This window comes from Ferruginibacter paludis, from assembly GCF_030409685.1.
Lineage (GTDB): Bacteria > Bacteroidota > Bacteroidia > Chitinophagales > Chitinophagaceae > Ferruginibacter > Ferruginibacter paludis.
On the sequence record NZ_JAUFQJ010000005.1, the window covers coordinates 230,687 to 288,357 of the forward strand.

The 57,671-nt window shown below is 42.9% G+C and carries 44 protein-coding genes (2 of these 44 running past the window's edge); 16 read left to right on the top strand and 28 right to left on the bottom strand.

Annotation, left to right across the window (positions count from 1 at the left end; all coding sequences use genetic code 11):
- The 3 genes from QWZ08_RS10245 to QWZ08_RS10255 form a co-directional block, all read left to right on the top strand.
- Positions 1-398: the 3' portion of a response regulator gene (locus QWZ08_RS10245; RefSeq protein WP_290337311.1), read on the top strand. 31 nt of this gene lie to the left of the window's left edge; 398 of the gene's 429 nt are visible here — the last part of the coding sequence; the start codon falls outside the window, past its left edge; its stop codon occupies positions 396-398.
- A 323-nt stretch (positions 399-721) separates the two neighbouring features.
- Positions 722-1,204 (top strand): DUF4488 domain-containing protein, encoded by a 483-nt coding sequence (locus tag QWZ08_RS10250; protein WP_290337312.1) that lies wholly within the window; start codon positions 722-724, stop codon positions 1,202-1,204.
- A gap of 78 nt (positions 1,205-1,282) precedes the next feature.
- Positions 1,283-2,176 (top strand): PIG-L family deacetylase, encoded by an 894-nt coding sequence (locus tag QWZ08_RS10255; protein ID WP_290337313.1) that lies wholly within the window; start codon positions 1,283-1,285, stop codon positions 2,174-2,176.
- A gap of 70 nt (positions 2,177-2,246) precedes the next feature.
- Here the strand turns inward: QWZ08_RS10255 and QWZ08_RS10260 are convergent, their stop codons facing one another.
- The gene (locus QWZ08_RS10260; RefSeq protein ID WP_290337314.1) at positions 2,247-2,378 is read right to left on the bottom strand and encodes a hypothetical protein; all 132 of its coding nucleotides are present in this window, start codon (positions 2,376-2,378) and stop codon (positions 2,247-2,249) included.
- Positions 2,379-2,423: 45 nt separating this feature from the next.
- On the opposite strand from QWZ08_RS10260, the gene QWZ08_RS10265 reads away from it, so the two are divergent.
- Positions 2,424-2,927: an Hcp family type VI secretion system effector gene (locus QWZ08_RS10265; RefSeq protein WP_290337315.1), complete on the top strand. Its 504-nt coding sequence runs from the start codon at positions 2,424-2,426 to the stop codon at positions 2,925-2,927.
- Positions 2,928-3,350: 423 nt separating this feature from the next.
- Positions 3,351-4,670, top strand: a complete 1,320-nt coding sequence (locus QWZ08_RS10270; RefSeq protein ID WP_290337316.1) for an amino acid permease — start codon at positions 3,351-3,353, stop codon at positions 4,668-4,670.
- A 184-nt stretch (positions 4,671-4,854) separates the two neighbouring features.
- Here QWZ08_RS10270 and QWZ08_RS10275 read toward each other — a convergent pair whose 3' ends face one another.
- The 3 genes from QWZ08_RS10275 to QWZ08_RS10285 all read right to left on the bottom strand — a co-directional run bounded on the left by QWZ08_RS10275 (position 4,855) and on the right by QWZ08_RS10285 (position 8,934).
- On the bottom strand, positions 4,855-7,179 hold the full coding sequence (locus QWZ08_RS10275) for a glycoside hydrolase family 3 protein (RefSeq protein WP_290337317.1): 2,325 nt from the start codon (positions 7,177-7,179) through the stop codon (positions 4,855-4,857).
- 251 nt (positions 7,180-7,430) lie between these two features.
- Positions 7,431-8,174: a molybdopterin-dependent oxidoreductase gene (locus QWZ08_RS10280; RefSeq protein ID WP_290337318.1), complete on the bottom strand. Its 744-nt coding sequence runs from the start codon at positions 8,172-8,174 to the stop codon at positions 7,431-7,433.
- A gap of 1 nt (position 8,175) precedes the next feature.
- Entirely contained in the window at positions 8,176-8,934 is a 759-nt protein-coding gene (locus QWZ08_RS10285; protein ID WP_290337319.1) for a cytochrome b/b6 domain-containing protein, read from the bottom strand.
- A 238-nt stretch (positions 8,935-9,172) separates the two neighbouring features.
- On the opposite strand from QWZ08_RS10285, the gene QWZ08_RS10290 reads away from it, so the two are divergent.
- Together QWZ08_RS10290 and QWZ08_RS10295 are read left to right on the top strand one after the other, a co-directional pair.
- Complete coding sequence (locus QWZ08_RS10290) at positions 9,173-9,640, top strand: hypothetical protein (RefSeq protein ID WP_290337320.1); 468 nt, start codon at positions 9,173-9,175, stop codon at positions 9,638-9,640.
- A gap of 207 nt (positions 9,641-9,847) precedes the next feature.
- Positions 9,848-11,401, top strand: coding sequence for a M20/M25/M40 family metallo-hydrolase (locus QWZ08_RS10295; protein ID WP_290337321.1), 1,554 nt, complete (start codon positions 9,848-9,850; stop codon positions 11,399-11,401).
- A gap of 374 nt (positions 11,402-11,775) precedes the next feature.
- Here the strand turns inward: QWZ08_RS10295 and QWZ08_RS10300 are convergent, their stop codons facing one another.
- On the bottom strand, positions 11,776-11,988 hold the full coding sequence (locus QWZ08_RS10300) for a hypothetical protein (RefSeq protein WP_290337322.1): 213 nt from the start codon (positions 11,986-11,988) through the stop codon (positions 11,776-11,778).
- 18 nt (positions 11,989-12,006) lie between these two features.
- Here QWZ08_RS10300 and QWZ08_RS10305 point away from each other — a divergent pair, with 18 nt between their 5' ends.
- A complete protein-coding gene (locus QWZ08_RS10305; RefSeq protein WP_290337323.1) occupies positions 12,007-12,777 on the top strand; it encodes a hypothetical protein in 771 nt (256 codons plus the stop codon).
- Positions 12,778-12,852: 75 nt separating this feature from the next.
- Here the strand turns inward: QWZ08_RS10305 and QWZ08_RS10310 are convergent, their stop codons facing one another.
- The 4 genes from QWZ08_RS10310 to QWZ08_RS10325 all read right to left on the bottom strand — a co-directional run bounded on the left by QWZ08_RS10310 (position 12,853) and on the right by QWZ08_RS10325 (position 16,308).
- Positions 12,853-13,230 (bottom strand): hypothetical protein, encoded by a 378-nt coding sequence (locus tag QWZ08_RS10310; RefSeq protein WP_290337324.1) that lies wholly within the window; start codon positions 13,228-13,230, stop codon positions 12,853-12,855.
- A gap of 254 nt (positions 13,231-13,484) precedes the next feature.
- The gene (locus QWZ08_RS10315; protein WP_290337325.1) at positions 13,485-14,759 is read right to left on the bottom strand and encodes a MutS-related protein; all 1,275 of its coding nucleotides are present in this window, start codon (positions 14,757-14,759) and stop codon (positions 13,485-13,487) included.
- A 97-nt stretch (positions 14,760-14,856) separates the two neighbouring features.
- Complete coding sequence (locus QWZ08_RS10320) at positions 14,857-15,624, bottom strand: M90 family metallopeptidase (protein ID WP_290337326.1); 768 nt, start codon at positions 15,622-15,624, stop codon at positions 14,857-14,859.
- Between the two features lie 225 nt (positions 15,625-15,849).
- Entirely contained in the window at positions 15,850-16,308 is a 459-nt protein-coding gene (locus tag QWZ08_RS10325) for a GNAT family N-acetyltransferase (protein ID WP_290337327.1), read from the bottom strand.
- A 159-nt stretch (positions 16,309-16,467) separates the two neighbouring features.
- Between QWZ08_RS10325 and QWZ08_RS10330 the strand changes: the two genes are divergently transcribed.
- Complete coding sequence (locus tag QWZ08_RS10330; protein WP_290337328.1) at positions 16,468-16,815, top strand: DUF6799 domain-containing protein; 348 nt, start codon at positions 16,468-16,470, stop codon at positions 16,813-16,815.
- Between the two features lie 126 nt (positions 16,816-16,941).
- On the opposite strand, the gene QWZ08_RS10335 is transcribed toward QWZ08_RS10330, so the two are convergent.
- The 11 genes from QWZ08_RS10335 to QWZ08_RS10385 form a co-directional block, all read right to left on the bottom strand.
- A complete protein-coding gene (locus QWZ08_RS10335; RefSeq protein ID WP_290337329.1) occupies positions 16,942-17,340 on the bottom strand; it encodes a GlcG/HbpS family heme-binding protein in 399 nt (132 codons plus the stop codon).
- A gap of 151 nt (positions 17,341-17,491) precedes the next feature.
- A complete protein-coding gene (locus QWZ08_RS10340; protein ID WP_290337330.1) occupies positions 17,492-18,349 on the bottom strand; it encodes a helix-turn-helix domain-containing protein in 858 nt (285 codons plus the stop codon).
- Positions 18,350-18,419: 70 nt separating this feature from the next.
- The gene (locus QWZ08_RS10345; protein WP_290337331.1) at positions 18,420-19,760 is read right to left on the bottom strand and encodes a serine hydrolase domain-containing protein; all 1,341 of its coding nucleotides are present in this window, start codon (positions 19,758-19,760) and stop codon (positions 18,420-18,422) included.
- 84 nt (positions 19,761-19,844) lie between these two features.
- The gene (locus QWZ08_RS10350; RefSeq protein ID WP_290337332.1) at positions 19,845-20,360 is read right to left on the bottom strand and encodes a hypothetical protein; all 516 of its coding nucleotides are present in this window, start codon (positions 20,358-20,360) and stop codon (positions 19,845-19,847) included.
- A gap of 133 nt (positions 20,361-20,493) precedes the next feature.
- Positions 20,494-25,800 (bottom strand): CHAT domain-containing protein, encoded by a 5,307-nt coding sequence (locus QWZ08_RS10355; protein ID WP_290337333.1) that lies wholly within the window; start codon positions 25,798-25,800, stop codon positions 20,494-20,496.
- 63 nt (positions 25,801-25,863) lie between these two features.
- Positions 25,864-26,472 carry a M15 family metallopeptidase gene (locus tag QWZ08_RS10360; protein ID WP_290337334.1) on the bottom strand — a complete coding sequence of 203 codons (609 nt, stop codon included), beginning with the start codon at positions 26,470-26,472 and terminating at the stop codon, positions 25,864-25,866.
- Between the two features lie 69 nt (positions 26,473-26,541).
- Positions 26,542-27,456 (bottom strand): hypothetical protein, encoded by a 915-nt coding sequence (locus QWZ08_RS10365; protein ID WP_290337335.1) that lies wholly within the window; start codon positions 27,454-27,456, stop codon positions 26,542-26,544.
- 91 nt (positions 27,457-27,547) lie between these two features.
- On the bottom strand, positions 27,548-27,886 hold the full coding sequence (locus QWZ08_RS10370; protein WP_290337336.1) for a hypothetical protein: 339 nt from the start codon (positions 27,884-27,886) through the stop codon (positions 27,548-27,550).
- Positions 27,887-28,012: 126 nt separating this feature from the next.
- Complete coding sequence (locus QWZ08_RS10375) at positions 28,013-28,441, bottom strand: hypothetical protein (RefSeq protein WP_290337337.1); 429 nt, start codon at positions 28,439-28,441, stop codon at positions 28,013-28,015.
- A 135-nt stretch (positions 28,442-28,576) separates the two neighbouring features.
- On the bottom strand, positions 28,577-29,419 hold the full coding sequence (locus QWZ08_RS10380; protein ID WP_290337338.1) for a hypothetical protein: 843 nt from the start codon (positions 29,417-29,419) through the stop codon (positions 28,577-28,579).
- A 474-nt stretch (positions 29,420-29,893) separates the two neighbouring features.
- A complete protein-coding gene (locus QWZ08_RS10385; RefSeq protein WP_290337339.1) occupies positions 29,894-31,324 on the bottom strand; it encodes an arabinose isomerase in 1,431 nt (476 codons plus the stop codon).
- 747 nt (positions 31,325-32,071) lie between these two features.
- Between QWZ08_RS10385 and QWZ08_RS10390 the strand changes: the two genes are divergently transcribed.
- The gene (locus QWZ08_RS10390; protein ID WP_290337340.1) at positions 32,072-34,003 is read left to right on the top strand and encodes a tetratricopeptide repeat-containing sensor histidine kinase; all 1,932 of its coding nucleotides are present in this window, start codon (positions 32,072-32,074) and stop codon (positions 34,001-34,003) included.
- A gap of 66 nt (positions 34,004-34,069) precedes the next feature.
- On the opposite strand, the gene QWZ08_RS10395 is transcribed toward QWZ08_RS10390, so the two are convergent.
- Positions 34,070-35,050, bottom strand: coding sequence for a GlxA family transcriptional regulator (locus QWZ08_RS10395; RefSeq protein WP_290337341.1), 981 nt, complete (start codon positions 35,048-35,050; stop codon positions 34,070-34,072).
- 150 nt (positions 35,051-35,200) lie between these two features.
- Between QWZ08_RS10395 and QWZ08_RS10400 the strand changes: the two genes are divergently transcribed.
- From QWZ08_RS10400 to QWZ08_RS10410, 3 genes are all read left to right on the top strand, one after another.
- Positions 35,201-35,677, top strand: a complete 477-nt coding sequence (locus QWZ08_RS10400) for an SRPBCC family protein (RefSeq protein ID WP_290337342.1) — start codon at positions 35,201-35,203, stop codon at positions 35,675-35,677.
- 4 nt (positions 35,678-35,681) lie between these two features.
- Positions 35,682-36,146 carry an SRPBCC domain-containing protein gene (locus QWZ08_RS10405; RefSeq protein ID WP_290337343.1) on the top strand — a complete coding sequence of 155 codons (465 nt, stop codon included), beginning with the start codon at positions 35,682-35,684 and terminating at the stop codon, positions 36,144-36,146.
- Positions 36,147-36,563: 417 nt separating this feature from the next.
- On the top strand, positions 36,564-37,088 hold the full coding sequence (locus QWZ08_RS10410) for a DinB family protein (RefSeq protein WP_290337344.1): 525 nt from the start codon (positions 36,564-36,566) through the stop codon (positions 37,086-37,088).
- 193 nt (positions 37,089-37,281) lie between these two features.
- On the opposite strand, the gene QWZ08_RS10415 is transcribed toward QWZ08_RS10410, so the two are convergent.
- Positions 37,282-37,710 carry a response regulator gene (locus QWZ08_RS10415; protein ID WP_290337345.1) on the bottom strand — a complete coding sequence of 143 codons (429 nt, stop codon included), beginning with the start codon at positions 37,708-37,710 and terminating at the stop codon, positions 37,282-37,284.
- 78 nt (positions 37,711-37,788) lie between these two features.
- On the bottom strand, positions 37,789-43,278 hold the full coding sequence (locus QWZ08_RS10420; RefSeq protein ID WP_290337346.1) for a PAS domain S-box protein: 5,490 nt from the start codon (positions 43,276-43,278) through the stop codon (positions 37,789-37,791).
- A 520-nt stretch (positions 43,279-43,798) separates the two neighbouring features.
- On the opposite strand from QWZ08_RS10420, the gene QWZ08_RS10425 reads away from it, so the two are divergent.
- The 3 genes from QWZ08_RS10425 to QWZ08_RS10435 all read left to right on the top strand — a co-directional run bounded on the left by QWZ08_RS10425 (position 43,799) and on the right by QWZ08_RS10435 (position 46,232).
- Entirely contained in the window at positions 43,799-44,911 is a 1,113-nt protein-coding gene (locus QWZ08_RS10425) for an acyltransferase family protein (RefSeq protein ID WP_290337347.1), read from the top strand.
- A 169-nt stretch (positions 44,912-45,080) separates the two neighbouring features.
- The gene (locus QWZ08_RS10430) at positions 45,081-45,689 is read left to right on the top strand and encodes a zinc ribbon domain-containing protein (protein ID WP_290337348.1); all 609 of its coding nucleotides are present in this window, start codon (positions 45,081-45,083) and stop codon (positions 45,687-45,689) included.
- A gap of 81 nt (positions 45,690-45,770) precedes the next feature.
- Positions 45,771-46,232: an RDD family protein gene (locus QWZ08_RS10435; RefSeq protein WP_290337349.1), complete on the top strand. Its 462-nt coding sequence runs from the start codon at positions 45,771-45,773 to the stop codon at positions 46,230-46,232.
- 265 nt (positions 46,233-46,497) lie between these two features.
- Here QWZ08_RS10435 and QWZ08_RS10440 read toward each other — a convergent pair whose 3' ends face one another.
- The 5 genes from QWZ08_RS10440 to QWZ08_RS10460 form a co-directional block, all read right to left on the bottom strand.
- On the bottom strand, positions 46,498-47,892 hold the full coding sequence (locus QWZ08_RS10440) for an efflux transporter outer membrane subunit (protein ID WP_290337350.1): 1,395 nt from the start codon (positions 47,890-47,892) through the stop codon (positions 46,498-46,500).
- A gap of 27 nt (positions 47,893-47,919) precedes the next feature.
- The gene (locus QWZ08_RS10445) at positions 47,920-51,060 is read right to left on the bottom strand and encodes an efflux RND transporter permease subunit (protein WP_290337351.1); all 3,141 of its coding nucleotides are present in this window, start codon (positions 51,058-51,060) and stop codon (positions 47,920-47,922) included.
- A 17-nt stretch (positions 51,061-51,077) separates the two neighbouring features.
- Positions 51,078-52,244 carry an efflux RND transporter periplasmic adaptor subunit gene (locus QWZ08_RS10450; protein ID WP_290337352.1) on the bottom strand — a complete coding sequence of 389 codons (1,167 nt, stop codon included), beginning with the start codon at positions 52,242-52,244 and terminating at the stop codon, positions 51,078-51,080.
- A gap of 583 nt (positions 52,245-52,827) precedes the next feature.
- Positions 52,828-56,481, bottom strand: a complete 3,654-nt coding sequence (locus QWZ08_RS10455) for a family 78 glycoside hydrolase catalytic domain (RefSeq protein ID WP_290337353.1) — start codon at positions 56,479-56,481, stop codon at positions 52,828-52,830.
- A gap of 104 nt (positions 56,482-56,585) precedes the next feature.
- A protein-coding gene (locus QWZ08_RS10460; protein ID WP_290337354.1) for an alpha-L-rhamnosidase-related protein crosses the window boundary here: on the bottom strand, positions 56,586-57,671 show its 3' end. It continues 1,086 nt past the right edge of the window; 1,086 of the gene's 2,172 nt are visible here — the last part of the coding sequence; the start codon falls outside the window, past its right edge; its stop codon occupies positions 56,586-56,588.

Here is a 57,671-nt window from a genome sequence, read left to right on the forward strand (position 1 = left end):
ACAATGAAGGTGACATCCTGATTGCAACAGAAGCAATTGAACAGATGGGGCGGGTAAATAAAATCAGCATTACCAGGGACGGGGATGAAGCGATTAAATTTTTAGCAATCATATTGGATGCTGCAATTAAAAATTTACCAGATATTATATTACTGGATATTAACTTGCCAAAAAAGAACGGTTATGAAGTGTTGGAATTTATTAAAAGAAACGAGCACTTAAAACATATCCCGGTTATTGTGCTCAGTACCTCCTCTAATCCAAAGGATGTTCGCAGAGCCTATAACCAACATGCCAATTGTTTTATCACCAAGCCGGATGAGATAAGCGACTACTTTAAGATAATGCATGCCATTGAAAATTTTTGGCTTAGCATGGTTAAACTAACGGTAGGTTAACTGGCAGCGGTGTTTGCTGTGAGTTGGCTACCTGTGCACACCGTTACACTTCAAGTGTATAAAGCGATGCAAAAGTGTTTGTAATTTTTTTAGACCAGCTTTAAACGGCTGTTACTCTTTTTTAAAACCGATTGCATTATCCAAAATGGCCATCAGCGGTGTTTTAAGCCTGATAACACTTGCTTACCTCTAAAACCCTTGCTGATGCCTTTTGGTAGTGTATGACAATTTCCCTCTTTCTACCCCTCCTGATTTTACCGTCCGTCATATCTTGTTTTAGATAATGAACTCCGTATATTTAGCATTCAAAAAACAAACCTGTAATGATGACCCAATACACTAAGCTAATGTGCGGCCTTGTCAGCTGTGCAACACTGCTGCTAGCCTGCGAAACAAAAAAACAATCAGATGCCGTTCACCAAACCGCCCTGCCCATTATTGGTACCTGGCAACTGATCTCCGGCACCACAATTGAAAAAGGCGATACTACGGTTACCTGGTATACCAAAAATGTATCCTTCATTAAAATCATCAACGATACTCACTTTGCTTTTTTAAAACACGATCTTACCAAAGGCAAAGACTCAACGGCTTCTTTTGGTGCAGGAGGCGGCTACTATTCGCTTAAAGACAGCACTTATACCGAGCACCTGGAATATTGCAGCGACCGGGAGTGGGAAGGCAATGATTTCCCTTTTACCATTACCATACAAAATGACACCCTCGTTCAGCAAGGTGTTGAAAAGGTGGAAGGTGCCGGCATTAACCGCCTCAATATAGAGCGGTATGTAAGGTTAAAAAAGTAACCGCAGGTATGGTTCATCTTTAAGTCGTTAACCATCTTAGTTCAGTTTATACAAATTGTCAGCACCAACAACCTGCGTATGAAAAAATTAGCCACCACTATCTTTAGCCTGTTCTTTTTTTTCATCATCACAACCGCGCAAACAGGCCCGCGGGTGTTGGTTGTAAATGCACATCCGGATGATGAAACAAGTTTCCCTATCATACTTTACAAAATAACCCATGAGCTAAAAGGCACAGTGGACCTTGCTCTAATTACAGATGGACAGGGCGGTTTTAACGGATCAGAACTGGGTTCAGTATATTACAAACTCAACCTCACCGACTCCACAGTCGGCCGTGCCGAGCTTCCCCGCATCCGGAAAAAAGAGATGATGGAAGCAGGCGATATAATGGGCTTTCGCAACTATTATTTTTTCGATCAGCGGGATGATTATTATAATTTAAACCCCGTACCGTATGTTAGCGGGCAAAACTGGGATGTGCCTTTTATTGAAAAAAAGCTGGACCAGATTCTTGCCGCACAACCTTATGATTTTATAATTACCATGCTGCCATATGCAGGGCAACACGGTCATCATAAAACGGCCGCCATCATGGCATTAAGAGCATTAAAAAGATACAAGGGCAATCACAGGCCAGTGATACTTGCAGGCAGCACCTACCTGGATGAAAAGCCGGAAGATTTTACAATGCTGGAAGGTTTTCCGGAAACCATCATGAAGAAAAATGCGCCCTCATTTTACCTGGATGTAGCCACTCATTTCGGCAAGGGCAAACAGGTATCTTATAAAGTGATTGCCCAATGGGTAATTGCCGCCTACAAGTCGCAGGGCGATATGCAGGAAAATCCGCTGTACAAGGGCGATAAAGAAACCTTCCGGCTTTTTGATATCAATGATGATACTGCCATACCAAAAACGAAGCAGCTTTTTGACCAGTTAACAAAAAGCGGTTTCTCTTCAAATCAATAAAAATATTTGTCCAGGCGAAGAAGTCATGGGGAACATGCTTGCGATTTGTCCGCCGCGGCAGATCACCTGCTTATACATTTCTTCCTTGTTGTGCGCTCTTACATTGAAGGCTGCCCCTGATTTCAACGGCAAACAATAATTTTTTTAAAACAAAATAAAGCATCGCTTCCCGGTAAAAAATCACCGCACGGTTCGCTTGCATTCGCAATATTTTATAGTTAACTTAAGTGTCTAAAAACAAACGATCATGGCACTTAACGCATACTTAAAATTAACGGGTCAAAAGCAAGGTGAAATAAAAGGAAGTGTAACACAAAAAGGCCGGGAAGGAAAAATAATGGTAATTGCTGTAACGCACGAAGTATTTTCGCCCAGGGACCCGTCCAGCGGCTTACCTACGGGTAAAAGACAACACCGGCCCTTCATCATTACAAAAGAATTAGATAAAAGCACTCCACTGCTTTTTAATGCTTTGGTGAACAATGAAAACATCACCAGTTGGGAGCTGCAGTTTTTTACACCACATATACAGGCTGGAACCGGCGCTGCGGGCATGGAGGTAAACCACTATACAGTGCGCTTAACCAATGCCAACATCATGGATATAAAAAGTGTGATGCTCAACAATAAAAATTTCGAGCTGGCCAAATTTGCCGAATACGAAGAAGTGGCATTTACTTACCAAAAGATACAATGGACCTGGGTAAACGGTAATATTGTTGCCGAAGATTCCTGGACCGAAACTACTTAAATTGTTAGTGCCGACAGACAGTCCCAGATCCACCTGCATGTAATAACACAGCATGTACAAACCTAACTTGCAACTGTATATTTAAGAAAATCCTGTTAGTATCGTATGATGCAATACCCGGTAACAGGGTTATCCTGATTGCGTATATGCGTTTCCTGTAGTGCGCCCTGGTGGCAGTAAAAGACATGTGCTGGTTGCAAATATTGCCGCTAAATAAATCTTCCAATAATAAATTTCGAATATCAAATCTGGCAACCATATTTGTGCCGTATCCCCGATCATTTTACATACATAACGGTAATGCATATACGCTGTTTATTGGATCATTCACGAAAACCTGATCTTCGATTGACTAAGCGGTTGGCTATGTTGCGGGTAAACATAAAATTGTATCTTCCCTATATCTAATAAAAACGCCCGCCCATGCCGGATCAACTACCAAAGGAAAATAAATTAGGATTATGGACCAGCACTTCGCTGGTTGTTGGCAATATGATTGGTGCCGGTGTTTTTTTAATGCCTGCCACGCTTGCATCCTATGGCAGCATCAGTTTAGTTGGATGGGTGTTTGCAACTGCCGGCGCTTTTTTACTCGCAAAAGTGTTCAGTAATTTAAGTAAACTGATGCCACTGGCAGATGGCGGTCCCTATGCGTATTCCCGCGAAGGCCTGGGCGATTTTGCCGGCTTCCTGGTTGCATGGGGTTACTGGATTTCCATCTGGTGCACCAATGCTGCCATCGCAGTTTCACTGGTAAGTGCGCTAAGTACTTTTTTTCCAATGCTGGCTACCAATTCACTTGCAGCCATTGCAACAGGATTAGGTACTATCTGGTTGCTCACCTGGGTCAATTCATTGGGCATTGTCGCTTCCGGCGTGGTACAACTCGTTACAACCGTGCTTAAAATAATTCCCCTGTTGGCAGTGGCCATTGGTGGTTTATTTTTTTTAAAGATCAGCTATTTTTTGCCTTTCAATACCAGCGGCACTTCCTCAATAGCAGCCATTACCGCTACTACAGCTTTTACGTTCTTTGCCTTCACAGGTCTTGAATGCGCTACCATTCCCTCGGGCAGTGTAGACAATCCTGAAAAAACAATTTCCCGTGCCACCATGCTGGGAACCGGTCTGGCGGCCATTATCTATATACTGAGCACAGTGAGTGTAATGGGTATGATTCCTGCCGATAAACTATCGCATTCCTTAACGCCGTTTGCAGATACTGCCGTTTTATTATGGGGCAGCAGCGCCCGCTATTGGGTCAGCGGCGGCGTGGCCATCGCTGCATTCGGTGCACTGAATGGGTGGATTTTGATACAGGGCCAAACGCCCTATGCCATTTCAAAAGACAAATTATTCCCGGCCATTTTTGGTAAGGTGAATAAAAAAGGTGTACCCATAGCCGGCATTGTAATCGGCAGCATACTCGTAAGTATATTGATGATTATGAATTACACCAAAGGACTGGCAGAACAATTTAAGTTCCTGCTCCTGCTTACAACCATCACCGTGCTGATATCCTATCTTTTTTCAACCGTAGCTTATGTGCTGATTAAATTACAAAGGAAATTAACTGCGGCGTCCGGCCATTGGCCCGCCGCCATCCTGCTCGCCTCATTGGCCTTTTTATTTTCATTGTGGGCCATAGGCGGCTCCGGCCAGGAACCTGTGTACTGGGGATTTATATTGCTGTTGGCAGGATTACCATTTTATGCAATGATACTTTGGAAGAAAAGAATGTAGTTATAAGTTATGGGTTGTAAGATATAAGTTGAAAGCTTGCGCCGTGTTTGCTCTATACAGCAAGCTTTTACTTTTGAATTTTTACTTCATTTTTTCTTTCAATTACATGCAAGCAGTTGCGCAAACCCCACCGATGCCCAGCTTTTTTTATTTTTGAATTTTTACTTTTGAATTTTAACTTCCGCTACTTCTTCGTATACTTCAGCGTCCTCGCATCTTTTATTACACCGTTAAAATTCATTCCAAACCCAAAATCATACACATGGCCGGCGGCATCTTTGTAGCATTGCATATCCAGCGGAACATCTTCTTTTTGCTTTTCTACCGTTTGCATATTGGCGGGCATTTGCATGGGCAATAATCCAGCTGGCACTGCTTTGCCGGTTAATATGTCCAATATCGCCTGGTCCTGCACACCAAAGTTGATTAAGATAGCGCTGGCATTTTTCTCGAACTCAGCAAACACCATCGGGTTGCTTACGTTTACGGAAACAATCACCGGCTTGCCTTTCATCTTTACGTAGGTGTCATTCACCATGGCCAGATCGGTGAAGTTGATGGCTTTAATATTTTTGTCTTTGTAACTGCGGTTGGTAAAGTTTTCAAACTGGTCACCACCTGCGAGGCTGACTGCCCTTGCATCAGTAGCCTTGTATTCACCATACTGCAAACTAATGGGCAGGTAACCATTTCCACCAGCTTTCACATCTTCGCTGTTATAACCATTACCACTGTTGGGGCTGGCAATAAACACCAAAGCATAATCCGCTTCTTCGGGGTTATCGATGGTATTGAAATACTTCTTTACAATGTTCATATTAACCGGATAGTCGAGCTTTTCCGGCGTTTCCATTCCCAAAAAATTTCGTCCGGCAGGCGTGAATTTTTTCGGCACATACACTGTTTTCTGTTTTTGTAATGGCAATACCTTGTTGCTGTTTTTCAGCAGCACCATCGACTTTAGCTGGGCATTATACCCTGCTTTCATAAAGGCGGCATTACCTACTGTATTTTTAGAAGCCTCCACATCCAGGTAAGGATTTTCAAATAAGCCGGTGTGAAAAATATTGGTTAGCAGGCGCACGGCAGATGCTTCAAAACGGGCACGCATAAATGCTTCGCCATGTTCTTTTACACCCATGTTGTATGCATCAATTACCGGTACTGCATCATTGTTGCCGCCGAACTGGTCTACACCCGCCATCAGAATTTTATAATGTCTTTGCGCAACAGATAATTTTTCTGTACCCCATGATTTACCGGTGATAAAAAGATCTACCGCCGCTTCATCACCTGTTACCAGCCAGTCAGTACAAACAACGCCATCATAATGGTATTTTTTACGCAGCAGATCGGTGATGATGTATGAATTGTAGTTGTTGGCAACATTATCGTGGTTCTTACTATCCTGGTTAACCGATATCGTGTAATAGGGCATTACAGCAGAAGCCTTCGCTGTTTTACCATTCAGCTTAAAAGCTCCTTCAGTAAACGGCGTAAAATGCTGGCTGAAATTATTGCCGGGATAAACCGCATATTTTCCGAAGCCATAGTGTGCATCTCTTCCCCCCTCGCCGCTGCCGCCGCCCGGCCAGTGTTTCACCATGGCGTTTACACTGTTGTATCCCCAGCCGCTATTGATTTCTTTATCTCCAAACGAAGTTTGAAATCCATCGATATAAGCACGGGCCATATCAGCTGCCAGTTTCGGATGTTCGCCAAACGTGCCGCTGAACCTGTTCCAGCGGGGCTCCGTTGCCATATCTACTTGCGGAGATAAAGCCGTCGCAATACCCATGGCCCTGTATTCCAGTGCTGCAATGTGTCCAAAATTTTTCACCACAGCAGGATCGAAAGTAGCAGCTAATCCGAGTGAACCGGGCCACATGGAAATAGCACCGCCGGCACCTGCGTTGAATTCTGCATTGGCAACCGTTCCATGCCTTGGGTCGGAACTGTTGTTGGCAGGAATACCCAGGCCAATGCCCTCCGTCAAGGCCTGTACGTTGTTGTTCCATTGCACAGCCACTTCCGGACTTTGTACCGATGTTACGAGCACATGCCGTACATTGTCTTTGGTTAAAAAATCTTTTTGCTGATCGGTTAAATCACTCGCAGCAGCGCCGCTTTCAGGAAACGGTTTACCGTTATAGGTGCCCGCAAAAACACCTTTCGCAGGGCTTGGAATTGGCTGGTGTCTGCTGTACAGCATCAGGCCTGCAATTTGTTCAATGGTCATCTGAGCTGCCAGGTCCTTGGCACGAAAAGCTACCGGCAAACGCCAGTCTTCGTATAGATCCAGCTTGCCGTTTTTATTGAGATCCTTAAACGCCAGGCCATTCACCGTAATTAATTTTACTCCTGAGGTAGTGGAATAACCCAGCGTTTGTCCTTTAGGGTTAGTAACGGTACTGATGGTACCATTTATTTTTTCGCTCCATTGCTGGGCTTGCAGGCGGGATGTTTGCAGCAAACAAATTGCGGCAAAGCAGATCGTTGATTTTTTCATGGCTATTGCGGGTGTTGGTAATGTTGTGCAATTATTAAAAAACGCTGTTAAATTACTACAATTTTCTACACCTTACTATTAAATGGTTGCGTGAGCATATACAAAATTCTTTTTGTTGACTGAGCTTGTTACCACCTCAGGATCACGCCTAATGGACGTTTAAGGATGCATTATAAATGAAGTTGGCTTTGCACGCAGGATTCACATCAGGCTAGTCGAAGACAAGTGTAAATAAAACAATGGATCAGTTTTCATATCCCCGTATACCAGGCCCATCCACTATCCCCCATATCCACAAATTCATCTGACACGACAATGCGTTGCAGGTACTTCACGCTCTTGTACCCAATCTGCCTTTCTACCCGAAGGCGAAGCGGCGCACCATGTGGCAGAGGCAAGCTGCTGCCATTCATCGCATAGGCTAAGATTGTTTGAGGATGCAATGCGTCCAGCATATCGATGCTCTCCATGTAGCCATCGTACGCATAAAAATTGACAAAGCGTGCGGTAGACAAAATACCGGCATGATGGAGTAACAGGGTTAGTGGCGCACCGGTCCATTCACCAATGGCAGACCAGCCTTCTTCACAATTGTGCCGCGTAATTTGCGTACGGGCAGGAAATTGTTGCAGATCAGCAAGCGAATACAATCCGGGCTTCGCAACCTTGCCTTCAACCGAAAGCCGCCAATCGGTGAATGTACTTGTATTCAACCGGCTGTATGCTTCACTGAACGTGGGCGTTGATTTATCTGCCGGATTGGTAGTTCCTGTCGCAGGGAACGAGGACAGTTCGTGATGGCCATATTCTTTGGCAAGTGATTGTCCCGGCAATAAGGAGCGTTGCGCAATATAAGTGAGCGCATCGCCCATGCGCAGCAGGTTACCATAAGTGGGCGGCAACTTTTTTGTACAGCCGGGCAGCAACAAACCGCCGAGCGAACCTAGCCCGGTGATAATGGCAGTACGCCTCGTAAGTAAGTGTTTTCTTTTCATGTTATTTTCCAAATGTCATGGCACTTATTTGTTGTTTAAATCCCGACCGGATGATCATCACCACATGTACCACTAAAAAAAGGATGAGTGACACCGATGCAAAGAAGTGAATGGTTCTGGCCGACTGACCACCGCCAAACATTGTTAAAAGGAACGGGTAAGATGCCGTGATAGCGGGCGACATGGCCAGGCCTGTCAGCACCATCAGCGGCAGCAAAATAAATATCACGGCCAGGTAAGTACATTTCTGCAACAGGCCATATTGTGGCCCCTTGCCTGCTGCAGGAATTTGCATGCGCACATGACTGACCATGTCACGCCAAAACTCCAGCCGTGTAAACTCGCCGGGTGCCGGTAAAAGAGCGCTTTTAAAATGACGGGTAAAAAATCCCGCAAGTAAATAGACCAGGCCAGTTACAATAAGGAACCAGGCCGACAAAAAATGAAGACTTCTCCCCCAGCCATTCTGATTAAAAATATCATACGTACGACTTGCACTTACCGGTGAACCTGCAACGTTGTAAAATGCTGTGCTCTTCTCCCAGCCTCCATGCTGATAATTTCTGCTGATGGGCAGCTCGAACAAGGCCGGTGTCAGATCGTTTCCCACTTCGCCCCAGTACAACCTTGGATGACTCATAAGAATTACATAACCCGTAAAAGCCAGCACCATAAAACTCAGCGTGATGATCCAGTGCGTACTTTTTACCCAGCGCCTGTGGCGCTTGACGGGTGGCAGTGAAGATTGGGAAGCGTGCATTACGTATGGATGAATGTTGAGTTTAATGACTTACTAAATATACATTTTTTTTGGAAATGTGTTTTCGCTCTATTGAGGCCAATTGCAAAGCATCATAATTAGCTATAGAGAATTACTACATTACCAGGTCAACCAAAAACAATTTTTACAGTATTCCTATTGATCTTTTCTCGCTGCTTTGATTATCCCTCAATCAAATTTTCCCTATCTTCAACTACCAATAGTAATTGTCCAGGTCATGCATGAAAACGAACAAAACCAATTAGACTCCTTTGTTGAAGAAATTGAGCTTATAAAAAGCACCCGCATCCTTCCCTGGTGGATCAGGGCTTTCAGCTGGCTGTTTTTATTAACCGGCGGCTCCGCAGTCATATTACTCGTTCTTAGCTTTTTTGGAGTGGAAATGACGCTCTCTTTATATGGCATGGTTGCCAATGGACCATTGTCACTCACCGGCCTTTTAATAAGCGTGTTATTCATATTAAAAGGCATCGTTGCATTCGGACTTATAACCAAAAAAGAGTGGGCTGATTTGCTTGCCATTGTTGATGCCGTGACAGGTATTTTAATCTGCATATATGTAATGATTGTACCATTGATTTTCTCAGGACGTGCAAGTTCCGGGCTTCGGCTGGAACTTGTTTTGCTGGTGCCTTACCTGCTTTATTTTGTAAGACAAAGAAAAAAATCGATCGATAAAATTTGACCACAATTATTGCTCTGCTATATTCCTGGCCAGTTGCTGTCGCGGCGGCGCTCTACTTATGCACACAATCCATTTTATCTGGGACTTCAGATTTCAATAATTAATTTCTGTTTTACAAAATAAAACCGCTTTGTAAATAAACCCCGAAGCCTTAACTTGAGGGTAGATTACCTCCCGCTCCACAGCTCATACAACAAACATTTATACATGAAAAAATGGATCGCATTTGCAGCAATGCTGTATACTGTTAACATTGCCATCGCACAGGAAATAGTGGATACAGCGATGATGCAAAAAATAAAAGCTGAAGAAAAAAACAACTCGCAGATTGTGATGATTGCCCACAACCTTACAGATGTAATTGGTCCTCGCTTAACCAATTCACCGGGCTACAACCGGGCGCTGGACTGGGTAACAGCCACCTGCAAAAAATGGGGACTGCAAAATGCCGGCCGCGAAGCCTGGGGCGAATTTGGAAAAGGCTGGAGCAATGAACAGGCAACCCTTGCCATGAAAGTGCCTTATTATGAAAATATCATCGCCTACCCTGTTCCCTGGTGTAAAAGCACCGGCAAGCCAATCAAAAGCGAATTGATCATGCTGGATGAATTGGATTCAGCCTCGATTGATAAAGCAGGCGCTTCTTTAAAAGGAAAAATCGTGATGATAAAACCAAGCACCAATAATATCCCCGATGCCTTCAAGCCGTATGCAACAAGGTATGCAGATACAGCGCTGAATAACCTGCCCGACGATTACATGATCACCCGGCAGCAATTGGAACAATATCTGCCCATGATTAAAAAAGATTATTACACCACCTTATACCTGGCAAAAAAAGGAGTTGCAGGTCTGGTACTCAGCAGCCGCGGAAACCGGGACGGAACTGTATTTGTGGATGGTGGTGCCGGCTATGCCAAAGGTTTCGAAGCTGCTTTACCTACCATGAAAATCAGCAGGGAAGATTATTTAAAAATGATGCGTTTATTGCAGGATCATAAAAAGGTAGAAGTAGAGATGAATGTACAGAATACTTTTTATGATAAGGACCTTACAGGTTACAATGTAGTGGCGGAAATCCCCGGTACTGATCCAACATTAAAAAGCGAAGTGGTCATGCTAGGCGGCCACCTGGATAGCTGGGCGGGCGGTACCGGTGCAACTGATAATGGCGCCGGTTGTATTGTAATGCTTGAAGCCATCCGCATTTTAAAAACATTAGGCATACAGCCCCGCCGCACTATCCGCATCGTTTTGTGGGGCGGCGAAGAACAGGGCTTGTTTGGGTCTTTCGGTTATGTAAAAAAACACTTCGGCGATCCGGCTACCATGCAGTTAAAACCAGAGCAGCAAAAAATCTCCGCCTACTTTAACTTAGACAATGGCTCCGGAAAAATCCGCGGTATTTATTTGCAAAACAATGAAGCCGTGAGGGAAATTTTCAAGGCCTGGCTGGCGCCTTTTGCAGAGATGGGTGCAACCGGTATCACGGCAAGTAATACCGGCAGCACTGATCATATTTCATTGGATGCGGTTGGCATACCGGCCTTTCAGTTTATACAGGATCCGCTGGAATACGAAACCCGTACGCACCACAGCAATATGGATACATACGATCACCTGAGCATTGAAGATCTTCAGCAAGCCGCAGCAGTTGTGGCTGCCTTTGTGTATAACACGGCCATGCGCAACGAAAAATTACCGCGTAAACCTTTGCCTAAAGCAGAAAAATTTGTTTTTGATTTTGATTTTCCTATCTAGCAGTTAAACAACAATGCCGAATAAAAATGATTTTTGGGCCAGGCCTTGGTACTGCTATTTGGCTTCAGTGGCGTCGCACTCTTTTACTCTATCACTTTACTGAACTTTTATCTAAGCGTAGATGCGAAGAAAATTTGTATTGCGGTAGAAGCGACTTCATTCAAATACAATTTTAAACTTTAAATGCATCGGTTTAAAATGTAAACGCTTTAAGACAATGCACTCAATGCAGACACATCCATTAAAATAAGCAATATGAAAAAGTTACTCCTACCCCTTTTGTTGCTTTTATTTGTATTGCCGCAAAACTATTTGCCCAGGATAAAGAAGACAAGCTGGATTTACCCGGCGATAACCTTAATTTATTTGCGGTATTAAAACTGTTCCAGGAGTCGGAAACGCTGGAAGGTTTTGAAAGAAAACTCAATGAAGAAAATAGCGAAATCAATAACCTTGATCTGAATGGCGATAACAAAACCGATTACATAAAAGTAATTGATAACACCGATGGCGATGTACATACCATCGTGCTGCAGGTAGATGTAAGCGCCACTGAAAAATAGGATGTAGCCGTATTTACAGTACAAAAAGATCCGGATGGAAAAGTGCAGGTACAATTGATAGGCAATGAAGAACTGTATGGTAAAGATTATATTATCGAGCCCAATGCAGACGATAATATTGCGGCAACAGAAACGCCTAATCCCGGTTATACAGGCAACACTGTTGTAGTTGACGAGCAACCAATCCCCGTACAAAAAACTACGACTGTTGTTATCGCCAGCTGGCCAATGGTACGCTATATTTATTTGCCGACGTACACCATCTGGCGCTCACCCTGGTATTGGAATTATTACCCATCTTACTGGCATCCATGGCGCCTATTATTCTGGCATGCCTACTGGGGCTATCACAGTAACTGGAATAACTGGTACTTTGGTTATTACCGCCGCTGGCCAGTGTGCCGCTATAAGCGCTGGAATGATTTTTATTTCAACCAGCGCAGGGTACATTCAGTAGTAGTATTTAATAACAGGCAAAACGGCGTTTACCGAAACACCTACGCCAAGCCAGAAACAAGGCAACAGGGGGTTGCATTATTTAACAAACGAAACCCCGGAGGCAACCGGCTGCCCACTCAGCCGGTTGATAAACCAAGACCCATCACAAGACCAGTTAACCCAACAAGGCCATCGATAGAACGTCCGGTTACAAAACCGGTACAACCTGGCACAAGACCTGTTACGAGACCTGTAACCAGACCGGTTACAAGACCAGTAACCAAGCCAACAAGGCCAGCCATACAACCAGCGCAACCAAGGCCAGCGCCACGGCCAGCCACGAACAAAAACAAAAGGAATGGAGAACGTCACTAAGCTTAACGGATGGTTAAAATAAAAAAAGCAAACCCTGGTGTGGTTTGCTTTTTTTTATTTACCGGCTGAGAAAACTCAGTACTTGTAGTAGTTTCGCTTCAGATCGTTTATTTCATTGTCCCGTTCTGCCTTCAGCTCATGTACCTTCGCCTTTCTTTCTTTTCTGGGCAGACTTTTATCATGCTTTACCGACCAGATTTTATCTGCATAATCGTTTTTTATGTCTTCTATCTGCATCGTCATTTTTGAAGGCCTGCTATAAGCATAATTAGGCGGATATAAACCATAAGGATAAAAACCACCGAGGCCAAGCCCATAATAGGGGTAGAAGCCTCCTGAAACAATCACCCGGGTGCGGGGCGGATAATAATGACCGCCACCGCGAATGTGCTGTGCAGAAACGGAACCCACCAGCAGTAACGAAACCACCATCACAATTAATGACTTTTTCATAAATACTCCTTTTTTTATTTACCATTATAGACGCAAAAAGGGGCTAAAAGTTGCAATCAAAAACAGCAAATAACTTTTCAATAACAAAGGGAATTTTAAATGCATCGACGTAAGAAGTGGCGGGCAAATTTTTTAAAAAAGCTTTAACAAAACAGGCAAGAAAATTCGCTGCTGAGGCGGGTATTATTAGGGTGAATACTGCCTCTTTCAATCAGCAAATGCTGCCAGCTAAAATAAATTTTTCTGTCAATTATTTACCTGGCAAGCAACCTGTTTAAACCTTCTTTTTCAAACAGGATACGCCCTAATTTTAAGTCGCTCCAACCTTCTTTTAATTTGTAGGTAAATGCGGGAATATTGTCGGCCAGGTTACATTCTATGTAACAGGTATTTATTTTGTTGGTTTTTATTTCTTCCATGTCTTTCAACTGGTGAAGATGGGTGGAAATAAAAAATAACGAATTGGGGAAATGCGTCAGGCCTTTAATGGTGGCTGTGCTTATTTCCAGCGCATCTTCAATATTGGTGCCCCTGAACAACTCATCAAAAACAGCAAAACATTTTGAGTCATTCTTCGCCTCCAAAAGCACATTTTTAAGTGTAATAATTTCTGACATAAAATGACTGTAACCACTTACAATGCTGTCGGTAAGATTGATGGCTACAGAAATGGTGCTGAAAAACGGCATCGCAGCTTTTGCAGCAGGTACCGCAAGGCCGGCATGAGCAAGGTAAACGCATATGCTTACCGCTTTTAACAGGGTAGATTTACCAGACATATTCGGGCCAGTTAACAATATCACATTGTGCCGGGCTGTAATATCGTTTTTCACCGGCTTTTTCAATACAGGATGATAAAATTCTGCAAGTGAAAATTGGGCATCGTCAAAAACAGGAAACACAAAACCGTGCGTGGTAATACCGGTGCTTACAGACAGGTAGGCTTCAAATAAAAACCATCTTTTCCAAAAAGCGGCAGCCTCCCCATTGCCAATTTTTTGGGTGATGATGAGCATTAGCTCCACCATATGTTTGGTGCCGAATTTATTTTTATTGAAGGCGGTTTCGTAGCGTTCCAAATCAAATGACGCAAAGAACTTCTTCAACTCTTCCAGTTCAGCTGCATAGGTCGCCGGAAAAACGCCTGTATCAATCTTTGATAAATAATCTGTATTGATGGCATAAAAAAGGCGGACAAGCAAAATCAGTTTGCCTCGTTTTTTCTCCCGTTCTTTATCAGAAAACATAAACTTTAACCGCATGTTGCGGGTGGATACGGAGCCAACAAAAATCGTCTCCAGGAATTCGTATATCTCTGCCAGGTTAAACCGGTAATAAGAATAATCACTCAGTATTTCGCGGTTGGCGATAAAGCCTTTCAATAATTCCTGCCGCCTGAAGATGGCTTCTTTTGAGCCCAGCGTTTTGGTAAGTATATCCTTTACCTCAGCGCCGGAATAACTATTGTAGGTAAAATCAAACAACGGTCTTATATCCTCTTCAATATGTAAATCCTGTGTGTTGATCATTTAATGATAACTTGGTTAAGGCAATCTTTGCTATGCCAATAAATAACAATGTAGGTAAAAATCATTAAAGCCTTTATACGCCCACATTATTAACTCATTAATTAGTCACTCTGAATATTTTTTCCATCAGCAGAAATAACGCCGGGTGCTTTTCGGCAAAAAGATCCGGCCGTTCAAAAAAATATTCGGCAGCTACTGCAAAAAATTCGGATTCATTCGTAATGCCATAAGGGTTGATATCTGAATCATTTGCTTTGATGCGGCTGATTTCGGCATGCATCAGTTGCAGCCAGGGCAGTACGTATTTTTTGTCCAGCAGCGAAGCGGGTATGCCATCAATATCGCCGTCCGTTTTATCAATCAGGTGCACAAATTCATGAATGGCCGTATTCTCTTTACCTGATGCGTTGCTGAATGCCTGGCGCAGTTGCTGTTGGGACAATATCATTACATGATTCATTGCTCCGTTGCCTACCATGCCAAGGATGTTTCGTCCGCCCCCAGCCTGCTTGTATTCATCATCAAACGAATCCGGGTACAGCAGTACCTCATGCAGGTTAAAATATTCCCAGTTGGCAAAATTAAAAACGGGGATGATGGCGCTGGCTGAAATATAGATCCGGTCAATATCTTCCACTGTAGCATTGACACCGGTAATTTTAACCTGCGCCAAAAACTGTAACATCCTTTGCTGAAATTGCTGTTGCTGCGGCGGTGAAAGCTGATTATAAAATGGAACCTGGTCTGTAAGCACCTGCTTGAAACCTGCAGGCGCTGCGACAGGAACGATGGCCTTCTTTTTTAGTAATTTAAATGCGGTAAATAAAATGATTGCGCCAAAAATAACAAGACTAACAGTTTGCATTGTGGGGTAAAATTAGTCATCTTTTTTTGCACTCAGGGATTAAGTGATCGCCGATTTTATTCTCTTAACAAAAATGAATGAAGGTGTTGCTGAATAATTTTAATCATACAATTGTTTTTTGGATAGCGGCTTTGAAGCGGCATCATCCCCTGCAGAAAAAAGGATGGATGATTTTATAATCCGGCATTTTGGTATCTTAATCTACAAGCCAGTGTGAAGATCATACTATAATATTTTCTCCATCATTACATCGGCTGTAACATAATGTGAACCGGTGACGGGTATATGCCGGAAGCCATACTTTTCATACAAACTTACTGCAGTATTTAACTGGCTGTTGGAAAGTAAAAATATGCGTTTTGCTTTTTTATTGACTGCTTCGTCCAGGCATTTTTCCAGCAACATTTTGCTGATGCCATTACCCTGGAAGGCAGGTGCAACAGCCATTTTTGCCAATTCATACTCGTCCTGTCCCTCGGGAATCAAGGCACAGGACCCCACAATTTCGCCACCCGCTTTTGCCAGGAAAATGCATCCGCCGGTTGCCAAAATTTCTTTTTCAGGATCATTCAGCACCTTCAGATCGGCCTCCTCCGTCAGCGAATATTTATCCAGCCATTCCAGGTTGAGTTTTTTAAAATCAGCGGCAAATTGTTGTTCATATTGAATAATTGCTATTTCCATGTCGCTTGCGGTTTTTGAGCAAACATAGCAATTAAAAGTCCGCTAACCTCCCCACGCCTTAAAGCCAGCACAAATTTTTTGGGAGCGAATCACAGGACTCAAACTTGGCAAACTTTTGGATATAAAATGATCATAAATAACCTCAAAAAAAATATAACAATGAAAAAGTTAACGATGCTACTTTTTGCAGCCATAGCCTGTACCAGTATTGCCACAGCCCAGGACACCACAAAAGCAAAAGATAAAATGCACCACATGGGCAGCATGAAGTCAATGAAAGATTGTGTAATGATGAAAGATGGCAAAATGATGGTGATGAAAGGCGGGCAAACTATGGCAATGGATCAGGAGATGACGATGACCAATGGTACTGTTGTAGGTAAAGACGGAATTGTTAAAATGAAAGATGGAACAAGCAAACAGCTAAAAGACGGGGATTGTGTTTACATGGATGGCAAAGTAAAAACCGGTATGAAGAAAGATCCAATGACCAAAAAACCCATGTAACGAAATCATTTTTATCGATTCTGAAAACTTTGACTGTTAATCAGCGTCTGGTATTATATTCTCTCTAAAATAAAACCAAGGGCTGCCTTTGACGGGCAGCCCATTATAATTGACCACCGCTTGTAATCAAATTGCTGTTGCGCCTGCTGTAGCTACCACGTGATCATTTTCTACAGAGCTGCCACTTACGCCGATAGCGCCAATAATTTCTCCCGAAACATTGATCACCGGAACACCTCCCGGAAAGGTAATCAGGCCACCATTAGAATGTTCAATATTATACAAAGAGCCACCAGGTTGAGACAAGCTTCCAATAATACCCGAGTTCATATCAAAGAAGCGGGCCGTTTTTGCTTTTTTCAGCGAAATGTCGGCAGAACCTAACCAGGCACCGTCCATCCTCGCAAATGCCAGTATATTGGCTCCGGCATCCACCACGCTGATATTCATCTTAGCTCCCAGTTCAGTAGCTTTTGTCTTTGCAGCGGCAATCATTTTCTCTGCCTGTTCTAACGTAATATTCATCAATTATTTTTTTTGAGTTTATTTTTAAACACAGCAAATATAGAATAAGCAGACAGCGACCGGTTACTTATAAAGCTCAAAAACTTATGAAAAAAGTTCAATTATAAACCCGTAGCAGACGGATCGGGCATGGCCAATAGCGCGGAAAAGATTATGTTGAAGGTACTTCCCTTGGACTAATGCCAAACTCGTTTTTAAAGGCGGTGCTAAAGTTGGAAAGGTTTTTATATCCAAATTCCCGGAAGATTTCTGAAGGTTTTTGCTTATTGTCCTGCAACAATTCAAGCGCTTTTTGAAGCCGTTTTTTCTGTAACCATTTACCGGGATTTTCATTGTACTCCTTTGTAAAAGCCCTTTTGAATGTGGAAAGACTCATGTTGCACAAGAAAGCGATTTTCCCGATTTTCAATGCCGTGACCACATTATTTTCCACTGTCTTTTTAAGCAGCGACTGCTGATCTGATTTGGCTAATGCATTCAGGTACCGGATGAACGGTTGCCCATATTTGCATACCAGGTAAAGCATAATCTCTTCAAACTTTACTGCCAGCAAATGCTGACCGGTAGTGGATATCAGCTGGGTAACAGCGGCCAGTGAGCTGATAAAACGGTTGATGTATTCATCGTTGGCAATCACAAAAAAAGGTGCATCTTTTTTATCGGAGCCGTTGGAGCCTGCGAAACTGAATTTGTGTTTAGTAAGAAAATCGTCCAGTATTTTTTGAGAGAAGAAAAACAGCTTGCAATAATACACCTGCTCCTGGTTCAGCAATTCTGTAAACAGGCAGTTGCCATGTTTTATCAGGATGGATTGCTTTTCATTAACAGCCACAGACACGTTTGCAAAATGAATGTGCTTTTGCCCCGTCTGTAAAAAACTGAACATATTAACGCTCAGGTTCGCCTTGTTTTTTACCACATCTTCTGTCATCCTGTAATCATGCACCAATAAGTCAGGCAACAATTTTTTTTTCGCGATAAAAATTTCAGGAATATTCTGGACAGGCATTTCAGTTGAATTAAATATTATTTCAGCAATCAGATTTGCAAAGAAAGCGCCTTTAATTTAATCAACCGGTTTATTTAATTTTTTTACAGGGAATGGTTGCGCCACCCTGGTGAAGGCTAAAGCCGTCTACTTCTTTTTTATCATTTCTTGTAAAATTAATTTGAATGGCAGGCTCGTTTAAAAAGAACGAATCTTCCTTTTCAGCATACATCACGCTGGATGGCTGGCCTGTAGGTGATGCCACCAGTTCTCCGTCTTTCAAAGTCATTACTACATGTAGTTCCGGTTTTATTTCATACTCACCTTCATACTGTTTCAGTGTGGCTTCCCGCAATTGTACATGCGGCTTTTCTTTTGGCAAAACATACTCTTTATTGTACAGTATGGCGAACAGGCTTTTTGTAATATCATTCAACGTGCCATCCGATGCATTGCTCAGCAATACAATACAAATATCATCCGCCGGCACACGGGATATATTGGTAACAAAGCCATGAATACCGCCACCATGCCCAACCCTTCTTTTTCCTTCAGTACTGTCAATAAACCAGCCATAGCCATAATGTTCCTTTAATGGCGTAAAGGCTTTTTCCTGCTGTTGTTTCGTAAGGATGCTATAATTTTCCAACGCCTTGTGCCACAGGTAAAGGTCGCCGGTGGTCGAGTAAATTGCCCCGGCAGAAAAAGCAACGGTTGAATCAACAATAGACGCTGGGGCACTTTCTCTTGCCGTCAACTTGAAGTAGCCCGTGGTTTTATCATTGCTTTTTAAATGCGTAAAATCAAATCCGCTGTGCGTCATTTTTAAAGGTGTAAAAATATATTTCCGCACTACTGCTTCGTAAGGTTGTTTGGTGACGGCTTCAATTATATAGCCCAGCAACGCATAACCACTGTTGGAATAACTCCAGCTGGAACCCGGTGAAAAATCCAGCGGCTTATCTTTAAACATCGCTATTATCTTTTCGCGGTTAGTAGCCTTTGTAATTTCATTGGCCATAAACTTTTCATCATTTGTATAATTGTAAATGCCGGAGGTATGTGTCAGCAACTGTTCAATTGTAATACTGTCGCCCTTGGGATAGTCTGGAAAATATTTATTCAGATGATCGGTTACACTCAGCTTTTTTTCTGCCTGCAATTTTAAAATTACTGCTGCTGTAAATTGTTTGGTAACAGAACCTAGCTGGAAAATACTCTGCTCAGTATTTAATATTTTATCTGAAACATTGCGATAGCCGTATCCTTTATTTAACAACACTGTACCATTTTCGGCCACCAACACAGCACCATTAAACTGGTATAACCTGGCGTAAGCACTTACCAACGAATCCGCCTTTGTAGCGGCATCCTGGGCATGACTGTAGTAGTGTACAAATAATATAATGGAGAAAATGAAGCGTGTTTTCATGTGCAATAAATTAGGTTGTTGAAAAATCCCGGAGATGAATATAGATATAAATGTAAGTTGAAATGATTGGTGGGAATAAATCCTTCAGATAAAAAGCAAATTTATTTTTCTATTAAATAGCAGTTGCAATATAACCACCAGCAAATACACTACTGCAATAACTACCAGCACCCATTTTATTGCAGAACAAAAAGCAGTTGCAAAAGCAACCGCATCAGAACCATTGCCGGACAATGTAATGAGCATGCCGGCATTTTCCATTATATCTAAAATGCCCGCCCACAAGGTTCCCCGGGCAATACTCATCCCAACTTTACTATTTGTAATGCGGGCTGCTTTTTCGCTGGTAAAATATAAAAAGAGTGCATAGCAAAAGATAAAAATAAAGTCAAAATACGTATTGATTTTAGCGACCTCAATATTAGCACTTCCCCAATCTTTTAAAATATCATCTGCTTTTTCACTGTTGTAAGCAAGTTCAAGGTATACGATATTTTTATACTTCGCAGTTGTCTTTAGCGGAGCACTGGTTTTGCCCATCACCACAAACATGATGATGGTGCCAATAAAAAGTAACGGGATGCGCCAGCTGGTATTCATATTGTAAAATACAAATAAAATTATAACCGCATAATCATATCTAAAAATTCAAGAAGAGTAATCATAAAAAAGGCCGGATGATCATAAATCTTATCCGGCCTCGCCAACAAAATATCCTTTCAATTTTAAAGCATTATTTTTTCACTACCTCCTTCGCAAGTCTTTCCTTCATGCCATCAATTTTTTCTTTGTAAAACAGCACCGCCTTGTCTGTTGAAAGCGACAGCATATCTGAGACAATTTCAAAATTTTCCAGTTCAGCTTTCTTCTTTCCCAAAGAACCCGCACTACGCCAGATGCGGCGAAAGCGATCTTCCACGCTGTCCCATTTTCCCTCATTTTGCGCCTCCGTTTTATCTAAAAATAAGTGGGATAAATCATAAGTAGCTTCGTCAATAATATCCCAGTAATCCATATTGCGGTAAGGCAGTTGCAGCGCTTTTTTCCTGTTGGCAATGGCTTTTAGCACTTGTGCTTTCGTCATATCGCCATACTTCATTTGTTTAGCCACGGTATTTTCTATCATGTATAAAGCACTCGCAAAAATCAGCATGTGGTTAAACGCATACGACGCATTTTTATTAATAGCAACGGCCTGCGAATAGTATTCTATAGCATCTTTGTAGGCCTGTAATTTTGCAGCAGGGTCTTTTGTAATCAGCCCCTTTCTTTTACTGGCACTCGCCTGCAAAACCTTTCTCTCTGCCGTGGCATTTATTTTCAGCAATTCATCCAGTTCACCGATTATGTTATTCAGCTTCGTGATTAGCTCTGCCGGCTTTGCACCTGCTTTAAAATCCTCCACATATTTTTTGCAACGGGCGTTACAGTACTTTTCAAGCGATGACACAGAGAAAGTAGCATCTTCCTGGTTTTTAAGGGCTTCAAATTTTTCAATCGCCAGTTTATATTCCGCCAGTTCAAAGTAAATGGCAGCCTCCGTTTCAGTAATTTCTGAACTCTGAATTTCAGCTTTGTCTTTTGCAGTTGAAATCAATGCAAGCCGGTCGATTGTATCTTTCCAGCTGGTGCTCTTAATATCAAGGCTGTTGCGAAGGTTATGCAAATCAATTTCTACTTCCCGGGCAATTAAATAATCGCGTTTGTTCTCTTTTTTTCCGTCTGTGCGGTTCACCAGCCGGTAAAAAGGATCCCCATAGCATTGGTAAGCTCCCCAGGTATTGTTATCCTGGTGATATTTTTCATAAATAGCGGAACGTGCATCCCTGACCGCGTCGCCAAAACTATAGCCGCCAAACATACGTGCATAAAATATTTGTGCAAAATCCATCGCTGCATCGTCATTTACTGCCCAGCCTGCTGCCACCACTGCTTTTACGCCAATGCGAATCAACTCTGTACCAACATTAGCGGCAAGCTTATACCGTTGCTCAAAAAACTTTTCATCTACCCCACTCGTTTTACCCAAATGACAGCAGTTAACAAAAACCAGCTCGGGTATGGTACTCATTTGCTCAATATCAAAGGTTGTTAAAAACTCCCCGTTACCAATTACCATTCCTGATTGCCTTGGTGATGCCGGATTGAAAGCGCCATGCCCGGCAAGGTGGATGATTTTATAATCATCACAAAAAAAGCTGGTTATAATTTCTGCCGCGCTGGTGTTGATGAGCGACGTTTTTATATAGCCGTTGTTTGAAAGCACCGTCTCTACAGCTTTAGCTTCTTTCACAGCACCGGGCAACTGGTTAACAAAACCGTTCAATAAAGGATCGCCAATAATCAGCGCTTTTTCGCCCGCTACCCTTTTAATGCTAACGCGGTAGTCAGCCGTTGCCAGTTGCCGTATCATACCAGCATCCACGCACAAGGGCTTTGCGTTTGCCGTGCTATACTGCAGCAGTTCCCATGGATAAGCCGCCGTGTCGGTATCCAGTATCCAGCTGATATTGCCTTTCTTCTTCAACCGCTCTTTAAATTCGTTCGGTATCATCAGCTCAAAGATTGTTTTGGCAGCACAGGCATTCCAGTTGTTTTGTGTGGATACCTGATCAATGAATAAATCAATCAGCGGCGTACTGCTGAACAGTTCCCTTTCTTCTTCCCTTGCATCACCCGTACTGGCACTGAACAGTAAACTTTGCACATCGTTGGTACCTTCTTTTACTTTTTTGAGCCTTACCGTAATGCGGTTCCACCATTCATCTGATGGATCAGTAATCAACCGGGTTTGAGAACCAAACAACGTCTTTATTTTTTTGCTGCCTATGCGTACATTGAAGGCCTTATTATCCTTGCTTTCCAGCTTGCTGATGGCATACATACAACTCAGTGCCCTGTCTTCAAACAATTCTATAAACTCAATGCGCTGGATGGTTTTGACTGTATTTTTAAATACCGCTGTTACTTTACTGTTGGCAATATTTACTCCTTCGATAACTGCCTTAATGGAACTATCTATGGACAGGCCGCCATACCCGCTACCAATAATTAATGCAGAAATACCTATTTCCTGGTTAGTTGCCGCATCACCATTGTTAATATGCAGCAGGTATTTAGCTACCCCCTGCTCAACTGTTTTTGTAAGCAGGTAGGCTGTTAAACTCCCCGGATCGCCGAGGCCGACAATAATGGCACCGGCAAAATCATATGCCCCGCCATTGCTTAATACCAGCGAATTCGTACCAATTTCACCGGGATATAAACCGAGTTTATGGCGTGCCGAAAGCATCCAGTTTAAATTGCAATCGATGGATTTTTCTGCATACAAAATGCCATCGTTGTTAAAGTGTCCGGCAAGTACAGGGAATGATGCATACGCCAGGTCGCCGTTGCTGACAGAAACCGCAATGGGCACCTGGCTGGCAATAGGTTCATTGTCTTCACTGTTTCCAAACACAGCCGCTTCCAGCCCGCGCTCTGACACATCAAAGTTGTACACTTCCGGCATACGAAATACCTTTGCATCACCTCTAACGGCTGGCCTTGCCGTGCTCAACAAAGTAGTAGCCCCCGTTTCCAGTATTTCTTCAATACCATCAAAAATGGTGGGTTCATTGGCCAGCGCTCCGTGACTGGCATTAACATAATACACCGCTTTTTTATCTATCAGTTGTTGTGGTATTCCGCTTTCCCATGTTACACTCTGGTCTCCTTCGCCTGTTACCAAAAACACCAGCTCAGTGCGGGGCGGTATCACATCGTTGTAATACCCGCATGGAGTGGCCTTATCTTTACCGGCAATATAAACCAGGTTGCTGTAATCAATGCTATCCCTTTTGGCGATGATATTATCGCGGTAGTTTTTAAATGTGTCCAGGTAAGATTTTCCGGGCAGCGGCCATGCACCATCTCCCAATGCATTCCGCATACTTTCCCAGGTAGCAGGGTCTGCAAAGTCATTGTCTTTATCTGTTGAAAGTGGCAGCAGGCTTAGTATACCCGGGAAAGCGCAGAACATTTCGAGCAATTCTTTTTTGGTGTGAACCCGGTCTAAAAAGTTGAGTGAATTGATGATGGAATCCATGCCAAACAGTACGGTTAATATTCTGTGAGAGCCACCCAGTGGCGACCCCAGGAACAAAATTTTAAAGCCTTTGGAAGCATTGAGCTGCTTCCAGGTATCATCGTGGTTGATGATAAAATCCCTTATCAGCAAACCGCCCATGGAGTGGCCGATCATTTTGATAGGCTGATTGAATTTAAGCAATCCTGTGATCGTATCATTCAGGTCTTTGGCACAATCATTCAATTGCCGTCGCCAGTCGAACGGATAGACTACTACATCATACTTATACGATAGACGATCGGCCAGTCTTTTGTAAGATGTTTTGATCAGCGAAGTAGCAGTAATTGTTTTATCATCTACCTGTAACATATCCGTAAGGCCACCGAATACCGACTTGATATACGCAAGCCATATTTTATCCCCATTGCGGGAAAGGTTAGAGCCCATGATACCCGGCAACAAAATAACAATGGGCTTTTTGCCGGAAGGCACATTGGCGTAAGGCATTAGCTCTCCATGTTCAAATCCTCTAACCTCACCACGGTCACTTGCAGGTATTTCGTGCTGTGGCACGGCGTTGTAGCCGGGTATGGGTTGTCCATCTGCAGTTTTTAACGCCAGAAAAAGCGCCTCCCTTGTTTTATTGTTTAAAAAATATTTGATGTGATCTACATCTCCACCCTGGTCAAAAAAGTACTGGATATTGCCTGTTCTGTTGGCACCGAGGTACATCGAATCGGTGTTCACCACCAGGTCGTTTCTTTGCCAGTAAAATAATTTTCCTAAAATTACGAGCAGTCCTTTAAAGCTGATACTGGTAGTCCCATTGCCGGAAATAACCGCCAGCGAACTGCCGTCAATGGCCATGTCATCAGACCGGTCATTGAGTATCTTAATAAAAGGAGAATCGGGACTTTGCGCCTCAATGCCGGGCAATACACTTACATCATCTTTGGTCCGTATCACTTCTGCAATCAGCTCCTTTAAAATATCCGCAAAAGGATTTGCCGCTCCGCCAAATAAATTGAAAAGCACATTTAAAATATGCTCCAGTTTTTTAGATGCCAGTTTAGTACCCGCTGCAGGGCAACCTACCCTAATGAACTTCTTCACCTTCAGGTTGCGGTTTAAAAAACTGGTGTTCAATTGTTTGATGGTTTCTATGTCATTGTCGCGGCCTTTTTCTTTTTTAAGCAGATCAATATTGACGGAAGAAAAGCCTTCTTTTTTACTGCAGTAACGGCATAGAATGTCACCCACAATTCCACCGCGGGAATGGCTGATGATGTGCAGATCTTCCGTATCCGGCAATTGCTTTATTAAATCAAGTACATTTTGCAGGGGGCTTTTTGTAAGCGTACGGTGTTGAAAAGCCAGCACATTATCTCCGTAAGTACTGAAAATAAAATTCCATACATCGGCTTTGGCCAGCTCGCTGAAAGCGCCTGTGGTGCTGCTGTTGGTGCCATGAATAAAAAGCAGGACCGGTTTGTTGGGAACAATTTTTGCAAAGGGAGACAAGTTAAAACCGGCATCTACCTTATACAATCCTTCCGCGCCACCGAGGTGTTTATCTTCCAGTTTGGATGCGATGTTTGCTACGCCGTCATCGATTTTATTTTTTACAAAAACATTTAAAATCTTTAACGCGATGTCCCCAAATATACCGCGGTCACTTTCAGCAGTTTTGATGGTGGCGGGTATTACAAATGCATCCCCAACAGACCTGGAAGGGTCTTCTGCTTCCGGGAACAATTCATGCAATGTGGCGCCATCGCACAGCCATGTAGTCTCATCCTCAAAAATAAATTCAAGCAGTTTATCATTATCATTCAGGTCAATGGTATGGGTCTCTGCAAGGTCCCTGTTGCTGCCGCTGATTTTATAAGATGCAAGTGGTGTAAGGTTAGCCGGCGCTTCAGGAACGGCCGCCTGCTTTTCGCCTTGAATGGCCAAATTTTTTATTTTCATCTGAGGAGTTTTTTATTGTATTGATTGTTGTTACCAGGGAAGCGTAAAAAGGAAACGGGAGTGTTACACATATGCTGTCCCATTCTCAAAGAGGTTCCTTATATCCGCCACACTATCAGAAACAGACTTCAGCTGGTAATGCGGAAAGTCTTTAAAACTAATCCAGTTGCCGCCCCATTCCAACTGGGGCAATTGCGGCAGAACCATTGCCGGTATTACTTTGTATTTACTGTCAGTACCAACATAATTACCGTTTTCAAATACTCCGATATCCCAGGCTAAACCAAAATTATGATTACTTTGTCCGCCTTTGGCATTGGTTACTTTTGGTAATTTGTTCCCGTTTCGTCCCTGTTTATACAATGCATCCTGCTCGGCATAGGTACGAGTGCCAGAAAGTATGCGAATGTCTTTCCCTGCAGCGGTGAGAATTGCCAGGAACTTTCTGGCTGCAATCTGTGCATCCGGTATCAGGGTAACAATGTTGCTCTCACTCTTGGCATCCACTGTGCCAAAATCAGCTTTAATCGACTGACTTTTTGCAACAAAAGCCGCATCTGCTGCATCTGTTTTTGGTCCCCATTGTCCATCCAGTTTGCCATCGTAAAAACCATTGGCTTTTAAAAAGCGCTGGTAAAAAAGTACGTCTTGTTTTAATAATTGGTAGCTCATATTCCCGAGTTTTTAAACTTAAAAGAAACTGTATCTCTTTAATAATTAAACTAAAATTTTTGCCGGTAATCAGGGTGCCTGATCTTTTGCTTCTTTTATTTTGTTTCTCACCAGCAGGCCTGCAAAAAATGTAATAATGGCGGTAATGATGGCCCAGTTGGATTTAATGAAATTCCATACAGTTGATGCCACGTATGCCGCCGTTACTTTTACAGTAAATTCTTTTGACAACACAGCATTTTCTTCAGCCGGTATCTCTTTTCCGTTCACAACTGTGACCTGCGACACTTTTAAGATAAGGTAGCGGGTACCGGGTTTCAGCGGGGTGACTGTCCAAAACCATTCTGCATATTTCTTACCGGGTATCGTGTGAATGATGTCTTTCGCTACAATAATAAAATCCGAATCTTTACCGGCCTCCAGTGTCACCTTCATCTTTTCGCTGATATCTATTTTTTCTGATCCGGAATTTTTCCCCGTAGTATCTATTCCTGCTTTTGCCACCATTTCATTCGCGATGGTGGCGATCCTTACTTTTACAGATGATTCAATAAATGTGCGCATCTTTTCCGGCAATTCCCAAACTACCACACCTTCATTGTTAAGTTTGCTGATGTCAATAACCGGAACATTATTTTTTACACTATCCCTATTTTTTGTAGCCGTATCGGTACCGGGAACGTTCTTAATTACAGCTGTATCAATTCTATGAATAACGACATCGTGTCGGGTAACAGGATTTGTCTTTATCTCATCCATATTGTGCTGCTTCGTTTGTGCATTGTCCGGCGGAGGTGGTGGTGCTGGCTTTTTAACATCGTTTATTTTCGCTGTATCATTTGCCTGACCGCCTGTAACAGCCGGAGCCGCTGAATCTGTTTGCACTTTGTCTGCTGGTTCATAAGAAGCATTATTGCAACCGGCTGCAATAGCCATCATTAATGCAATCAAAATAAGGCAGTAAACCGTTGGTATTTTTTTCATCTCATATTGCAGTTGGGCCAATTAATAATTGTCCATAGGCGCCCGGAAGCTCACTGGCCACAGGCTTCATGCGGCAAAAAATATCTTATTCCTATACTTTTACCAACTTAAAAACCGTATCCACAATCATGTTCAACACACTGTTCCTGAACTGATCAATCCTTATCAAAGCAAGTCCTGCATTTTCCAGTGCCGCCATTTTGAAAGAATCTTTTTCACTGTTTACCAGCCATTCAAAATCTTTTGTTGTAAGGTCACCGCTGATGAGGAGTTTGGTCCAGCGTTCCAGATCATCTTTCATCTCGGCCAGTAAATTCTGACCATCTGTTTTTGCATCATTCAAATAGGTTGACACGGTACTTTTAGCCAGTGACACAACGCCTGTTTTCAGTTGTTTAAAAATGTCTGCGAAATCAACTTGACTTGCCATAAGAAATAATTTATTGATGAATGTTTTTTGGTTACCACGTATTGCTGTGAGTTTCGTATCGGGTGAGTGATGAGTTGTCAGCAGTGAGTGCACTAACGAATCGTTATTCACCATTCACCACACCGCTCACGATTTTATCTTCTTACTTTCCAGCTGTGCAATACGGTCAAAATTTTCCTGTACTTTTTTCTTTGCTTCTGCGATAAATACAGGTTTTAACTTTCCTTCTGATTTCCACCGGGCTATAAAGCCACCATACAAATGGCCATCGGGGTCCATGATCAGCTTCCACATTTCTTCAGTTATTCTATTTTTCGGGCGGTTTTTATCATACAGGTAAGCCTGCTGAATTCTGTTGGAGATAACATCCACTTCCTGTTTGTGAATGGCATAATCTTCTGTTGCCTTGTCCATCATCGAAAGCGCATCCGATTCAACAGCCGTCATTTGTGAGTAGGCTACCTGGTCGAAGTGAGCGATGGAGCTGCAACTGCTGATGGTAACTGCTGAAAAAAAAGTCAGCAAAAAAATACCGCTAAAAATGATTCTTTTCATATTGTGTTGGTTTAAAATGCTTTTTTTTTAAGTACTGCCTTGCGGCACCAGGATGTATAAAATTGGTTGACGGATATTAGTATTGTATTGGCCCGTGTTTGTAATGTTTGAGATGGAGCGGAAAATAGTATTCAATCAAACGCATTGTTTGGCCTTATTGCTCCACTCCAGTTGTACGTTGTATCCGGCTACGCTTTTAAATTTCCAGGCGCAGATGTCCCCTATTTCTCCATGTGCATTGTCATACCAGCCGGTTGGTGGAACGGGGTCTGTGATGGCTTCACACAATTCATGCGAACTGGTGCCGGTGATGGCGTCCAATACATTCATTCCGCCCAGGCATCCGGAGCAGGAAGGAAATGGCATCACCGCGTAATATTTTTTGCCGCTGATAGCATCGTGGTAGCCGCAAAAAGAAGTGCAGGAACTGCTGCCGCCCATGGTAACTTTTACACCTTTATCCATGTAAATAAAATAGAGCGTATTGGCATCCCACGGGGGAACTGTACCGGCGGTAATCCAGCCTGACAAAGTGGTACGGATCAATGAATCATTGATCTGCATTTTAGGCGCTGCTTTGGTAATTACTTTGGACCCGGATAAACTACCATGACCAATGGCGGCGCCAGGGACACTGTACTCGGCCAACTGGTCTATTAAGGAGCTGGTAAGTATGGCGGTAAAAAACTGATTGATGTTATTTCTAAGAGTAATAAATGCCGCGGTGGAAGCCCAGTTTTTCCCCCAGAAAATGGTATATACTTTGGTGTTTTTAATCAGCGGACCGCGGTTGTAAACCAGTTTTGGTGTGGCCGTTGGTGGCGCCATGGTTAACAATTCACTGTCTTCTTTTTTAGCACTGAGGTCTTCCAGTTTAATACCCATTTTTGGGTTGAACAAGGGAACTACCCTGATGGATTCTGCAGATGCTTTTACTTTAGGTGCTGCTTTAGGAGCTGCTTTTTTTTGTGTTGCCATAACATATTTTTTACCGCCTACTCTGTCATCCCGTTTTCGGCTTACCGGGTTATCGCCAGTTTAGATAATAAATAATAAAAGTTGCGGTGGGTTCAGTGGGGGCTTTTGGAAGGAATTGGGGGTATTAAACTGGAAAAACACGATCACCAAAACCGTGTTTTATAAAGTCACCGGAAAAAATTACCGCCGGACGTCAAGCGATATATCTATCCCGAAACAATTAAGTTCAAGTATGAATTGTGGTGTAGAGTAAACAGCAGCGTTGGTAATTAACAGGTTTGGAGGTCAGGGGTTAAATATAGAAACTAATTTTTGGAAAAGCAAGTGCCTTACCATTTTATTCCATTGATTGTCTGCAAAGTATGTACTCTGTTAATTGTATGGTACGCAAGCCAAATAATAGCGCTTGCTTGCTAAATTGAAAGATTTCAAACTCTTTATAATGGCATCATTATACAGCGATGAATGGTATTCTCAGCAAACCTGCACGACATCCAACTCCAGCAAAGCCCCCAACTTTTTAATCTTCGCTGCAATATGTCCAAGCCCGATAGCGCAGTGATGCGCTGGGCCATGACTGTTCCAGTCGTTTACAAAACAGCGGGCGCCGGTGGAAAACTTATACCGGCTGTTGGTATTGCCAATCTCTAAAATGGCACCTGGTACAGAAGCGCCTTCAGCCACCAGCAATAGCAATCCTCCACCCCTTTTTTCAACTACGGATAATAAAGTAACCGGCCCGTTTTTAACAGACATTTCAACCGATACCCCGCTGCCTACTTTACCATGAAATACCTTCAGCGGCCGCACTTTTGTTTTGCCTTCCGCAATCGCAATATGGCCCGGACCATCATGCCCCATCAGCACCACATCATCGGTAAAATCTATCGCATAATATTCGGTGAACGAACCGCCTGCTCCAAAGCTATCCATGATCTTCATGGCCTGGGCATTTTTAATTTCATATTCTCCCGCCACCGGGATACCCCTTGCAGTTAATAAGGAATTACCTAAAATAATAGAGCTGATCGCTTCTTCATTTTCGGGATTGCCGGTGCCCCGGTAATAATAAGCCATCGAACCCAGCTGGTGCTGCTCCACCAACTTGTCAAGCGCCACCGAAGTAATGGCCGCTTTCTCCAGGTCAGCCGCAGCACAATCTGGTTGCACATCAAAGCTGTCATTAAACACAGCCAGACGTTCCTGTATTTCTGATGCCGTCACTTGCTTTCGCAGGGTCGCCAGTTGCTCTACTTCAAGTAATTCTATATGACCGCCAAAGCTGGCGTATTGTTGTGTAAGGTCGGTATAGATATCCAGCATGCCACTGTAATAATGACCCATACAACCCATTCTGTTAAAGCGCATGATATTGGCCACCCTTGCTGCTGCAACCCATTCACTCACCTCTTTCCAGCAATACGGATCGTTGTGCAGCATACCGGTAACCTGGTGAAACGATATGCCGACGCGGTTAAACACATTGGCAATCTCCGGCACAGGGCAGGCAGAACAAAAAGCCAGCCACTCCCCCGTCATCTTTGTACGGTCGCTGCTGGCATTAAAACTGGTATAATCAATTGCCGCTTCGGGGGCCAGGTTTAAAATAATTACCGGCACTTTTGCATGCTGCACCACCGGCAACACCATCGACGACAATGCATAGGTAGATACATACAAAAAGATAATGTCCACATCCTGCCGGCGGAAAGTTTTGCCCGCCTCAAAAGCCTTGTCAATGGTATCTACCAACCCGGTATTCACCACACCGGGATGCAGGTCCGCAATCTTTTGATGCACCTCCCCAAGATAGCCTTCCAGCCTTTCTTTTAAACCATCAAACTGCGCCCAGTAAGCCTCCAGGCCTATGGCAAATAAACCAATTTTTAAAGAAGATGTTTGCATGTAATCTGTTGTATAGATATTTTGGGTTACCTTTTTTATATGGCAATTTAACTAAAACCGGGCGATACATTTGATAGCTATTTTGAGACTTGACCAGCATCGTCAACTTCGGTTTAAAAAATTAAACATTGGTCTGGGCTATGAAACGGTGTGGGGCATCCTTGCATCGTCCTCTTTTACTTTTACAGCTTTTGGCAACGCTAATGCTAAATGAGCAGTCTGCACCAGTGCCAGGTAACCATAAATAATTTTCTTAAGATTCCTTAATTAACACCAGCTTCGTCCGCCGGGCGTAATTATTGAAATAACCTCGCTTTTTACAAGGGGTTTTCGTGTTCCATACAAACATAATGTTGGTAGAAATGAAACGATCGCGGCGGCGTGCCGCAGGTACGTCAAATACAGCCTGACAAAATCCACAAAACGGTGCACTGAAACCTGGGCTATTACTATTGCTATCCACCGGCTGCTCCCTTGCGGCAGCGCTGCCCGCGTAACAAAATAACTTCCTATGATGAAACATTCTATTGGCAAAAATTATAACTGTTGTGTATAAAGCTTTGGGACCACATAACATGCGCCGCTCCGGTAAAAGTCCCACACGGGTTCGCCGTACAAGGGTGTGACACAACAATGATCACCAGGGTTACTTGCGCCCGTTACAAAATAAAACCCCCTAACCGGTTGGACCTTTCCATAAAATCAAATCAGGAAATAATTTTAAGAAATATATTTTATCTTTAAATTATGAATCCAATTACCAAATTTATTATCCTATCACTAACTCTGTGTTTCCAGCAATCTGTAGGTTACTCCCAACAAGACAGCACAACAATTTGGGCAAACGAATTAATGAACAGCAAGTCGCAGGAAGAAGGACTTGCAGTTGATTTGCGCATTAAAAACCACCTGCAACAAAACAGCGACAAGGAATTAATTTTCAACACCACTTATTTTTTACAAGAGGCGGCAAAAGCAGCAGCGGCAAAATATATTTTTTACGACCTGTTTTATATTTTTCAAAATGAATCGCAAAAAAGAAAATTAGATAAGGAGTTTAACCTGGCTGTTTTAAAAATGGAAGAAAATCCCACTTTCGCCAGCCATGATGTAAAATACCAGCTGTATTATTTTTATTCGCAGTTTTATTATCACTTAAAAGAATATTACTACGCCACCAAATATATCAACCTGTTTTTAGCAGGTGGCAAAAACGCTTTTCCGGAAAATATACAAAGTAACATCGACCTCAACTCCTTAACTACGCTGGCATTAATCAACAGGAATAAAAACAATACAGCTGTTTCTATTGAACAGTTTAAAGAAATACTGGAGCTCAGCAAGGCAAAGAAAAATTCTGCATGGGAAGGCATTACTTCAGGAAACCTGGCTTATACCCTAACACTGGCCAACCGTCTTTCAGAAGCGATTCCATATTATAAAAGGGATGAACAACTCAGCCTGCAAAACAATGAACCGGGCAGTGCCCTGAATACCAGGATCTCGCTCAGTGAATTATACCTGAAACTGAATAAGCTCGATAGTGCTTTTAAATATAGTGAAAGTGCCAACCAACTTTTAGCCAGCATTATTGCTTCAGGTAAACGTGATAATAATTTTTACCTGGATGAGCAACAACAGATATTTTCATTCTTTGGCAATTACTATAACCAGACCGGCGATTTTAAAAAATCCAGCAACTATTTTACCAGGGCTTTCCTGTTAAGGGATTCCATTCAGCAGGAACAAAAAACCAATCATTTACAACAAATTGTTCAGAATATAGAGGTTGATAAAAACATCAACGCAATCAACGAACTGCACAACGAGATCAAAGACAAAAAGCAATACCTGAACTTTATTATTACTGTTGCGGTTGCTGTTACCAGCATTTTATTATTACTGGCTTATTTCCTCGTAAGGCTGTTATCAAAGAATAAAACATTAAAGGAGCAAAACGAAATCATCAACCAGCAAAGGGCAGCACTGGAAAAAATCAACAGCGATAATTATAAACTCTTTTCCATTATCAGTCATGATGTAAGAGGACCTGCCGCTACCCTGCATAAGCTGCTGCAATTAATGGCCAGCAAAAAAGTGAGCACGGATGACTTTGAAAGACTCTTGCCCAGTGTGCTGACAAACAGTACCAATCTAAATGCAACGATCGGGAGTTTACTAACCTGGTCAACATCGCAGTTAAATGGCATGCAAACAAAACCTGAAACAGTAGAAATAAAATCTTTTATCGACAGTATAATTTTACTGTTCCAGGAACAGGCCAAGACTAAATCGATTACGATTGAAAATAATTGCTATCCTCAATCTATATTCATCGACAAAAATCAATTTGAAATTATTGTGCGCAATACAATCAGCAATGCCCTTAAATTTTCACACCCGGGTGCTGTAATCAGTTTTAATTTAAAAGATAGCGGAAACAATATAACGTTAACCTTGTCGGATACCGGCGTTGGTATGACGGCAACACAAATTGATAATATCATTCATCAACAAGACTTAAAAACTACCACCGGTACAACGGGAGAAAAAGGCGTGGGTTTAGGTTTAAAACTGGTAAATGAATTTATGGAAAAAAACGCCGGAACTTTTAAAATTGAAAGTACAGTTGGTGTTGGCACCACCCTTATTTTTACCATACCAAAGGCCGGTGAATAAGATAGAATTGTTATTTCACCACCCTTTGTCATATGCTCTAATTACCTTACCGGCTGCACAGTACAATTATACCGACGCTTCTTTATTATACCTGCTTCTGTATTCCGCCGGCGACATCCCCGTAATTTTTCTGAACACTTCCCGGAATGCCTTTACATCTGAATAACCTACATCATACATCACCTCATTGATTGTTTTCCGGCTGTTTTCAAATGCCTTTTTAGCGGATTCGATTTTTACCCGTTGCGAATATTCAACCGGTGTATTGCCTGTAGCTTTTACAAATCTTCTGTCGAAGTTGCGCCTGCCTACAGCAAACCTGGCTGACAAATGTTCAACGGATATTCTTTCATGCAGGTTGGTTTCCATGTATTCCTGCGCCTTATTTACTACTTCATCCCCATGTAACTTTTGCCCGATAAAAATGGTGAAAGCCGACTGGCTTTTTCTATCCATGTCTACCTGAAAAACCTTGGAACAAAAGATGGCCGTTGGCCGGTCGTAATATTTTTCTACCAGGTAAATTAACAGGTTTAAAAAAGAATAAGCACCTCCATTTGTATAGATGCCATTTTCATCTGTGATCAGTTTATCTGCCTGCAGTTGCACATTGGGAAACATCCTGCTGAAATTTTCCGCAGCTGCCCAATGGGTAGAACAACGCTTTCCATCCAGTAAACCTGTGGAAGCCAGCATAAATGCACCGGTACAAATCGTTGCTATTTCCGCACCTTCTTTATATTGTTTCGCAATCCAGTCAATCAGAGTTTTGTTTCCTTTTACTGCTTTTTCGTAGTTGTGGTTCAATGAGGGAATAATGATGAGATTGGTTTTTGTGATGGCAGCAATATTTGTGTGCGGCTTCACGCTAAACAAACCTTCATAAAATTCCACCTCATCCGAGATGCCTGCCAGTTGGATAGAAAATACCGCCTTGTGCCCGGCCTTTGTGCGGTACTCATTTGCTCTTGTAAATATCTTGTATGTTCCTACTATGCTGCTTAAATTATTCTCACCTTCAGGTACAATAATGGTCAGATGTTTCATTGTGTTGCTTTTGACAAAGCTACTATTTTGCTATGTCCAAATCAACCCACTACAAAGTCCATTTTACACCGCTTAAAAGTAATATTGAGACAATACTTTTGCAGTACCGCATTTGTAAAATTTAAACACGCACACTTAAAAAGTAATGCTATGGCAAACCATGATTACACAACCAATTTTTTGGTTAATCAAACGCCGGGTGAAGTATTCAATGCCATCAACAATGTCCGCGGATGGTGGTCGGAAGACTTTACGGGTAATTCAACAGAACAGGAGGATGAGTTTGAAGTTCGTTTCGGAGATGTACATTACTCCAGGCAAAAATTAGTTGAAGTGGTGCCTGGTAAAAAAATTGTCTGGCTGGTTACTGATAGTCACCTGAGTTTTCTTACCAACACGAGTGAATGGACCGGTACAACCATTGTATTTGAAATTACTGCACGGGATGGCCAAACACAATTACAGTTTACTCACCTGGGACTGGTGCCGCAAATTCAATGCTTCCGCGACTGCTCAAACGGATGGAATCAATACCTGCACCAAAGCCTGTTGCCTTTTATAACCACCTGCAAAGGAAATCCCAATGTGCTTAATAAAGAAATTAAAGCAAAATCAATTCAAAAATAACAGCATGAACGATCAACATTTTGCCACTTCTTTTTTGGTTGACCAATCGCCAAAAGAAGTGTTTGACGCCATCAACAATGTAAGGGGCTGGTGGTCGGAAGAAATAGAAGGCGGCACCAGCGAACTGAATGATGTGTTCGACTACCAGTACAAAGACGTGCACATTTGCAAAATGAAACTGTTAGAAGTTGCTCCTGGCAAGAAAGTGGTATGGCTGGTACTTGACAACTACTTTAATTTTATAAAAGATAAAAGCGAATGGAAAAACACAAAAGTTGGTTTTGAAATTGAGCAGGAAGGCGATAAAACAAAACTCATTTTTGCTCACTTTGGCTTAACGCCGGCGTATGAATGTTTTGATATTTGCTCCACCGCATGGACACAGTATATTCAGCAAAGTCTATTTAAGCTCATCACTACCGGTAAGGGCCAGCCTAATTTGAAGGAAGGTGTGATACAGGTTGTATAATAATAAAAAGGGATGATTTTTTATTGGATGACTTTATGTGGCGGCAATGCATTGGGAAAAGCAGGCAATTAAAAAAACTCCGTAGTCACCAGGGCATTTGCACAATGTAAAATAGCAAATGAATATCTTACAATTAATGTAATTACCTGGTAAAATAACTTACCGGATTGCGCTACCTCCCGCGGCGGCTATCAACCCCGTCGGCGGTTGATCCGATACCAGGCCAGGCTAAGTAAACAACATTGATTTGACAATGGATTGTTTGAATACATTTTCGCAGCATAGCCTCAACCATGTATCAATAATTAAAATCCCTCGGCTCAGCATTTTTTGATCAAGGCGGCCTTTACCCCGGTTTTGTTGATGGCATATTGACCAGCTTTCAAACAACTTACCTTTGAAGTAAACACCATAGCAATGCATTTCTCCCTATCAAAATCGGTCGAAATTCTTGAGCGTACACCTGACGTGCTTATAACAATGTTGTACAACTTATCAAACGAGTGGACGGCCAATAATGAAGGCGGAGAAAGCTGGAACGTGTATGAAATTATAGGGCACCTTATCCATGGTGAAAAAACAGACTGGATTCCGAGAATGGAAGTTATTCTCTCCGATAAAACAGACAAGTCCTTTGTACCATTTGACCGGTTCGCCCAATTAAAAAAAAGCGAAACGCCAACATTACACGAACTGCTGGATGAATTCAAAAGCATCCGGCAGCATAACACCGTTCGCTTAAAATCAAAGGAACTTACGGAAGCGGACTTAGAAAAAACAGGAATTCACCCTGAGTTTGGAGCAGTTACTTTATCGCAACTTATTTCAACATGGGCCGTTCACGATCTGAATCACATTGCCCAGATTGTCCGCGTGATGGCCAAACAATATAAAAATGAAGTTGGACCGTGGAAAGCTTATTTGCGCATCCTGCAATCGTAAAAGGTTACAACTTGTAAGCCTGCAAAAACATTGAACGTGAAGCCGAAGACATGGCTTCATTGTTTCACTTTACCGGAAACGCAGCGGGCACAAGGCGATCGCCTCCCCGCCTGCCTTCTAACGGCCACTTGGTAACCATCAGGTTAGTAAACATCTATCGGTTTATACACTGCACAAGTATTTGTGTTAATTATTAATCCGCCGGGTGTATTTTCGGTAACCATACGCCGATGGTAGTACCAATCGCACTGATGAAATCGTTTACATTGGAGGGCTTTGTAATAAAGCCACTGGCATGGTGTTCATAAGCCAAATCGATATCTTTTTTGGATGATGAAGTGGTAAGCATTATTACGGGTATGTGGCAGAGAGACCGGTTCGCTTCAATGTATTTCAATACCTCGTGCCCATTTTTTTTGGGCAGGTTGATATCCAGCAATAACAGGTGCGGCAATTCTACTTGCTGGTAATCTCCTTCCCTGCTCAAAAAATCCACGGCTTCATCTCCGTCGTTTACAACGCTCATTTTAAAATGTATACCCAATTCTTCAAAAGCAACCTGCGTTAACAGAATATCACCTGCATTATCTTCAACCAGTAAAATGTGTAGCGGTGTAGTCATTTTGCAAAATGCGTTTTATACTTCTGTTAAGGCCTGTTATCCATTTTTTGTAAACCTGTTTGGTGAAGCAGCGTTGTTCTATCTAATTTTTATTGTGAAAAAAAATGTACTTCCCTTGCCAGGTTTCGATTCGAGCCAGATTTTACCTCCAAAGTTTTCAATTATTTTTTTTGTAATCCCCAGCCCGATACCGGTGCCGGAAAATTTACTTTGGTTATGCAGGCGCTGAAAGATGACAAATATTTTATCGAAATATTCTTCGCTGATACCTATGCCATTATCGGCCACCGCGAATTGCCAATAATCCGGCCCAGCCGTTGCTGTGATAGCAATTACCGGTGGCCTGTTATCTGCAGCGTATTTTAAGGCATTGCCGATCAGGTTGTGAAATACTTGTCTTAACGGAGCTTCCTGCGCCATCAACACCGGAAGCTCCCCTGTTTTGATAACCGCTTTTTTTGCTTCTATCTCCGTTTGAAAAAGTTGCATAGTTTCACTGATCAGCTTATTCAGGTCCACTGCTTCTGTATCGCCTTTTACCCTCCCTATTGTTGAAAACTCCAATATATCCACTATAATTTGCCGCATACGCATGGCACCGTCTACAGCGAAATTGATATACCTTCTTCCATTTTCATCCACAGAGCTGCTGTATTTTTTTTCGAATAAAGTAAGAAAACTGGTCACCATCCTTAAGGGCTCCTGTAAATCGTGCGACGCTACATAAGCAAACTGCTCCAGTTCGGCATTGGAGTCTGCCAGTTCTTTGGCCTGTGATTGCAGGTGCTGGTTGAGCAGTAACAGGTTCAATTCGTTTTCCTTCAGTTTTGATATATCCTGTGTGGCGCCAATCATTTGTATGGCATTTCCCTCCGCATCGCGGATGATATAACCCCTGTCGTACACATGGGCATATTCACCATTGGCTTTTAAAAACCGGTACTCCTGCCCCCAGTAAACCGTGTCCGGGTTGGCAAAAGCCTCCTCCATAGACGCTTTAACCATCGCCAGATCATCAGGGTGAACAAGTGACGCAAAGCCGGTATCAGCGCTGTTGCCTGTTTGGTTATCGTAACCAAATAAAGTTTTAAAACCATCGCCAATCCGGGCTATCTCCTTTGTGGCGATGTTGAGTTCCCAGATAGAATCGTTGGTAGCCCTGGCTACCATGTTGTACCGGTCGTTACTCAGCAGTATGGCCTGCGCAGCTTTTTTTCGTTCGCTGATATCGCGGATGAAGGCACAGAAAAATTCTTCCCCGCCCTGTTTAATTGGCAGTACAGTCAGCTCCACCGGAAAACTAACTTTATGCCGGTTAACTGCATTCAATTCCAGCAATACATTCAATGCCGGCCCTTGTCCTGTTTTAAGGTAATTTTCCATTCCCGCATCATGCATTTTACGGTAGGGTTCCGGAATAATGATATCAGATAATACTTTACCCATCACCTCCTCCTCCTGCCAGCCAAATATTTTTTCTGCCTGCGGATTCCAAAAAGTAATCACACCTTTTGTATCAATACAGATAATGGCATCCAGGGCTGCATTCATAATCAGTCTTCTCTTTTCTTCACTCGTCTTTATTTCTTCTTCCTTTTCCTTCCGCTCGGTAACATCCCTGAAATTGTCCACAATGCCACCAATATCCGGGTCATCAAGCAGGTTCGTCATTGTATCTTCAAACCAGCGCCAGCTGCCATTTTTATGCAGTAACCGGGATGTATGGCCGGCAATTGGTATGCCCGGATTTTGCAATGCTTTTTTAAATTCCCTTGCTACTTCCGGCAAATCAGCCGGGTGAGTTAAAGAAAAAAGATCCAGTTCGTACGCTTCCGCTTCAGAATACCCAAGTAATCTTTCAACAGAAGATGAAATGTATTTCCCCTTTCCTTCCGGGCTTAAAATAACAAAGGCATCGTTGCCATTTTCAACCAGCTTCCTGAATTTTTTTTCGTTGGCAACGATCATTTCAGCGGCTTTCTTCCTTTCGGTAATATCGGTAATACTGCCCCTCACTAACATATTTTTATCAGATGGCAACTTCACAAGTCTTACCTCACTTAAAATCAGTTCGCCCAGGCTGTTTAAATGGGTCCATTCAAAAGTCTGCTTCATTCCCCTGAGCGCTGCAATCATTTTTTCCATGGCCATTTCCGACGATAAGCGTCCACCCGGCTGGTATTCAGGACTTACATCTTTGGGGCCTTTTGACAGTAATTGCTCCCGGTCCATCTTGAAAAAAGTCAGGGCGCTTTCGCTCACCTGCACAAATTTCTGCTGCGCTACATCCACTACCACCAAGGCTTCCGGTGCGTTTTCAACTAAAATCCGGTAGCTCTCTTCACTTTCCTGCAAAGCTTTTTCTGATAGTTTTTTCATGGTAATATTACGGGACAAACAAATAAAATGCCCTGCCTGTTCATCCGTTTTTTCCATCGGTGCAATCGACAATTCAAACCAGTATTCGCCACCGGATAGTTGTAATGCATACTGGCGGCCAATTGAAAATCCTTTTACTGCGGCCTCTTCAATACTTTCTATACAGGTTGCTGCAACGTCTGGCGGCAATACTTCTGTAAATGTTTTGCCTAAAAATGCCTCTGGCGGCATTGCCAGTAAATCATTGCTATGAGAATGATAATTGTAGATACGTCCGTCGGCGCCTACTTCAAACATCAGATCGGGAATGGCATGAAGAATGGCCTCCAAACGCCTGTTTAACCGGGCTAGTTCCGATTCCGCTTTTTTGATTTCTGTTATATCAGTAAGCGTTCCTACATACCCTATAAAGGACCCGTTCGAATCTTTTTCGGAAACCGCTTGTCCCATTACCCAGGCAATGCTGCCATCAGCACGAACAAAACGAAATTCGGGCAAAGTGACTTCTTCTCCTGGCACTACACTTCTTAATTTACTTACCAACTTGTTGCGGTCATCCAGGTGCACAGCACTTAACCATTTCCCATCCAATGCCTCACTTACTGTCAATCCAGAAATATTGCAACAGTTGGGATTGATATAGGTAGTATTGCCAGCTGTATCTGTATGAAAGATCCCTACCGGCGCCACTTCGGCAAGAGTTTGATAACGCCGCCTGGTTTCCAGCTCTGCTGCTTCGGCTGTTTGCCGCATTTTTTCTTTATCAAAAACCTCCAAAGCAAAAGAAATATCACGTGTTGCCTCTTCCAGCAACAACGTTTCTTCATCATCGAAAAAGTTGGGTTCGGCGGATAAAAAAGAAAATGCGCCTAATATTTTTCCATATTTTTTGATGGGCAATGACAACAAGGATTTGAATCCCCGTGTAACAGCTTCCTCTTTCCAGGGAGCCATCGAAACATCGGTTTCAATATCATTGCAAACAATGCGTTTTCCATCTTTTATGGCAGCGTGCATCGTCCTACTGGCTTCCGGCCATTTTTGTTCTTTGTCTTTTTTTATTGCTGCCAGGTATCCCTGTTCATCACCTGCATATCTAACGGGAATTAACTGCTGCCGGGCTCCCTCCAGCATCCCAATCCAAACCAGTTTAAATTTACCAAATTCCACCGCGATATTACAGGCTTCTTTAAAAAGCATTTGTTCATCAGTTGCCCGCAATATCATCTGGTTTACCTGGCTAATGAATGCATACAAACGGTTGGCCTTAATAATTTTCTGTTCGCCTATTTTTCTTTCGGTGATATCATTTGTAATGCCGTGCCAATACATACCTCCATCCTTTCCCTTCAATGCCTTCGATTTTCCTTCCAGCCATATAATGCCTTTGTCGGGATGCAGGTAACGAAACTCAGCACTCCAGTCGTTGTTGCATTTGATTGCATGGACAATACCATCGGCCGCCTGTTGCCGGTCATCCGGATGAATGCCCTTGAAAAAGGCATTCGCATCTGCCAGCAGTTGCTGTTTTTGAAGCCCGAATACTTCTGTCACGCTGTTGCTGACATAACTAAACTGAAAGTTCCCATCGGACCTCTGCGAAAAAGTATACATTACGCCAGGCACAGTGTCGGAAAGAATCACGAGTTTATCTCTTTCTTCATTCAACTGGGCTTCCGCATTTTTACGCTCGGTTATATCCACCGACAAAATAAAAATTCCTTCCGGTACTGGCTGAAAATTAAACTCGAACCAGCCTGTTGATTTATCAGGAAATTCAAATTCAGTTTCCAAATGAATGGCGATCCGTTCGTCAAAGCATTGCTGGCACACTTTAAATAGATCCGTGTTTTCAATGCCTGGAAATTTTTCCATTACAGTATATCCCAGCAACTCCTCTTTTTCGTATTTGGCATGTTTTGCCAAAGCATCATTTACGTAAATATACCGCCAGTCGAAGCCGATAATCTGCACACCCTCCAGCATGATGTCAAGCGAATTTCTAAACCGCTTTTCACTCGCCATAACTTTATCTTCCGCCTCTTTTCGTTTGGTATTGTTGCTGAAATTGGTAACCACCGCATTTACCCCATCTATATTCAACATGTTAGTAAACGTACCTGCAGTCCAGATATAATTGCCGGTACTACGGCGGTACCTGGCCTGGAAAGGTACCGCAATGCCGGACTTCTTTAGAGCTTCATTCAACCGGTCTTTAAAGCAGGCGACATCGTCCGGATGAATATTTATTGTTGCGTCTTTATCTGCCAGTTCCTCATCCGTCCAGCCAGTAATGCCCGCCGTTGCCGGACTGCGGTAAAACACTTTCAATGACTTATCCAGTAATGCAATGGCTTCATTGCTGTTTTCAATCAATGCCCGAAACCGCTTTTCACTCGCTGCCAGTTTTCTTTCCGCAATGATCCTTTCAGTCACATCCCTTGCAAACCCTCTTACCAATGGTATTGCAGTGCCACTTGTTTTTAATGAATTATTCACTTCCCATATTCTTGTGTCTCCCGCTTTCGTCTGCACCTGCATCAGTCCTTTATAAAATCCATGGGCTTTTATAAATTCAATGTACGTACCAAACTCCTCTCTGCCCCGCGGTGATAAAATGTCCTGGATGCGCATGGTAAGCATATCAGGTATTTCATATCCCAGCTGATTTTTCGCGGCTTCGTTAACGGAATACACTTTACCATACAGGTCATGCGTGCAGAGGATGTCGCTGATGTTCTCAACAATATCGCGGTATTTTTCCTCGCTTGCTTTTAATGCTGCCAAGGCTTCATCCTTCGCTTTTTCAGCTTTCTTTTTATACAATGCTGCGTCTATGGCAACTGGCAGCCGCGTCAAATGGTCTTTTAGTAAATAATCATCGGCGCCCGCTTTGATAATCCCAGCAGCAAATTCTTCCGATACTGTTCCCGTAACTAAAATAAAGGGGATGTGTTGTTTGCGTCGCAACAAAATCTGCAATGCCTCAGATGCTGTAAATTGTGGCAGTTCATTATCAGAAAGAATAAGGTCTGGCTTAAAATTATCGAGCGCCTGTTCATATGCATTCCTGCTGAGCATTACGCTGTACTGGCAGTTATAATTGCCTTTGTTTAACTGGTGCTGAATCAGCTCAACGTCTGTCTCATCATCTTCCAGTATAATTATTTTTAATGCTTCTCGTAACATGCCTGTTTATTTAAAAAGACCGCAGTTCATTTGTGGACATATTGTATTTTCAAGTGATAAACAGAGTTATTTTTAGCAAAAAAACATACTATCAGCCGCTGTTGCATCGTATGTACCGGATAATATTATACCCTCACCTGCTCAATCATTTCACGGGACGGAGCACCCTGGCTGAGTGGTTTAAATAATGTCGTACACAACAAACTGTATAAATGAAAGATAAGCAAACCTGTAATTTTAATGTTGTATTTAGAATTTCAACTACAAATTGTTTGGAAAAACAACTACCCTTAGTAATTGTTTGCAGGCGTTCTGCAGTTTGTTAAAAAATTGTCAGTCACAGTAAAAATGAGAAGCACAGTCGAATATGATCTGCCTGGTTGTGAGTTTGCATTACTTTAAAAAGAGGATAAACTGGTTGCAATTTTATTCCCGTGGCCGTAGGTTATGCCCATCCGTTTCTCCAACTGTTGCATGTGGTTAAAAAAATAACCTATTTTGTAGCCACTAAAAAACCCTTATGCCTTTACCAACCAATACCGCTTTAACTGCAAAAAGATTGCAGTCGCTTGATTTTATGCGTGGCTTTATTATGATACTGCTGGCGCTTGAAAGTTGCGCCCTGTACGAAAACCTGCAAATAGCCACTGAAGGCAAACCGCTGAATGTTATTGTACAGCAATTCTATCATCACCCCTGGCATGGCCTGCGCTTTTGGGATTTGATACAACCCTGTTTTATGTTTATGGCCGGCGTGGCGATGGCCTACTCACTCAGCAAACAACAGGAACAAAGTATGTCGTGGGGCGACTCATTAAAAAAAACGCTGAAGCGCAGCGGCTGGTTGTTTTTCTGGGGCGTACTGGATTATTCTGTCCGGCCAACAGGCTTGTCTTTTGAGCTATGGGATATACTAACGCAACTGAGTTTTACAACACTGGTAACGTTTTTTGTTTTCCGCTGGAGCAACAGCGCACAAATTATTTTCTGTATTGGTATTCTATTGCTCACAGAAATATTGTACCGTTTTACGCATGTGCCCGGCTTTGATCAGCCCTTTACTGACCAGCATAATTTTGGCAATTACATGGATACTGTACTGATGAATAAAATAAATAAAGATGGCTGGGTGGCAATCAATTGCATTCCTACTTCGGTACATACCATTGGCGGCGCCATGATTGGTAAATTGTTACTGAGCCCAGAAAAAAATAAATTAGAATACATGCTCATCGCAAGCGCCGGTTGTTTGGTCCTTGGCTTCGGGCTGGACTTTGCAGGTGTTACACCTATCATTAAACATACTGCTACCAGTACGTTCACGCTGGCCTCGCTTGGCTGGGCGCTGGCTTTTCTGTCACTCGCCTACTGGTGGATTGACATCAAAAACCACCACAAGCACCTGAAATTTTTTACCATTGTTGGGATGAACTCGCTTTTCATTTATCTGTTTTTTGAAATTGTGGGCGACCGCTGGTTTGAAAATTATTTCCGAACCATTACCAATGGATTAATGCAGATCATTCATGTACCCGAACTGCTGAGCAATATCATTTCTTCCTTTTGCATTTTTAGTGTGGCCTGGGGGCTTTGTTATTTTTTGTATAAGAAGAAAATATTTTTCAGGTTATAAACTGAAGTCGGTAAGCAATAGGAACAAAACGGATATTTCTTTTATCTGCTAGAAATAAAAGGCAATTAATTTGCATACATAAGCGTTAATGGCTAAAAATATTTTGTTCAACTGATTCACAGCAACTGTACACGTGATGGCTGCCGCATCCCCATTAAAACCCACCCAAATGATTATTTACGGAACTAAATCAACCCAGCTTATAAAGGAAACATTAATCGACAGGTGTCCTAACTGCGGCACACCAAACAGTATTGAAATGCATGTATTTCAAAAATATGCGCATGTTTTCTGGATTCCATTCTTTCCCATTGGCAAAACAGCAATAAGCCAATGCGGGCATTGCAAACAGGTACTTAAATTAAAAGAGATGCCTGCTTCACTAAAGACAGATTACGAGAATTTAAAACTGCAAACAAAAACGCCTGTATGGACTTTTGCCGGCGCAGCTTTACTGGCCATTGCCATAACCGCTGGCGTTATCAGCGACCGCAAGAATGACGAGAAAAATGCCACCCTGATTCTGACACCCAAAGCGGGTGATATATTTGAAGTAAAGACCAAAGCAAGTCAGTACACGCTGTACAAGGTATCGGCCATAGAAGGTGATTCGGCAATCGTCCGCATAAATAATTTTGAAACCAATAAAATCAGCGGCCTGGCAGATTTAAAAAGTAAAGGCGATACTGCTTATGCGGAGGATGAATTTGCTTATTCAAAAAAAGAACTGAAGGCGATGCTGGACAAGGGGGAGATTATTGATATTGACAGAAAGTAAAAACAATTAAACCCCGGAAATTCCAAGCTGAATGATTCATTCATAAGTGCCATATTATTTCAAACACAAAATCAAATTGCCATGCAAACTGAACAAAGCCCTGAGGATCTTTTAACGCCTGAAGAATTTCATGTGAGAGCCAGCACCGGAAAACGACTGGCCAATTATATTATTGATTTTATATTTTTTTACGTGCTTGCTTTGGGGTTTGGCGTTGTACTAACTTTGGCTGCCCCAACCACAGCTGAGCTATTTACGAACGACAGTCCCGGTTTTGGACTATTAGACAGAGTAGTTTCACTCTTCCTCTACGCTTTGTACATGTCGGCTGCAGAGGCGATTTTTAAGGGGAAATCACTTGGTAAACTGATCACAAAAACCAGGGCAATTAATGCCGACGGAAGTCAAATTTCAGCTGGCAAGGCTTTTGAAAGAGGATTCAGCAGAGCTGTTCCTTTCTGCGTGTTCAGCGCCCTGGGAACTCCCTGTAATCCATGGCAGGACAAATGGACGAATACGATGGTAGTTGATGACAAAGATTAGTAACCAGTATTCGCGAAATGTGCCAGGTACAAAAATTAAGCGTTTTCTTATATAACAATAGCCTGCATTTTTGCAGGCTATTGTTATTAAATTGATAGAATTGATACTGTAAATTTTATTGCAGTTCCGCAGATTCCAGGAATACACTTTTCTTAAAATCAGGATGAATAGTAATAATCGAAAGGCCTGGCCACTATTGCATGATCCATTGCTATCAGCATACGCACAGCTACCCAATATATATTGGCACAATCGTCACCAGAAACTATTTCCACCCCCCACCCAAACTCCTGTATAAATTTACCACCGCGGTAAGTTGTTGTAACCGGTCGTTGATGCCGCCCAGCTGCGCCGCCAGCAGGCTTTGTTCTGAGGTGAGCACATCTGTATAATTAGTAGCGGAAGAATATTGCAATAACAATTTGGTGTACTCAACTGATTTTTCCAGGTTGGCAATTTGCTGCGAGCGCAGGGATTGTTTATCCGTGGCCGCCTGGTAGCTGTAGAGGGCATTGGATACTTCCTGTCCCGCTAGCAAAATAGTTTTCCGAAAGCTGGCCAGGTATTCTTCCTGCCTTGCCTGCGCAAGGGCGAGCCGTTGCCTGTTGACGCCTTTATCAAGGACCGGTTGCAAAAGCCCGCCGGCAATGTTGGCAAAAAAACTGGCTGGTAAAAATAGTTTAGATAAAGCGGTACCGGAAAATCCTGCGGCAGCGGTGATGTTGAGAGAAGGATAAAAATAAGTCCTGGCAACATTTACCAGTTCAAATGAATTACGTAACTGGTATTCTGCCTGCTGTACATCGGGCCTGTTGGCCAATAGTTGCAATGGCACGCCGGCAGCCAGCGTTGTATCAATTGTTTGAAGACCCAGGCTGCTCCTTAAAATAGTATCCGGATTTTTGCCCAATAAAATACTGAGGTTATTTTCCGTTTCACGAATGTTTTGTTTTAAATCCGGTATGGTTATTTCGACAGAGTAACGGTTGGCTTCACTCTGCACAACAGCAGCGCCGGTAACCACATCCGCTTCTTTTAAAGCCTTCATGGTTTCTACTTCCCGCTTCCTGTTTTCTACCGTTTGTTGTGTTATCTTAAGTTGTGCATCTAAAGCAAGCAATGAATAATAGCTGGTGGCGATATCCGAAACCAATTGTGTTTGCACCGCCTTCCGGTAAGCTTCGCTTTGCAGCAAGGATGCTAAAGCCGCCTTTTTTGCACTGCTCAATTTACCCCAGATGTCTGCTTCCCAACTGCTGTTGGCATACAACTGGTAGGCTTCCTGTGTTCCAAATTGTGTGGCGGGCACCCGTTGAAATGCTGCCGCTGCATTGGCGTTCAACGAAGGATATAGCGCCATGCTGCTTTGGCGAACATTGGCTGCCGCTGCTTTTATGCGTGCGATGGCAATGGAAAGATCCGGGTTATTGCTGATGCCCTGCTGAACAAGTGACCGCAGTGAAGCATCGCTGAATAATTTTTGCCATGGAATATCAGCGATGTTATTGGTGTCTGTAGAAACCGCTTTCCTGTACAGGTCAGCCCCCGCAGCACCTGCAGGCTGCACATAAGGTTTAGCCACCTTGCACGACTGAATGATTGTACATACTATAATACTCGATACAAACATTATTTTTCTGCCGGATACAATTCGTTTCATTCTGTTTAACTTTCCCGTTTTATATAATTATGGTTCCAGCAATTCATCATTTTCATCGTATTTGTTGCCGCGTATTTTTTCCTGCAAGGCCTGGAATATGATGAACAATCCGGGTATTACAAACACACCCAGTACGGTACCGATCAGCATTCCGCCGATGGCGCCGGTTCCGATTGAGCGGTTGCCATAAGCACCGGCACCTGTTGCAAACATCAAAGGCATCAATCCAAACACAAAGGCAAAGGAGGTCATCAATATCGGGCGCAGACGGGCCTTTGCACCTTCTGTGGCAGCGTCAATCAAACTCATGCCCTTGCGTCTTCTGCCCAGAGAAAACTCCACCATCAGGATGGCGTTTTTTGCCAGCAGGCCGATGAGCATGATGAGTGAAATCTGCATGTAAATATTGTTACCGATATCAAACATTTTGGCAAACAGGTACACGCCAGATAAACCTACCGGCATGGACAGCAATACCGCCAACGGCAATAAATAACTTTCATATTGCGCACTTAACAACAAATAAACAAACACCAGGCTCAGCACAAAAATGTAGATGGATTCGGAACCGCTGGATTGTTCTTCCCTGCTGATGCCGGAGTATTCATACCCATAGCCCGGAGGCAATGTTTGTGCCGCTACTTCCTTGATGGCTGCCAATGCTTCGCCCGAACTGAAACCCGGGTTGGGTGTACCATTGACAGAAATAGATGTAAACATATTAAACCGCGTAATGCTCTGCGGACCGTACGAACGCTTGACTTCGATGAACTCCGTAATGGGTGCCATCTGGCCACTGCCAGTCTTGATAAACACTTTATTCAATCCTTCTAAATTAGCCCTGTAATTGGTATCAGCCTGCACCATTACGCGATATTGCTTTCCGTATTTATTAAAATTGGAAGCATAGAAACCGCCGTAATAGAATTGCATGGTACCCAATATTTCGTTCACTGAAACACCGGCCTGTTTCACTTTCGCCACATTGACGCTCAACTCGTATTGCGGAAATTTAGGGTCGAAGGAAGTGGTAGCATATTGTATCTCTTTCCGCTTTGCCAGCGCACCCAAAAATTGCTGCGCCACACCATAAAATTCATTGATGCTGTGACCTCCTTTATCCTGCAACTGAAACGCAAAACCGCCGGTACCGCCAAAGCCGGTGATGGTAGGCAGCGGAATAGAAAAGATGGAAGCTTCCCTGATGCCCGCTACTTTTTGATTGAGTTTTTTTATTACGTCAAGATTGCTTGTGCCTTTTCTTTTATCCCAGGGCTTCAGTTCTAAAAATATAATTCCATAATTACTGCCACTGCCCGCCAAAAAATTGAAGCCGATTATCTGGAATACATTTTCTATTTCGGGGATGGTTCTTGCACTATCGCTTACCTGCTTTACCACAGCAGTCGTACGTTCCATTGAAGATGCTGCCGGCAGACTGATCGGCACGAATATGGTTCCCATATCTTCATCGGGTACAAAGCTGGAAGGCGTTGTTTTTACCAGAAATACGAATAAGGCGATGAATACACCGGTTGCCGCCACTACAATCCATTTTCTTATTGATAAAAACTGGATGGCCTTTGTATATTTTGCCGTCATGGAATCATAAGCCGCATTAAAGCCCATACCAAAACGGTGAAGAAAATTATGATGCTCCTGCGGAACATGTTTTGGCGGCCGTAAAAACAAAGCTGCCAGTGCAGGGCATAACGTTAAGGCATTGATGGCTGATATACCTATCGCCACTGCCAGTGTAACCCCAAACTGTTTATAAAAAACACCGGTTGATCCACCAACAAAAGTTACCGGGATAAAAACGGCAGCCATTATAAGCGTGATGGATAAAATAGCACCGGTGATTTCCTGCATGGCATCCACAGCTGCTTTGCGGGGCGACTTATAGCCGCCCTCCAGTTTGGCATGCACGGCTTCTACCACCACGATGGCATCATCTACCACAATACCAATGGCCAGCACCAATGCAAACAAGGTGAGCAGGTTAATGCTGTAACCAAAAATGTATAAAAAGAAAAAAGTACCGGTAATACAAACAGGCACGGAGATGCCATGAATTAATGTAGAACGGAAGTCCTGCAGAAAAAGAAATATAACCAGGAACACCAGGCCAAAACATTCCAGCAAAGTCAATATCACTTTTTCAATAGATGCGCTTAAGAATTTATTGATATCAACAATGGCGGTGTAATGGATGCCGTCAGGAAAAGATTTGCTGGCTTCTTCCATTACTTTCTTCGACATATCGATTACCTCTCTTGCGTTGGAGCCGGGTGTTTGACTGATAGCCATACCAACGGCCGGGAAGCCATTGAGCGAACCGGCATTGGAGTATGACAAAGCCCCAATCTCTACCCTTGCAATATCTTTAAGGTGTAATATTTGCCCGCTGTTTTTTGCTTTTACAATAATGCCTTCAAACTCCGCAACAGACTGCAATTTTCCGGTATAGGTAATTACATATTGAAAACTCTGGTCCCCGTTCTCGCCGAATTTACCGGGCGCTGCATCTACGTTTTGTTCGTTCAGTGCAGCCTGTACATCTTCGGGGGTAAGCCCGTAAATACTCATTACATCCGGCTTTAACCAGATACGCATGGAATATTCGCGGCTGCCAAAACTGTTGGCATTACCCACACCAGGTACCCTCTTAATTTGCGGCAGCACGTTGATGTTGGCATAGTTCTGTAAAAAAGTTTGGTCGTATGCAGGCTTATCGCTGTACAATGCAAATATCAACACCATACTGCTTTGCTGCTTTCTTACGGTAACACCCACTTTCACTACTTCCTGCGGTAACTGGCTGGTGGCGCTGGATACAAGGTTCTGCACGTTCACCGCATCCTTATCCGGATCGGTACCTACCTGGAAATAAATCTGAATAGAAGCGCTTCCGTCATTGGCTGCGGAGGACGTCATGTATGTCATACCTTCCACACCATTGATGGCTTCCTCCAGCGGAATGATTACGTTGCGCAAAACTACTTCAGCATTGGCACCGGTGTAAAACGCGGAAACTTGCACCGTTGGTGGCGCAATGTTTGGATACTGTTCAATAGGTAACTTGGCAAGGCCCAGTATCCCCAGCAATACAATGATGATAGAAATAACCGTACTGAGTACCGGCCGCTTTATAAATGTTTTAATCATTTTAGTTGCCCCGGGGGTTATTTAAGCTTTGCAAAAACCGAATCAGCAGGAGCTTGTTTGGGAATAATGGTAGTGCTGTCTTTCAAGCCTATCAGGCCTTCCAGCACTACCTGGTCTCCTGCTTTCAATCCGCTGGTTACGATAAAATACTGGCCATTGTCAGATGGCATTACTGTAATGGCATCGCTGGACACTTTGTTATTTCGATCCATGATGTACACCAGTCTTTTGTCCTGCAATTCATATGTGGCGCTTTGCGGAATTACCATGGCTGAATCAACAATCGTAGGCAGCCTTACGGTAGCACTGGCACCACTGCGGATAATCCCCAACGGATTTGCAAAGATGGCTTTGAAAGTAGCCGTACCGGTTTCGGTAGAAATGAGTCCGCTGGCCAAAGCAACTTTTCCTTTCTCAGGATATACCGACCCGTCAGCAAGTAATAAGGTAGCAGGCGGCATGTTATTAATCTTTTGTTGTATGGTAGCACCAGCTGTAGTGGAAAAATATTGCAGCAATTGTTTTTCGTTGAGCGAATAATAAGCATATACAACCGCAATGTTGGACAGGGTTGTAAGCGGTGCCGTATTGGTGTTATTGATCAGTGCGCCAATCTTATAAGGAATCATACCAATTACTCCGTTCGCCGGGCTACGCAATATGGTATAACCTGCATTGGTACGGGCATTGGCCAGTGCGGCTTTGGTCTGGGCAAGGGCTGCTTCTTTTGCCTTCAACGAATACTCTGCAGACTGCAATTCAAACTTGCTAACGATATCCCTTTCAACTAAAGGCTTTACTTTGGCCACCTGCATTTTGGCTGCGTCAACATCAGACTCAGCACTGCGGATCATGGCAGATGCAGTTACTACTTCTTGCTCATATTGCGGATTGCTGATGCGGAAAAGCAACTGACCTTTTGTAACAGCGGCTCCTTCCTGCACATAAATGGCGTCAAGGTAACCGTCAATTTTGGGCCTGATTTCGATGATCTCCTGGCCTTGTATGGTAGCTGGGAAATCCAGGTTGACCGAGGCTTTACGCGGACTCATAGTAAGTACCTTATAAGCCTTCGGTGGCTGGGCGACACGTGGATCGAACGTTTTTTTATCAGAAGCACCACAGGAATGTAGCAAAATGCACAAGAGTGCTATTGGAATATACAAAGCGTGTTTTGGTTTCAATACTAATTTTTTTTGCGCACAAGTTAAATCAGGAAGTCTTAAAAAAAGAATTATAAAAATACCGGCTCTGAAATTTGCGACTGCAAAAATGCTGCGAAACGATTAAATGTTGCGACCAAACTATTGTTTCACCAGTGGATAAACGTGATACCCCACACATCTGTTATTTTGACTATCCGAAGTAATTCTATAAAATAAAAAAACAATGTCTTTTAAAATCGACTCTGCTGTTGTTGAATTTTAAAAGACACCTCGTTTTTTGGTATGCATAAATACCCGAACTAAAAAAGTCATTTTATTTATGCATCTCTATGTAAATCATTTTGGCGTATTTGCCCGGTACTCTTTATTAAAAAAATAGGATTAGGCATTCAATTCGCAAATCTATTGCCCCGATCCTTTAGGTCGGGGATTAAAGAATGCTTTTGGCTTCGGGCTTTAGCCCCAATAAACCTCATTGTTAAAATAATGTGGCTAAAGCCATAAAGAAAGTTCATTGTTTACCCCGACCTAAAGGATCGGGACAATAAAAAACACAGCGATAGAATGTGTTTGCGAATTAGGCGCTTGATCCTAAAAAAGACTATTGTGGAACTGTAAATTCATAAGTACCGGATTGCAATGCATAAACTGCTTTTCCTTTATCAAACCTGATGAACTTAACACCCTGGCTGTTTGCAGCTGGCTTGCCACCTTCCTTTATATTTTTTATATCCTTTGCCGGAAGATAAAGCGTGGCTGTTGTATTGGCTGGAACCGTTGCAGTGTATGTCAACACGCCTTTCTCCATTTTCCAACTGCTGCTGATTCTACCGTAATCAGAATCGTAGTATCCCCTGGCCCACGTCATCTCTCCTGTGGGGTCGGGTTCTGGTTGAAGAATGAATTTTTTAAAGCCCAGCTCATCCCGCTGTATTCCCAATGAATAGGCCATCATCCATTGACCGATGGCGCCAAATGAATAATGATTAAAAGAGTTCATACTGTTGTTGCCACCAAAGCCTTTGTCTGTTGTATACCCATTCAGGCGCTCCCAAATAGAAGTGGCGCCCTGGTCAACCGCATACAACCAGGAAGGAAACTGGTTATTTTGAAGCAGCTTATACGCAAGATCGCTGTTGCCATAATCGGATAATGCTTTACTAACCCAGGCCGTTCCTATAAAGCCTGTCATCAGGGAATAATTTGGACGCTCTATACCATCATCGCCGGTGTTTTTTCTTTCAACCGCTTGTTTTAAATTCTTCACCATAAAGGGTATATTCTCTTCATTAAATGCATTGAGTGCCAGCCCTACTGCGTATGCCGTTTGTACATCTGCCACCTTCCATTCCTGCTTCTGTCCTGCTGAGCCAAACATGCCACCACCAATAAGCCCAATCGCTTTTTTGTTAACGTTTACAAAGGTTTTATTGAAGAACATTTTGCGTTCATCATACATTTTTTTGAACCTCGCAGCGTCATTTTTATTGTTGAGTATTACGGCCACTTTGGTCATAATGTCCAAATCGAAAATATGGTACACAGTAACCAGGAAATCTGTACCCAACTGGTTATTCTGAGGTCCGAGCCAATCACCTAACTGCCTGTCAGTACACAAGCCCGTCGTTTTATCAATGCAACTATCCAGGTAATTGATGTAAGTAACCATAGCCGCATAATGTTCCTGCAGCAAAGCGATGTCATTGTACTGCTGGTATGCTTCCCATGCAACTGTAATGCCGGCACTGCCCCAGAGCAAACCGCCAAAGCCACCGCCCACAGGAGCTACATCGGTGAATTTTCCTTTGGGCGTTTGCACGTCACGCATGGCAAACATATGTCGTCTTAAAAATTGATCTGCATTGGAAAGATAAGTGGCAGTGCGGGAAAAAACACTGATGTCGCCCGACCAGCCCATGCGTTCATTGCGTTGTGGACAATCAGTCGGAATGGTTAAAAAATTGTCGACATTCGACCACACTAAATTCGACCATAACTTATTTACTTTTTCATTGGAAGTTGCGTAGTCTGACGTTATTTTTTTGACAGAGCTGATGCACAACCCGTGTACTGCTTCCAATGGCAACGCTTCATCCATGCCACTGATTTCAATGTACTGATAACCGTGTGAAGTAAAATGCGGCTGCCATATTTGTTCGCCATCTTTCATCACATAGGTATCCTGGCTCAATGCTGCCCGGTAATTTTCTGTCATCAATAAGCCCACATTATTTCCCGATTCTTTTAAGTCAGGATACAACACTTCAGCAACCCTTACCGTCAATTTTTGTCCGGCCTTACCATTTTTTATTTCGATCTTTGGAACACCGACAAAATTTTGTCCCATATTGTAAACGAATACGCCTTTGCTCACTTCCTTTACAGTTTTCGCAACAAGTGTTTTGTACAAGCCGGCGTTCTCTCCTATCTGTCCAATCAGCGCTGATTTATCATAGCTGATGTTTTCTTTTTCGCCCATAAACCCAACTGCACCTTCCCGGTAGGCCGTTCCTTCTAACGGAATATTTAATGCTGTTTTCCATTTGTTGTCATCATAACTTGCGGTACTCCAATTATTAACGGCTGCTTCCCTTGTTGCATCATACACTTCGCCCATATCCAGGCTGCTGTATATTACCGGGCCATTGTTATAATACTTCCAGTTCTTTTCATTGGATGTAATAATATCTTTTGTCCCATCATCATAAGTAATCACCAGTTTAGCCAGTAATGATTGCCTGTCTCCAAAATGATTCCATACCGTACCAAAGCTCAGCAGACCACTCCACCAGCCTTCGCCCAGCATGGCACCAAGTGCGTTTTGTCCACTGTTTACCATGCCGGTAACATCATAGGTTTGGTACAGATGCGTGACATTATACTGGGTAAGGCCGGGGTTAAAATAATCCTCACCCACCCGCTTGCCGTTCAGGTATACTTCGTAAATACCACGGGATGTAACGTACAGCCTTGCTGCTTCAATTTTTTTACCGGCAGTTGCAAAATTTGTCCGTAGCATGGGCATTGCATTGTGGCTTGGATCGGCTACAACAAAAAGGCCTGCGCTACCACCATCTACCTGGTAGGCATTATTTTTTATGCTGAAGCCCGATTTGTTATCTGCAGTAAACATTTTATAAATACCATCGTATGCAGGCTTTGCAAGGTCTTCGTAAAACAAGGTATTGGCCGGGTTACGGATATTGGATACGGTTACATTGGAGAAGGCTGCCTGTTGTCCGGCATCTGCAGAAAAGCCCATATCACAGAGCATTCCAAATGTAATATAATCGCCGCCGGAACCCATGGGGTTTAAATTTACAACAGCGCCTTTATCAAATGAGGGATAAGGCCTGGCGCCCGCTGATTCCTTTTTTGGCTCAGTTACAAAAAATGAAAGGCTGTCATCCAGCATTACAGATAGCTTACCAAATTCATCTTTGATTGCAATGCGGTGGTTGCTGTTTTTATTGCTGCTGTTAATAAATTCTGTTTTAATATCAAAGGTTTTTATCGCCTTCGATGCTGTATCTTTTGGTGTGTATCCGGCACGGTAAAAATGCAGTTTTGCCCTGCCTGCCGGTGTTCCGTCCACGCCTGAAACATCCAGTTCAACTTTCAGGTAACTCTGGTTCTTTGCGTTTTGCACCTGGAAGATATTCTTGTTTTTATCCATCAGTCTTGGATCATTTGCACCCAATACAATACTTGCCTTTGAACTTCCCTGTGCTATTGCCAGTGTATATTTTAAATTAAATAATGGCAGGTATTTGGAATAGAGTACCAAGTCTTCATTGCTTCCACCAATCCATGAAGCGCCATCCCATGCAGACAATGCAGGGTTCATCAGCCCGGTCTCAAACCACGAAGCTGCCTTTGTTGCTTTTCCTTTCTGATCCCAGGCAGTCACAGCCCAATTATATCTTGTTGCTGCTTTTAACGGAACTCCGGCATACACTATTCCAAGGGCAGTCCCATCGGCAATTTTTTTTGAGTTCCATACAACAACTCCTTTTGCATCTTTCACCTCCAGTTGGTAAGCAGTTTGCGCATAATTTCTTTCACCGGCAGGTGCGGCCATTTGCCAGCTAAAGCGGGGCAATTTTACATCAATGCCAATAGGTGTTTTGGTATATTCCACCCGCAGGTTATCAATAACTGCCTGGGCCATGATGGAATTAGTCAGTAAAAAAATTATGCCCATCAATAATACAGGCAACATTAATTGTTTGGTTGTTGAAGATCGTTGGTTCATATGGAGCATGCTGTTTTTAAAATTAACTTATGGCAGAAGACTGTTGGTAATTGAATTACCCGCCTTAATGGTTTTGTATTTATAAAATTTCATCAGCAATCGTGTTACTGATTAACTGCGGTATAGCTGATTGTATATTCTTTTCCCTTTTCCAGATTAGCTTCATATTGATTGCCGCTGATTTTGCGAATCATTCCATTTTTTGTTGAAGGCGTTTTGTCACTTTTAAAACGAAGCAACCCTTTTCCATCTACTGTATTAATTTTTATTTGTGTTAGGGTAACTGACACTGCAATGTCACCCTGCGGTGTTGGTACCTTTCCTTCCATCCATTTCAATCCGCCGAGGTCCGGTTCTATTACATATTCAGCATAGCCGGGTGCGGTTGGTTTAACTCCAAGATAATATTTGCCCAACAAATACAAAGGACTTGCACCCCAGGCATGACATAAACTTTTACCAAACGGTCGGCCATACATGGCATAACGGGCAGCTCCTTTTTCAAGCGGATCATATGCCTCCCAGAAAGTGGTGGCGCCTTCTTTCAGCATGCCGCCCCAATAGTCTTTCATTTCTTTCAATACATATTTTTGCTGACCGGTTTCTGCCAGTGCTGCCAGCTCATAAAACCGCATGTATGGTGTAGTAATTTTCTGCACCTTGTCATTCATCAGCACATTGCTTTTTACCGCTGCTGTTTTAGCAGAATCAATATAGCCCATCATTATGGCAAACATGTTGGCATAACGCGTAACCTGTTTATCCACTACACCATTTTTTCTGCCAGAAATAAAGGCCTGCTGTTGCGGATCCCAAAAAGTATCTACGATTTTTTTTCTTAAATCAACAGACAGCTGTTTATACTTTGCCGCTTTTGGCTCGTCTTTCATCAGCGAAGCACACACGCTCATTGATTCCAGGCTGCGGGCCAGCAACAATTGCATCGCACTCAGCTCCCCATCTTTTTCCATGGGTGCCCAGTCTAAAAATACCCAGTCACCGGGCAGGCCTTCTACCATGTCATTGCTGTTTCTTCTCTTCAACACAAAATCCATTAAGGTAACCATGCGTGGATAAATGCTTTTTAAAAATTGTTCGTCGCCTGAATATTGGTAATAATCATAAATGCCCGTGAACCAATACAGCGAATAATCCAGTATCGTATTGATGTGTGCTTCTACAGGCTCTGC

Bases quoted from the DNA above. Each gene is read 5' to 3' on its own strand.
- QWZ08_RS10250 (WP_290337312.1), top strand. From the start codon at position 722: ATGATGACCCAATACACTAAGCTAATGTGCGGCCTTGTCAGCTGTGCA.
- QWZ08_RS10255 (WP_290337313.1), top strand. From the start codon at position 1,283: ATGAAAAAATTAGCCACCACTATCTTTAGCCTGTTCTTTTTTTTCATC.
- QWZ08_RS10260 (WP_290337314.1), bottom strand. From the start codon at position 2,378: ATGCAAGCGAACCGTGCGGTGATTTTTTACCGGGAAGCGATGCTTTAT.
- QWZ08_RS10265 (WP_290337315.1), top strand. From the start codon at position 2,424: ATGGCACTTAACGCATACTTAAAATTAACGGGTCAAAAGCAAGGTGAA.
- QWZ08_RS10270 (WP_290337316.1), top strand. From the start codon at position 3,351: ATGCCGGATCAACTACCAAAGGAAAATAAATTAGGATTATGGACCAGC.
- QWZ08_RS10275 (WP_290337317.1), bottom strand. From the start codon at position 7,179: ATGAAAAAATCAACGATCTGCTTTGCCGCAATTTGTTTGCTGCAAACA.
- QWZ08_RS10280 (WP_290337318.1), bottom strand. From the start codon at position 8,174: ATGAAAAGAAAACACTTACTTACGAGGCGTACTGCCATTATCACCGGG.
- QWZ08_RS10285 (WP_290337319.1), bottom strand. From the start codon at position 8,934: ATGCACGCTTCCCAATCTTCACTGCCACCCGTCAAGCGCCACAGGCGC.
- QWZ08_RS10290 (WP_290337320.1), top strand. From the start codon at position 9,173: ATGCATGAAAACGAACAAAACCAATTAGACTCCTTTGTTGAAGAAATT.
- QWZ08_RS10295 (WP_290337321.1), top strand. From the start codon at position 9,848: ATGAAAAAATGGATCGCATTTGCAGCAATGCTGTATACTGTTAACATT.
- QWZ08_RS10310 (WP_290337324.1), bottom strand. From the start codon at position 13,230: ATGAAAAAGTCATTAATTGTGATGGTGGTTTCGTTACTGCTGGTGGGT.
- QWZ08_RS10315 (WP_290337325.1), bottom strand. From the start codon at position 14,759: ATGATCAACACACAGGATTTACATATTGAAGAGGATATAAGACCGTTG.
- QWZ08_RS10320 (WP_290337326.1), bottom strand. From the start codon at position 15,624: ATGCAAACTGTTAGTCTTGTTATTTTTGGCGCAATCATTTTATTTACC.
- QWZ08_RS10325 (WP_290337327.1), bottom strand. From the start codon at position 16,308: ATGGAAATAGCAATTATTCAATATGAACAACAATTTGCCGCTGATTTT.
- QWZ08_RS10330 (WP_290337328.1), top strand. From the start codon at position 16,468: ATGAAAAAGTTAACGATGCTACTTTTTGCAGCCATAGCCTGTACCAGT.
- QWZ08_RS10335 (WP_290337329.1), bottom strand. From the start codon at position 17,340: ATGAATATTACGTTAGAACAGGCAGAGAAAATGATTGCCGCTGCAAAG.
- QWZ08_RS10340 (WP_290337330.1), bottom strand. From the start codon at position 18,349: ATGCCTGTCCAGAATATTCCTGAAATTTTTATCGCGAAAAAAAAATTG.
- QWZ08_RS10345 (WP_290337331.1), bottom strand. From the start codon at position 19,760: ATGAAAACACGCTTCATTTTCTCCATTATATTATTTGTACACTACTAC.
- QWZ08_RS10350 (WP_290337332.1), bottom strand. From the start codon at position 20,360: ATGAATACCAGCTGGCGCATCCCGTTACTTTTTATTGGCACCATCATC.
- QWZ08_RS10355 (WP_290337333.1), bottom strand. From the start codon at position 25,800: ATGAAAATAAAAAATTTGGCCATTCAAGGCGAAAAGCAGGCGGCCGTT.
- QWZ08_RS10360 (WP_290337334.1), bottom strand. From the start codon at position 26,472: ATGAGCTACCAATTATTAAAACAAGACGTACTTTTTTACCAGCGCTTT.
- QWZ08_RS10365 (WP_290337335.1), bottom strand. From the start codon at position 27,456: ATGAAAAAAATACCAACGGTTTACTGCCTTATTTTGATTGCATTAATG.
- QWZ08_RS10370 (WP_290337336.1), bottom strand. From the start codon at position 27,886: ATGGCAAGTCAAGTTGATTTCGCAGACATTTTTAAACAACTGAAAACA.
- QWZ08_RS10375 (WP_290337337.1), bottom strand. From the start codon at position 28,441: ATGAAAAGAATCATTTTTAGCGGTATTTTTTTGCTGACTTTTTTTTCA.
- QWZ08_RS10380 (WP_290337338.1), bottom strand. From the start codon at position 29,419: ATGGCAACACAAAAAAAAGCAGCTCCTAAAGCAGCACCTAAAGTAAAA.
- QWZ08_RS10385 (WP_290337339.1), bottom strand. From the start codon at position 31,324: ATGCAAACATCTTCTTTAAAAATTGGTTTATTTGCCATAGGCCTGGAG.
- QWZ08_RS10390 (WP_290337340.1), top strand. From the start codon at position 32,072: ATGAATCCAATTACCAAATTTATTATCCTATCACTAACTCTGTGTTTC.
- QWZ08_RS10395 (WP_290337341.1), bottom strand. From the start codon at position 35,050: ATGAAACATCTGACCATTATTGTACCTGAAGGTGAGAATAATTTAAGC.
- QWZ08_RS10400 (WP_290337342.1), top strand. From the start codon at position 35,201: ATGGCAAACCATGATTACACAACCAATTTTTTGGTTAATCAAACGCCG.
- QWZ08_RS10405 (WP_290337343.1), top strand. From the start codon at position 35,682: ATGAACGATCAACATTTTGCCACTTCTTTTTTGGTTGACCAATCGCCA.
- QWZ08_RS10410 (WP_290337344.1), top strand. From the start codon at position 36,564: ATGCATTTCTCCCTATCAAAATCGGTCGAAATTCTTGAGCGTACACCT.
- QWZ08_RS10415 (WP_290337345.1), bottom strand. From the start codon at position 37,710: ATGACTACACCGCTACACATTTTACTGGTTGAAGATAATGCAGGTGAT.
- QWZ08_RS10420 (WP_290337346.1), bottom strand. From the start codon at position 43,278: ATGTTACGAGAAGCATTAAAAATAATTATACTGGAAGATGATGAGACA.
- QWZ08_RS10425 (WP_290337347.1), top strand. From the start codon at position 43,799: ATGCCTTTACCAACCAATACCGCTTTAACTGCAAAAAGATTGCAGTCG.
- QWZ08_RS10430 (WP_290337348.1), top strand. From the start codon at position 45,081: ATGATTATTTACGGAACTAAATCAACCCAGCTTATAAAGGAAACATTA.
- QWZ08_RS10435 (WP_290337349.1), top strand. From the start codon at position 45,771: ATGCAAACTGAACAAAGCCCTGAGGATCTTTTAACGCCTGAAGAATTT.
- QWZ08_RS10440 (WP_290337350.1), bottom strand. From the start codon at position 47,892: ATGAAACGAATTGTATCCGGCAGAAAAATAATGTTTGTATCGAGTATT.
- QWZ08_RS10445 (WP_290337351.1), bottom strand. From the start codon at position 51,060: ATGATTAAAACATTTATAAAGCGGCCGGTACTCAGTACGGTTATTTCT.
- QWZ08_RS10455 (WP_290337353.1), bottom strand. From the start codon at position 56,481: ATGAACCAACGATCTTCAACAACCAAACAATTAATGTTGCCTGTATTA.